Annotated in this window: 68 protein-coding genes and 2 riboswitches (1 of these 70 only partly in view); of the genes, 46 read left to right on the forward strand and 22 right to left on the reverse strand. The window is 35.8% G+C overall.

Annotation, left to right across the window (positions count from 1 at the left end):
• The first annotated feature begins 159 nt into the window (after positions 1-159).
• A complete protein-coding gene (locus COL05_RS02120) occupies positions 160-987 on the forward strand; it encodes an aldo/keto reductase (RefSeq protein ID WP_098667403.1) in 828 nt (275 codons plus the stop codon).
• 29 nt (positions 988-1,016) lie between these two features.
• Here the strand turns inward: COL05_RS02120 and COL05_RS02125 are convergent, their stop codons facing one another.
• Positions 1,017-1,931 carry an aldo/keto reductase gene (locus COL05_RS02125; RefSeq protein WP_098667404.1) on the reverse strand — a complete coding sequence of 305 codons (915 nt, stop codon included), beginning with the start codon at positions 1,929-1,931 and terminating at the stop codon, positions 1,017-1,019.
• A gap of 59 nt (positions 1,932-1,990) precedes the next feature.
• Complete coding sequence (mciZ, locus tag COL05_RS02130) at positions 1,991-2,119, reverse strand: Z-ring formation inhibitor MciZ (protein WP_000870299.1); 129 nt, start codon at positions 2,117-2,119, stop codon at positions 1,991-1,993.
• A 74-nt stretch (positions 2,120-2,193) separates the two neighbouring features.
• Here mciZ and COL05_RS02135 point away from each other — a divergent pair, with 74 nt between their 5' ends.
• Positions 2,194-2,733, forward strand: a complete 540-nt coding sequence (locus COL05_RS02135) for an NUDIX hydrolase (RefSeq protein WP_048530920.1) — start codon at positions 2,194-2,196, stop codon at positions 2,731-2,733.
• A gap of 24 nt (positions 2,734-2,757) precedes the next feature.
• On the opposite strand, the gene COL05_RS02140 is transcribed toward COL05_RS02135, so the two are convergent.
• Positions 2,758-3,309 carry a GNAT family N-acetyltransferase gene (locus COL05_RS02140; protein ID WP_098667405.1) on the reverse strand — a complete coding sequence of 184 codons (552 nt, stop codon included), beginning with the start codon at positions 3,307-3,309 and terminating at the stop codon, positions 2,758-2,760.
• 155 nt (positions 3,310-3,464) lie between these two features.
• Between COL05_RS02140 and spoIIM the strand changes: the two genes are divergently transcribed.
• The 9 genes from spoIIM to corA all read left to right on the forward strand — a co-directional run bounded on the left by spoIIM (position 3,465) and on the right by corA (position 11,482).
• Entirely contained in the window at positions 3,465-4,082 is a 618-nt protein-coding gene (gene spoIIM / locus COL05_RS02145; RefSeq protein ID WP_229200852.1) for a stage II sporulation protein M, read from the forward strand.
• Positions 4,083-4,188: 106 nt separating this feature from the next.
• Positions 4,189-4,644: a ferric iron uptake transcriptional regulator gene (fur, locus tag COL05_RS02150; protein ID WP_000392655.1), complete on the forward strand. Its 456-nt coding sequence runs from the start codon at positions 4,189-4,191 to the stop codon at positions 4,642-4,644.
• 103 nt (positions 4,645-4,747) lie between these two features.
• Entirely contained in the window at positions 4,748-4,978 is a 231-nt protein-coding gene (locus tag COL05_RS02155) for a YqzK family protein (protein ID WP_001250432.1), read from the forward strand.
• Positions 4,979-4,984: 6 nt separating this feature from the next.
• The gene (gene xerD, locus COL05_RS02160) at positions 4,985-5,875 is read left to right on the forward strand and encodes a site-specific tyrosine recombinase XerD (RefSeq protein WP_000390084.1); all 891 of its coding nucleotides are present in this window, start codon (positions 4,985-4,987) and stop codon (positions 5,873-5,875) included.
• Between the two features lie 143 nt (positions 5,876-6,018).
• On the forward strand, positions 6,019-6,762 hold the full coding sequence (locus COL05_RS02165; RefSeq protein WP_142337319.1) for a FixH family protein: 744 nt from the start codon (positions 6,019-6,021) through the stop codon (positions 6,760-6,762).
• Positions 6,763-7,126: 364 nt separating this feature from the next.
• Positions 7,127-8,311 carry a phosphopentomutase gene (deoB, locus tag COL05_RS02170; RefSeq protein WP_098667407.1) on the forward strand — a complete coding sequence of 395 codons (1,185 nt, stop codon included), beginning with the start codon at positions 7,127-7,129 and terminating at the stop codon, positions 8,309-8,311.
• Between the two features lie 12 nt (positions 8,312-8,323).
• Positions 8,324-9,145, forward strand: a complete 822-nt coding sequence (locus tag COL05_RS02175) for a purine-nucleoside phosphorylase (RefSeq protein ID WP_001078446.1) — start codon at positions 8,324-8,326, stop codon at positions 9,143-9,145.
• A 7-nt stretch (positions 9,146-9,152) separates the two neighbouring features.
• Positions 9,153-10,457 carry a pyrimidine-nucleoside phosphorylase gene (locus COL05_RS02180; protein ID WP_098667408.1) on the forward strand — a complete coding sequence of 435 codons (1,305 nt, stop codon included), beginning with the start codon at positions 9,153-9,155 and terminating at the stop codon, positions 10,455-10,457.
• A gap of 62 nt (positions 10,458-10,519) precedes the next feature.
• Complete coding sequence (gene corA / locus COL05_RS02185; RefSeq protein WP_001976329.1) at positions 10,520-11,482, forward strand: magnesium/cobalt transporter CorA; 963 nt, start codon at positions 10,520-10,522, stop codon at positions 11,480-11,482.
• Between the two features lie 34 nt (positions 11,483-11,516).
• Here corA and COL05_RS02190 read toward each other — a convergent pair whose 3' ends face one another.
• Entirely contained in the window at positions 11,517-12,806 is a 1,290-nt protein-coding gene (locus COL05_RS02190) for an NCS2 family permease (protein ID WP_098667409.1), read from the reverse strand.
• Positions 12,807-12,940: 134 nt separating this feature from the next.
• Positions 12,941-13,612: an SIMPL domain-containing protein gene (locus tag COL05_RS02195; protein WP_098667410.1), complete on the reverse strand. Its 672-nt coding sequence runs from the start codon at positions 13,610-13,612 to the stop codon at positions 12,941-12,943.
• 159 nt (positions 13,613-13,771) lie between these two features.
• Between COL05_RS02195 and COL05_RS02200 the strand changes: the two genes are divergently transcribed.
• On the forward strand, positions 13,772-14,191 hold the full coding sequence (locus COL05_RS02200; RefSeq protein WP_016718421.1) for a MarR family winged helix-turn-helix transcriptional regulator: 420 nt from the start codon (positions 13,772-13,774) through the stop codon (positions 14,189-14,191).
• Between the two features lie 102 nt (positions 14,192-14,293).
• Positions 14,294-14,839, forward strand: coding sequence for a hypothetical protein (locus tag COL05_RS02210; RefSeq protein ID WP_098667413.1), 546 nt, complete (start codon positions 14,294-14,296; stop codon positions 14,837-14,839).
• 24 nt (positions 14,840-14,863) lie between these two features.
• Here COL05_RS02210 and COL05_RS02215 read toward each other — a convergent pair whose 3' ends face one another.
• The 4 genes from COL05_RS02215 to COL05_RS02230 are packed head-to-tail and all read right to left on the reverse strand — an operon-like array spanning position 14,864 to position 18,261.
• Positions 14,864-15,928: an ABC transporter permease subunit gene (locus COL05_RS02215; RefSeq protein WP_098667414.1), complete on the reverse strand. Its 1,065-nt coding sequence runs from the start codon at positions 15,926-15,928 to the stop codon at positions 14,864-14,866.
• A 12-nt stretch (positions 15,929-15,940) separates the two neighbouring features.
• The gene (locus tag COL05_RS02220) at positions 15,941-17,005 is read right to left on the reverse strand and encodes an ABC transporter permease subunit (RefSeq protein WP_098667415.1); all 1,065 of its coding nucleotides are present in this window, start codon (positions 17,003-17,005) and stop codon (positions 15,941-15,943) included.
• Positions 16,995-17,876 (reverse strand): ABC transporter ATP-binding protein, encoded by an 882-nt coding sequence (locus COL05_RS02225; protein ID WP_098667416.1) that lies wholly within the window; start codon positions 17,874-17,876, stop codon positions 16,995-16,997. Before COL05_RS02225 ends, COL05_RS02220 begins: the two co-directional genes overlap by 11 nt.
• A complete protein-coding gene (locus COL05_RS02230; RefSeq protein WP_078418958.1) occupies positions 17,842-18,261 on the reverse strand; it encodes a GntR family transcriptional regulator in 420 nt (139 codons plus the stop codon). Before COL05_RS02230 ends, COL05_RS02225 begins: the two co-directional genes overlap by 35 nt.
• A gap of 166 nt (positions 18,262-18,427) precedes the next feature.
• On the opposite strand from COL05_RS02230, the gene dacF reads away from it, so the two are divergent.
• The 14 genes from dacF to COL05_RS02305 all read left to right on the forward strand — a co-directional run bounded on the left by dacF (position 18,428) and on the right by COL05_RS02305 (position 29,045).
• Positions 18,428-19,618, forward strand: a complete 1,191-nt coding sequence (gene dacF / locus COL05_RS02240; RefSeq protein ID WP_078418959.1) for a serine-type D-Ala-D-Ala carboxypeptidase DacF — start codon at positions 18,428-18,430, stop codon at positions 19,616-19,618.
• A 170-nt stretch (positions 19,619-19,788) separates the two neighbouring features.
• A complete protein-coding gene (gene spoIIAA / locus COL05_RS02245) occupies positions 19,789-20,139 on the forward strand; it encodes an anti-sigma F factor antagonist (RefSeq protein WP_048530890.1) in 351 nt (116 codons plus the stop codon).
• On the forward strand, positions 20,140-20,580 hold the full coding sequence (gene spoIIAB / locus COL05_RS02250) for an anti-sigma F factor (protein WP_001243399.1): 441 nt from the start codon (positions 20,140-20,142) through the stop codon (positions 20,578-20,580).
• 12 nt (positions 20,581-20,592) lie between these two features.
• Positions 20,593-21,351 carry an RNA polymerase sporulation sigma factor SigF gene (gene sigF / locus COL05_RS02255; protein ID WP_000350734.1) on the forward strand — a complete coding sequence of 253 codons (759 nt, stop codon included), beginning with the start codon at positions 20,593-20,595 and terminating at the stop codon, positions 21,349-21,351.
• A 132-nt stretch (positions 21,352-21,483) separates the two neighbouring features.
• Positions 21,484-23,010, forward strand: a complete 1,527-nt coding sequence (locus COL05_RS02260; protein ID WP_071757340.1) for a sodium-dependent transporter — start codon at positions 21,484-21,486, stop codon at positions 23,008-23,010.
• Positions 23,010-23,108 carry a methionine/alanine import family NSS transporter small subunit gene (locus COL05_RS02265; protein WP_000016826.1) on the forward strand — a complete coding sequence of 33 codons (99 nt, stop codon included), beginning with the start codon at positions 23,010-23,012 and terminating at the stop codon, positions 23,106-23,108. The genes COL05_RS02260 and COL05_RS02265 overlap by 1 nt, the downstream gene beginning before the upstream one ends.
• Positions 23,109-23,224: 116 nt before the next feature.
• Positions 23,225-23,845, forward strand: coding sequence for a stage V sporulation protein SpoVAA (gene spoVAA / locus COL05_RS02270; protein ID WP_098667417.1), 621 nt, complete (start codon positions 23,225-23,227; stop codon positions 23,843-23,845).
• On the forward strand, positions 23,838-24,254 hold the full coding sequence (gene spoVAB / locus COL05_RS02275) for a stage V sporulation protein SpoVAB (RefSeq protein WP_098667418.1): 417 nt from the start codon (positions 23,838-23,840) through the stop codon (positions 24,252-24,254). Before spoVAA ends, spoVAB begins: the two co-directional genes overlap by 8 nt.
• Positions 24,255-24,268: 14 nt before the next feature.
• Positions 24,269-24,727, forward strand: coding sequence for a stage V sporulation protein AC (spoVAC, locus tag COL05_RS02280; RefSeq protein WP_098667419.1), 459 nt, complete (start codon positions 24,269-24,271; stop codon positions 24,725-24,727).
• A 13-nt stretch (positions 24,728-24,740) separates the two neighbouring features.
• Complete coding sequence (gene spoVAD / locus COL05_RS02285) at positions 24,741-25,757, forward strand: stage V sporulation protein AD (protein WP_098667420.1); 1,017 nt, start codon at positions 24,741-24,743, stop codon at positions 25,755-25,757.
• Positions 25,758-25,760: 3 nt separating this feature from the next.
• Positions 25,761-26,111, forward strand: a complete 351-nt coding sequence (spoVAE, locus tag COL05_RS02290) for a stage V sporulation protein AE (RefSeq protein ID WP_098667421.1) — start codon at positions 25,761-25,763, stop codon at positions 26,109-26,111.
• A gap of 5 nt (positions 26,112-26,116) precedes the next feature.
• Complete coding sequence (gene spoVAEA / locus COL05_RS02295; protein WP_048530877.1) at positions 26,117-26,686, forward strand: stage V sporulation protein SpoVABEA; 570 nt, start codon at positions 26,117-26,119, stop codon at positions 26,684-26,686.
• Entirely contained in the window at positions 26,673-28,145 is a 1,473-nt protein-coding gene (gene spoVAF, locus COL05_RS02300) for a spore germination protein SpoVAF (protein WP_098667422.1), read from the forward strand. Before spoVAEA ends, spoVAF begins: the two co-directional genes overlap by 14 nt.
• A 96-nt stretch (positions 28,146-28,241) precedes the next feature.
• Positions 28,242-29,045 (forward strand): Cof-type HAD-IIB family hydrolase, encoded by an 804-nt coding sequence (locus COL05_RS02305; RefSeq protein WP_142337320.1) that lies wholly within the window; start codon positions 28,242-28,244, stop codon positions 29,043-29,045.
• Between the two features lie 30 nt (positions 29,046-29,075).
• On the opposite strand, the gene COL05_RS02310 is transcribed toward COL05_RS02305, so the two are convergent.
• A complete protein-coding gene (locus tag COL05_RS02310; RefSeq protein WP_000850502.1) occupies positions 29,076-29,942 on the reverse strand; it encodes a DUF1002 domain-containing protein in 867 nt (288 codons plus the stop codon).
• Between the two features lie 187 nt (positions 29,943-30,129).
• Here COL05_RS02310 and COL05_RS02315 point away from each other — a divergent pair, with 187 nt between their 5' ends.
• The 3 genes from COL05_RS02315 to ribT all read left to right on the forward strand — a co-directional run bounded on the left by COL05_RS02315 (position 30,130) and on the right by ribT (position 31,404).
• Positions 30,130-30,567, forward strand: a complete 438-nt coding sequence (locus tag COL05_RS02315) for a peptidylprolyl isomerase (RefSeq protein WP_000853783.1) — start codon at positions 30,130-30,132, stop codon at positions 30,565-30,567.
• A 218-nt stretch (positions 30,568-30,785) separates the two neighbouring features.
• Positions 30,786-30,968 (forward strand): hypothetical protein, encoded by a 183-nt coding sequence (locus COL05_RS31665; RefSeq protein ID WP_142337321.1) that lies wholly within the window; start codon positions 30,786-30,788, stop codon positions 30,966-30,968.
• A gap of 67 nt (positions 30,969-31,035) precedes the next feature.
• The gene (gene ribT, locus COL05_RS02325) at positions 31,036-31,404 is read left to right on the forward strand and encodes a GNAT family N-acetyltransferase RibT (RefSeq protein WP_060632142.1); all 369 of its coding nucleotides are present in this window, start codon (positions 31,036-31,038) and stop codon (positions 31,402-31,404) included.
• A gap of 20 nt (positions 31,405-31,424) precedes the next feature.
• Here ribT and COL05_RS02330 read toward each other — a convergent pair whose 3' ends face one another.
• On the reverse strand, positions 31,425-31,943 hold the full coding sequence (locus COL05_RS02330) for a DUF309 domain-containing protein (RefSeq protein WP_098667425.1): 519 nt from the start codon (positions 31,941-31,943) through the stop codon (positions 31,425-31,427).
• Positions 31,944-32,040: 97 nt separating this feature from the next.
• Positions 32,041-32,136 (reverse strand): YjcZ family sporulation protein, encoded by a 96-nt coding sequence (locus COL05_RS02335; RefSeq protein ID WP_000510194.1) that lies wholly within the window; start codon positions 32,134-32,136, stop codon positions 32,041-32,043.
• A 169-nt stretch (positions 32,137-32,305) separates the two neighbouring features.
• On the opposite strand from COL05_RS02335, the gene scpA reads away from it, so the two are divergent.
• The 6 genes from scpA to phnF all read left to right on the forward strand — a co-directional run bounded on the left by scpA (position 32,306) and on the right by phnF (position 37,566).
• The gene (scpA, locus tag COL05_RS02340; protein ID WP_001199758.1) at positions 32,306-33,049 is read left to right on the forward strand and encodes a segregation/condensation protein A; all 744 of its coding nucleotides are present in this window, start codon (positions 32,306-32,308) and stop codon (positions 33,047-33,049) included.
• Positions 33,050-33,207: 158 nt separating this feature from the next.
• Positions 33,208-33,780: a segregation/condensation protein ScpB gene (gene scpB / locus COL05_RS02350; RefSeq protein WP_000376225.1), complete on the forward strand. Its 573-nt coding sequence runs from the start codon at positions 33,208-33,210 to the stop codon at positions 33,778-33,780.
• 78 nt (positions 33,781-33,858) lie between these two features.
• On the forward strand, positions 33,859-34,761 hold the full coding sequence (locus COL05_RS02355; RefSeq protein WP_098667426.1) for a ComEC/Rec2 family competence protein: 903 nt from the start codon (positions 33,859-33,861) through the stop codon (positions 34,759-34,761).
• A 208-nt stretch (positions 34,762-34,969) separates the two neighbouring features.
• On the forward strand, positions 34,970-36,112 hold the full coding sequence (gene nagA / locus COL05_RS02360; protein ID WP_011040636.1) for an N-acetylglucosamine-6-phosphate deacetylase: 1,143 nt from the start codon (positions 34,970-34,972) through the stop codon (positions 36,110-36,112).
• Between the two features lie 4 nt (positions 36,113-36,116).
• Positions 36,117-36,905 (forward strand): glucosamine-6-phosphate deaminase, encoded by a 789-nt coding sequence (gene nagB / locus COL05_RS02365; RefSeq protein WP_098667427.1) that lies wholly within the window; start codon positions 36,117-36,119, stop codon positions 36,903-36,905.
• The gene (phnF, locus tag COL05_RS02370) at positions 36,835-37,566 is read left to right on the forward strand and encodes a phosphonate metabolism transcriptional regulator PhnF (RefSeq protein WP_002194085.1); all 732 of its coding nucleotides are present in this window, start codon (positions 36,835-36,837) and stop codon (positions 37,564-37,566) included. Before nagB ends, phnF begins: the two co-directional genes overlap by 71 nt.
• A gap of 70 nt (positions 37,567-37,636) precedes the next feature.
• On the opposite strand, the gene COL05_RS02375 is transcribed toward phnF, so the two are convergent.
• Positions 37,637-38,443: an HAD family hydrolase gene (locus tag COL05_RS02375; RefSeq protein WP_098667428.1), complete on the reverse strand. Its 807-nt coding sequence runs from the start codon at positions 38,441-38,443 to the stop codon at positions 37,637-37,639.
• Between the two features lie 165 nt (positions 38,444-38,608).
• Between COL05_RS02375 and glcT the strand changes: the two genes are divergently transcribed.
• The 4 genes from glcT to ptsP all read left to right on the forward strand — a co-directional run bounded on the left by glcT (position 38,609) and on the right by ptsP (position 43,971).
• Positions 38,609-39,457 (forward strand): glucose PTS transporter transcription antiterminator GlcT, encoded by an 849-nt coding sequence (glcT, locus tag COL05_RS02380; protein ID WP_098667429.1) that lies wholly within the window; start codon positions 38,609-38,611, stop codon positions 39,455-39,457.
• 339 nt (positions 39,458-39,796) lie between these two features.
• Positions 39,797-41,860, forward strand: a complete 2,064-nt coding sequence (gene ptsG, locus COL05_RS02385) for a PTS glucose transporter subunit IIABC (protein WP_098667430.1) — start codon at positions 39,797-39,799, stop codon at positions 41,858-41,860.
• 135 nt (positions 41,861-41,995) lie between these two features.
• The gene (ptsH, locus tag COL05_RS02390) at positions 41,996-42,259 is read left to right on the forward strand and encodes a phosphocarrier protein HPr (protein WP_000411080.1); all 264 of its coding nucleotides are present in this window, start codon (positions 41,996-41,998) and stop codon (positions 42,257-42,259) included.
• A complete protein-coding gene (ptsP, locus tag COL05_RS02395; RefSeq protein WP_098667431.1) occupies positions 42,259-43,971 on the forward strand; it encodes a phosphoenolpyruvate--protein phosphotransferase in 1,713 nt (570 codons plus the stop codon). Before ptsH ends, ptsP begins: the two co-directional genes overlap by 1 nt.
• Before the next feature lie 97 nt (positions 43,972-44,068).
• On the opposite strand, the gene COL05_RS02400 is transcribed toward ptsP, so the two are convergent.
• From COL05_RS02400 to COL05_RS02410, 3 genes are all read right to left on the reverse strand, one after another.
• The gene (locus COL05_RS02400; protein ID WP_098667432.1) at positions 44,069-44,467 is read right to left on the reverse strand and encodes a DUF3915 domain-containing protein; all 399 of its coding nucleotides are present in this window, start codon (positions 44,465-44,467) and stop codon (positions 44,069-44,071) included.
• 196 nt (positions 44,468-44,663) lie between these two features.
• Complete coding sequence (locus COL05_RS02405; protein ID WP_000100487.1) at positions 44,664-44,882, reverse strand: hypothetical protein; 219 nt, start codon at positions 44,880-44,882, stop codon at positions 44,664-44,666.
• Positions 44,883-45,163: 281 nt separating this feature from the next.
• Positions 45,164-45,781, reverse strand: a complete 618-nt coding sequence (locus tag COL05_RS02410; protein ID WP_098667433.1) for a nitroreductase family protein — start codon at positions 45,779-45,781, stop codon at positions 45,164-45,166.
• Between the two features lie 331 nt (positions 45,782-46,112).
• Here COL05_RS02410 and COL05_RS02415 point away from each other — a divergent pair, with 331 nt between their 5' ends.
• From COL05_RS02415 to COL05_RS02430, 4 genes are all read left to right on the forward strand, one after another.
• Positions 46,113-47,405, forward strand: coding sequence for a GGDEF domain-containing protein (locus COL05_RS02415; RefSeq protein ID WP_142337322.1), 1,293 nt, complete (start codon positions 46,113-46,115; stop codon positions 47,403-47,405).
• Positions 47,406-47,495: 90 nt separating this feature from the next.
• Complete coding sequence (locus COL05_RS02420; RefSeq protein WP_142337323.1) at positions 47,496-48,632, forward strand: serine hydrolase; 1,137 nt, start codon at positions 47,496-47,498, stop codon at positions 48,630-48,632.
• A gap of 4 nt (positions 48,633-48,636) precedes the next feature.
• A complete protein-coding gene (locus tag COL05_RS02425; RefSeq protein WP_098667435.1) occupies positions 48,637-49,515 on the forward strand; it encodes an NAD(P)-dependent oxidoreductase in 879 nt (292 codons plus the stop codon).
• A gap of 5 nt (positions 49,516-49,520) precedes the next feature.
• Entirely contained in the window at positions 49,521-49,853 is a 333-nt protein-coding gene (locus tag COL05_RS02430; RefSeq protein WP_098667436.1) for a DUF3909 family protein, read from the forward strand.
• A gap of 50 nt (positions 49,854-49,903) precedes the next feature.
• On the opposite strand, the gene COL05_RS02435 is transcribed toward COL05_RS02430, so the two are convergent.
• The 6 genes from COL05_RS02435 to COL05_RS02460 form a co-directional block, all read right to left on the reverse strand.
• Positions 49,904-50,179, reverse strand: coding sequence for a hypothetical protein (locus COL05_RS02435; protein WP_098667437.1), 276 nt, complete (start codon positions 50,177-50,179; stop codon positions 49,904-49,906).
• Positions 50,180-50,461: 282 nt separating this feature from the next.
• Positions 50,462-50,974 (reverse strand): 1,2-dihydroxy-3-keto-5-methylthiopentene dioxygenase, encoded by a 513-nt coding sequence (locus tag COL05_RS02440; protein WP_098667438.1) that lies wholly within the window; start codon positions 50,972-50,974, stop codon positions 50,462-50,464.
• Entirely contained in the window at positions 50,952-51,590 is a 639-nt protein-coding gene (locus COL05_RS02445) for a methylthioribulose 1-phosphate dehydratase (RefSeq protein WP_000811331.1), read from the reverse strand. Before COL05_RS02445 ends, COL05_RS02440 begins: the two co-directional genes overlap by 23 nt.
• Positions 51,587-52,246: a 2-hydroxy-3-keto-5-methylthiopentenyl-1-phosphate phosphatase gene (mtnX, locus tag COL05_RS02450; protein ID WP_098667439.1), complete on the reverse strand. Its 660-nt coding sequence runs from the start codon at positions 52,244-52,246 to the stop codon at positions 51,587-51,589. The genes COL05_RS02445 and mtnX overlap by 4 nt, the downstream gene beginning before the upstream one ends.
• Complete coding sequence (gene mtnW, locus COL05_RS02455; RefSeq protein WP_098667440.1) at positions 52,243-53,487, reverse strand: 2,3-diketo-5-methylthiopentyl-1-phosphate enolase; 1,245 nt, start codon at positions 53,485-53,487, stop codon at positions 52,243-52,245. Before mtnW ends, mtnX begins: the two co-directional genes overlap by 4 nt.
• A gap of 64 nt (positions 53,488-53,551) precedes the next feature.
• Positions 53,552-53,657, reverse strand: a riboswitch (SAM riboswitch).
• Between the two features lie 64 nt (positions 53,658-53,721).
• Entirely contained in the window at positions 53,722-54,900 is a 1,179-nt protein-coding gene (locus tag COL05_RS02460; RefSeq protein WP_098667441.1) for a pyridoxal phosphate-dependent aminotransferase, read from the reverse strand.
• 14 nt (positions 54,901-54,914) lie between these two features.
• Between COL05_RS02460 and COL05_RS02465 the strand changes: the two genes are divergently transcribed.
• Both COL05_RS02465 and mtnK read left to right on the forward strand, forming a co-directional pair.
• Positions 54,915-55,778, forward strand: coding sequence for a carbon-nitrogen family hydrolase (locus COL05_RS02465; protein WP_142337327.1), 864 nt, complete (start codon positions 54,915-54,917; stop codon positions 55,776-55,778).
• Positions 55,779-55,849: 71 nt separating this feature from the next.
• A riboswitch (SAM riboswitch) is annotated at positions 55,850-55,992 on the forward strand.
• A gap of 90 nt (positions 55,993-56,082) precedes the next feature.
• Positions 56,083-57,063: the 5' portion of an S-methyl-5-thioribose kinase gene (gene mtnK, locus COL05_RS02470; RefSeq protein WP_098667442.1), read on the forward strand. The gene runs 201 nt beyond the window's last position; 981 of the gene's 1,182 nt are visible here — the first part of the coding sequence; it begins with the start codon at positions 56,083-56,085; its stop codon lies beyond the right edge, outside the window.

Genomic DNA, 57,063 nt, shown 5'->3' on the forward strand with positions numbered 1-57,063 from the left:
TTGGTGAGGGCTGATAATCAATGGGGAATGAACAAAACCCCTACTGATTAAAGTTTCACTTTATTATGTAAACTGTACATATGTTTTGACTTTTTGGTTGAATCTTGTTCAAATAAAGTGGTGGCTTATAAAAAACGTAATAATGAAAGGGAGACGACTGTGCACATTCCAACAACTACACTTCATAATGGCGTAAAAATGCCAATGATTGGTCTAGGCGTTTATAAAGCGAAAGAAGGCGACGAAGTAAAACAAGCAGTAAAAACAGCGTTAGAGGTTGGATACCGTTCGATTGATACAGCGACTGTATATGAAAATGAAAGCGGTGTCGGAGAAGCGGTTCGTGAATCAGGGATTCCGAGAGAAGACATATTTATTACAACAAAAGTTTGGAACGACGATCAAGGGTACGAGGAAACACTTGAGGCGTTTGAAAAAAGCTTAAAGAAATTACAGATGGACTATGTAGATTTATATTTAATACATTGGCCAATAAGAGGAAAGTATGTTGATACGTACCGAGCGTTAGAAAAACTGTATGAAGAAGGTAAAGTGCGAGCGATTGGTGTTTCTAATTTTCATAAACATCATTTAGAGCTGTTATTGCCAAATTGTACGGTGAAGCCGATGGTAAACCAAGTGGAACTTCATCCGATGTTAGCTCAATTTGAATTGCGTGATTTCTGCCAAGGTGAGCAAATTCAAATGGAAGCATGGAGCCCATTAATGAGAGGCGGGGAAGTATTCGAGCACCCGATTATTCAGGCCATTGCGACCAAATATAATAAAACACCTGCGCAAGTTATATTAAGATGGGATATTCAAAGCGGGGTAGTGACGATTCCTAAATCTGTTACACCATCTCGCATTAAGGAGAATTTTACTATCTTTGATTTTTCACTAACAGAAGAAGAGATGACTCAAATTAATACGTTAAATCGTAATTTACACGTAGGAACGAATCCTGATAAATATGATACGCTATAAAAAGACGCTACCGTACTGGTAGCGTCTTTTTAACGATGTAAAGCGTATGTATCACATTTAGCAATTTGCTGAAGTTGCATATATTCTGCTGTTGTTAACTCTATTTGTTTACTAGACTGTACATTTTCTTGCAATTGCCCAATAGAGCTTGCGCCAGGTATAACAGCTGCAACAGTTTCGTTATGTAAGCAATATTGAATAGCTGTTCCAGTTAAGGAGTTTTCCCCAATTATTTCTTTTACATTCGTAAGCGTCGCATATAATTCATCGTAAGAATAAGAAAGGTAATCTTTTTCTTTTACTCTTTCTATCTTTCTTGCATTATTGTCAGTTAAAATTCCTTTTGCAAGTGGTCCACGAGCAATGACGCTAATTTGATGTTCATTTAGAAGTGGGAACCATTCTTCAGGGCGACGATTTAAAAGGCTATATTCCATTAGTACACTAACGATATTTGAACGTTTTGCATACTCACGGATGACATTTGGACGTATTGAAGAAATACCATATTGGCGAATAATACCTTCTGTTTTTAATTCTTCAAAGGCTTCAATTGTTTCATCAATAGGGTCATCAATCGTCCCGCCATGAAGTTGATATAAATCAATATAATCAGTTTGAAGTCTACGTAAACTTTCTTTCACTTCGGCCTTTATGTAATTTTTAGAAGGATCCCAAGACCAGCCGTTTTTTTCTTCTGTCCATCGATTTCCAACCTTCGTTGTAAGAATAATTTGGTCTCGTTTTCCTTTTAAGGATTTTCCAACAAATTCTTCGTTTAATCCATAATCATATAAATCCGCTGTATCAAAAAAATTGATTCCTAAATCGATTGCTTCATCGATAATACGCATAGCTTCTGTTTCAGATGTACCGAGAGACATACAGCCAAGTCCCATTTCTGTCACAAATAAATCTGAGTTTCCTAATTGACGTTTTTTCATAAGTCAACCTCCTTATCCTTATTCTTATTGTACGCAAGGGAAAAGAGGTTGACAAACGTTTACTTTTTAGTTGCTGTAATCCACTCTTGTACAGTTGTATACTCTTTGCCATATTGTTTTAGCTTATGGCGAATTTGCCACGCTTTTCCGACTAAAGTGACGCGATTTGGTAAAATATAAACTTTCATTTCTATCACGCTCCTTTCAATGTGGTAAAATGTATGAGGAAAGAATAGGAAATAGAACAGGGAGATGAAGTAGTATGAGTAATCTTGCAGAGAGAACAGTAAAAACTGAACCGATTTTTGATGGTAGAGTTATAAAAGTTCGTGTTGATGATGTAGTATTACCAAATGGAGCAATGAGTAAACGTGAAATTGTAAATCACCCTGGTGCAGTTGCTATTATTGCTATTACTGATGAGGGGAAAATCGTGCTTGTTGAGCAGTATCGTAAAGCGCTTGAAAAGGCGATTATAGAAATTCCGGCGGGCAAGTTAGAACCTGGTGAAAAACCTGAGGTGACAGCAGTTCGTGAATTAGAAGAGGAAACAGGATATGTATGTGAAAATATGGAGCTTATTACTTCTTTCTATACATCTCCAGGATTTGCAGATGAAATTTTATATGTATATAAGGCGACAGGTTTGACGAAAAAAGAAAATAAAGCTGCGTTAGATGAAGATGAGTTTGTGGAATTGATGGAAGTATCGTTAGAAGAAGCGATTACTCTTATGAAAGATCTTCGTATTCATGATGCGAAGACAATGTTTGCAGTACAATATTTACAACTACAAAAATAAACACTCGCCAAAGGCGAGTGTTTTTTAATTGATTTTTGCGTATACGCGTGCATCACGTAAGCTACCATCTGGTGCTATGAAATCATTTTCCATTGTACCTTCTAGAATGAATTCTAAACGTTCTGCTAGGTTACATGCATTTGTATTTGTTGCATCAACACGAATTTCAACTCTTCTAGCACTTAGCTTATCAAAGGCAAATTGAATAGCACCTTTAATCGCTTCAGTCATATAGCCTTGTTTCGTATAAGCGCTATGCAGCCAGAAGTGAAGTGAAAACTTTGGAATATCCCAGTTTTCAGGTTTGAGCGTTATAGCTCCGATGAATGTACCTGATACTTTATCGTATAAGTGAAAATCAAGTGTTTCACGAAGTAAAAACTGTCCGTGAGCGTTACGAACGATTTCTTCAGCACTTTCTTCTGTTTCAGCTTTAATTGGCATCCACGGTACTAAGTCTTCTAGAGAAGCTTGGATTGCTTCGTATACTTCTGCACCATCACCTGGAAATGGCTTACGAACTTGTAAGCGTTCAGTTTGAAATAATGTTGGAAAATCTAATAATAATGGTTTCAAGAGAAATCCCTCCTATTCTCTACTTTTTAGTTTAGCAAAGTAGAGCGGAATTTCAATGTTAATTCGTCATACTTTTTTCTTTCTTTCATACATTTTTAGTAAGAGTGTGAACGGAGGGAAGAAAAATGTGGCGAAAAACTTGGCAAGACCGTGTAATGTCTCACATACAGGAAAACTCTTCATTATATATATTTAACGCTGTTTTATTATTGATGGGAGTCATATTTGGAGCGATTCTTGTAAATAGTTTACAATTAAATCAAAAACAAGATTTATCATTTTATTTACAACGTTTTTTTGGACAAGTTTCTAAAGGAGAATTTGCTATTGCAAGCGAAATGTTTCGAGAAAGTTACTTTTCACAATTAAAATACATTGGATTTATTTGGATTTTAGGGATTTCAATTATTGGATTGCCACTTATTTTTATTTTATTGTTTGTAAAAGGAGTAGTTGTCGGCTTTACAGTAGGTTTTTTAGTAAGTCAGCATGGATGGAATGGATTATTATTAGCATTCGTTTCTGTATTGCCGCAAAATCTCATTATTATTCCAGTATTTCTCGTTATGACAACAATTGCTGCAAGCTTTTCCTTACGAATGATTAGGCATCAATTTATACGGAAAATAACCGAGCCGCTATTACCATTATTAATTCGTTATACATGCTTCTTTCTTATCATTGGAGCGGTGCTAGCTCTTGCTTCTAGTGTAGAAGCTTATGCATCACCAGTTTTAATGAAAGAAGTCGTTGAGGCTATTAATAAACAATAAATACTTTATGAGAATAATTATCAATTTGTTTTTATTGTTTTTCTTTTGACAGAAGCCCTTCTTCTGATATAATGGTGTAAGAGTGGCGAGGAGGGAGTAGTACCGAATGGAAGAAAGAATTGAACGAATTAAGAAGCAATTACATGCAGCGAGCTACAAATTAACACCGCAACGTGAAGCAACAGTTCGTGTGCTGCTAGAAAATGAAGAAGATCATTTAAGCGCAGAAGATGTTTACCTCCTTGTAAAAGAAAAGTCGCCAGAGATCGGATTAGCAACCGTCTATCGAACTTTAGAACTATTATCTGAGTTAAAAGTTGTCGATAAGATTAACTTCGGAGACGGTGTTTCACGCTATGACTTACGCCAAGAAGGTGCGCAGCGTTTCCACCATCATTTGATTTGTACACAATGTGGTGCTGTACAAGAAATACAAGAAGATTTACTTGGTGAAGTGGAAAGGAAAGTAGAACATGACTGGAGCTTTAAGGTGAAGGATCATCGTTTAACATTCCATGGGATTTGTAAAAATTGTCAAGAAAATGAAACGGATGAAAAATAACCTTTTCCTATTTAACTAGGAAGAGGTTTTTTATTTGAATAAGGTATAAATTGGTGAAAGCTTGGCATATGTTGTAATAACTTATATTTTGGAGGAATTTACAATGCGCCGAGCTTTAAAATTAACTTTTGATGGGATAAAAGTATTTTTATTATTTACAAGTTGTACGATTTTGTTTTATTTCGCTATACTATGGATAAATGAAGAATATGAAAGCTATCATCGTTATGAAAAGCCAAAAGAAGAGACTGTAGAAAAAGTATCAGGGAATGAAGAGCCGGCAAAGGATGCTTTCGTAAATAGAATGATGTTTTTCTATGAAAATGGGGAGTAGTGTAGATTGGAAGATCAATTAAAAGATTTTATTCATTATATGGTTGTTGAAAAAGGGCTAGCGAAAAACACAGTAGTATCTTATGAACGTGATTTAAAAAGTTATGTAAAGTATTTGCAAAATGTAGAACAAGCAAAAAGCTTTCATGAAGTGACACGCTTGCACATTGTTAACTTTCTGCAGCACTTAAAAGAAAACGGAAAATCTTCGAAAACATTAGCACGTCATATTGCATCGATTCGTTCGTTCCACCAATTCTTACTTCGTGAACGAGCGGTAGAGCACGATCCATCCGTACATATTGAGACGCCACAAGGAGAACGGAAATTACCGAAAGTATTATCAGTCGATGAAGTAGAGGCGTTACTTCAGACACCAAAAATGACGAGTGCTTTTGGGGTTCGTGATAAAGCGATGCTAGAGTTACTGTATGCGACAGGGCTTCGTGTTTCGGAATTAATTGCCTTAAATTTAGAAGATGTACATTTAACAATGGGGTTCGTTCGTTGCATAGGGAAAGGGAATAAAGAAAGAATTATTCCACTAGGAAGTTTAGCAACGGAAGCGATTCAAAAGTATATTGAAAAGGGAAGAAGAGAATTGATGGGTAAAAAAGTAGTAGATGCACTCTTTTTAAACCATCATGGGAATCGATTATCAAGACAAGGTTTTTGGAAAATTTTAAAACGATTAGCGAAAGAAGCAAATATTGAAAAAGAACTTACACCTCATACATTGCGCCATTCTTTTGCTACGCATTTATTAGAAAATGGAGCAGACTTGCGCGCTGTGCAAGAAATGCTTGGACATGCAGATATTTCAACGACACAAATTTATACGCATGTTTCAAAAACTAGATTAAAAGATGTATATAAACAGTTTCATCCGAGAGCATAGGTACTATGCTCTTTTTTCATAGATTCAAAAGGTTATAGTATTTCACAGAAACTTCACAAACATTTCGTACATTGTTTTCAGCAGAAGACTAGAATATTACAATGTATTTCCTCTATACTAAATAAGGTATGAAGGAGGAAATGATGATGAAAAAACTTATTATGACTTTATTTATCGCGATGCTAGCATTGGCTGGCTGTAATACAAACAAAGAAGAACCGAAAAAAGAACAGAAACTAGAAGCTGTAAAAGTAGCAGTTCAAACAAATCCGAAGGAAATTAAACCTGGTGAAAAAACAGAAGTACAAGCACTTGTTACACAAGGAAAAGAAAAGGTAACGGATGCTGATGATGTAAAGTTTGAAATTTGGAAAGCCGGCGACGAAAAGCATGAAATGTTAGATGGTAAGCATAAAGGAAAAGGTGTTTATGCTGTAGAGAAAACGTTTGAGACGGATGGAGTATACCACATTATCGCTCACACAAATGCACGTGAAATGCATGTTATGCCAGAAGTAAAAGTGGCTGTAGGGAATGCGAAAGTAGAAGATGCGAAAAAAGAAAATAGTGATCACGGTGCAGGACATGGCGATCATAAAAGCGATACAATGATTCACCTTATGGCTGGTGACATAAAAGCAAATGCTGAATCAACAATGAAAGTTCACTTAAAACAAAAAGAAGAAGCATTAACTGGTGCTGAAGTCCAACTTGAGATTTGGAAAGATGGTGTTGAAAAACACGAATTTATTCCAGCGAAAGAAGGGAATAAAGGAGAGTATGAAACGAAACATACTTTTAAAGAAAAAGGTTCTTACAAAGTGAAAGTTCATGTTAAAAAAGGCGAATTACATGAACATAAAGAAGAAACAGTAGAAGTAAAATAAAAAGTAGCTCATTAGAGCTGCTTTTTATTTTTATCTGAAGAAATAAATCATAAAATCATTAGCACTTCTTTGTAGAATGGATTACAATAGAAGTGTGAAGAAAATGAGAAATTCTACGAAAATGTATTAAAAAGAAAGCGTAAACATGTTATGATATCAGTATCAGATGTCTGACATCCGACTTAGAAAAAACTAGAAATGTTTTTGAGTCGTTTTAAAGTAAACGAAATAGGTTAGAGAATCATTTAAAGAAGTACTGTTTGACAATGAGAACGAAAGATAATTCTTATGGAGAACAGTTTCACTTTATAGCGTTTTGAACATACTACAAGAAGTAGAACTGAACTTATAGGAGGTCGCAGTTATGAATAAATATAAACGTATATTCCTAGTCGTAATGGACTCTGTTGGAATCGGTGAAGCACCAGATGCTGAACAATTTGGTGATGTAGGATCTGACACAATTGGTCACATTGCTGAACATATGAATGGGTTACAAATGCCTAACATGGTGAAATTAGGTCTTGGTAACATTCGTGAAATGAAAGGCATCTCTAAAGTAGAAAAACCACTTGGATATTATACAAAAATGCAAGAGAAATCTACTGGTAAAGATACAATGACAGGTCACTGGGAAATCATGGGTCTTTACATTGATACACCATTCCAAGTGTTCCCAGAAGGATTCCCAAAAGAATTACTTGATGAATTAGAAGAAAAAACAGGCCGTAAAATCATCGGTAATAAACCAGCTTCTGGAACTGAGATTCTTGATGAACTTGGTCAAGAACAAATGGAAACAGGTTCTTTAATCGTTTACACTTCTGCTGATAGCGTTCTGCAAATCGCAGCACACGAAGAAGTAGTGCCGCTTGATGAGTTATATAAAATTTGTAAAATTGCACGTGAATTAACATTAGACGAGAAGTACATGGTAGGCCGCGTTATCGCTCGTCCATTCGTTGGTGAGCCTGGAAACTTTACTCGTACACCGAACCGTCATGACTATGCATTAAAACCATTCGGCCGTACAGTAATGAATGAATTAAAAGATAGTGATTATGATGTGATTGCTATCGGTAAAATCTCTGACATCTATGATGGTGAAGGGGTAACTGAATCACTTCGTACGAAGTCTAATATGGATGGAATGGATAAGCTTGTAGATACATTAAATATGGACTTTACAGGTCTTAGCTTCTTAAACTTAGTTGACTTTGATGCATTATTCGGTCACCGCCGTGATCCACAAGGATACGGAGAAGCATTGCAAGAATATGATGCACGTCTTCCAGAAGTATTCGAAAAACTAAAAGAAGATGATCTATTATTAATTACAGCAGACCACGGGAATGACCCAGTTCACCACGGAACTGACCATACACGTGAATATGTACCGTTATTAGCATATAGCCCAAGCATGAAAGAAGGCGGACAAGAGTTACCACTTCGTCAAACATTTGCTGATATTGGTGCAACTGTAGCAGAAAACTTCGGTGTAAAAATGCCAGAATACGGAACAAGCTTCTTAAACGAGCTAAAGAAATAGGGGGATAAACAAATGAATCGTGAACTTATTACAAAATCAGCTTCATACTTAAAAGAGAAATTTCAAGAGACACCACAAGTAGGACTAATCCTTGGATCTGGATTAGGTGTATTAGCAGACGAAATCGAGAACGCAGTAACAGTACCTTACAGTGAAATTCCTGAATTCCCAGTATCAACTGTAGAAGGTCATGCAGGCCAACTCGTATTCGGTACACTTCAAGGTGTAACAGTAGTAGCAATGCAAGGACGTTTCCACTTCTATGAAGGATACGACATGCAAAAAGTAACATTCCCAGTTCGTGTTATGAAGGAACTAGGTGTAGAAACAGTTGTTGTAACAAATGCAGCTGGTGGTGTAAATACATCATTCGAACCAGGTGATCTTATGTTAATTTCAGATCACATTAACTTCATGGGTACAAATCCATTAATCGGACCAAATGATTCTGAAATGGGTGTGCGTTTCCCTGATATGTCTACATCATACACAGTAGAGCTTCGCGAAATGGCGAAACAAGTTGCAGCAGACTTAAATATTAAAGTACAAGAAGGTGTATACGTTGGAATGACAGGTCCTGTATATGAAACACCTGCTGAAATTCGTATGCTTCGTACACTTGGCGGAGATGCAGTTGGTATGTCAACAGTACCTGAAGTAATTGTAGCGCGTCATGCTGGTATGAAAGTGCTTGGTATTTCTTGTATTTCAAATATGGCAGCTGGTATTTTAGATCAGCCACTTCACCACGATGAAGTAATCGAAACGACAGAGCGTGTTAAAGCTAACTTCTTAGCATTAGTAAAAGCAATCGTAAAACAAATGAAGGGGTGACCTCACAATGAGAATGGTGGACCTAATTGCAAAAAAACGTGACGGACATGCATTAACAACAGAAGAAATTAACTTTATTGTTGAAGGATATACGAATGGTGAAATTCCTGATTATCAAGTAAGTTCACTTGCAATGGCAATTTTCTTCCAAGATATGAACGATCAAGAACGTGCTGATTTAACAATGGCAATGGTAAATAGCGGTGATACAATCGACTTATCAGCTATTGAAGGAGTAAAAGTAGATAAGCACTCAACAGGTGGCGTTGGTGATACAACAACACTTGTATTAGGTCCATTAGTAGCCGCTTTAGGTGTACCGGTTGCAAAAATGTCTGGACGTGGTCTAGGACATACTGGTGGTACAATCGATAAATTAGAAGCAGTTCCAGGATTCCATGTTGAAATCGAAAATGATGAATTTATGCGTCTTGTGAATGAAAACAAAATCGCAGTTATTGGTCAAAGTGGCAACTTAACACCTGCGGATAAAAAATTGTATGCACTTCGCGATGTAACAGCAACAGTAAACTCAATTCCGCTTATTGCAAGCTCAATTATGAGTAAAAAAATTGCTGCTGGTGCAGATGCAATTGTTCTTGATGTAAAAACTGGAGCAGGTGCATTTATGAAAACAGATGAAGATGCAAAACGTTTAGCAGAAGCGATGGTGCGCATTGGTAATAACGTTGGTCGTAATACGATGGCTGTTATTTCTGATATGAGTCAACCACTTGGTGAGGCTATTGGTAACGCACTTGAAGTACAAGAAGCAATTGATACATTACAAGGTAAAGGACCAAAAGATTTAGAAGAGTTATGTTTAACGCTTGGAAGTCAAATGGTATACCTTGCTGGACAAGCCTCATCTTTAGAAGATGCACGTGAGAAATTAATTGAAGTAATGAACAACGGTAAAGCGTTAGAATCATTTAAAACATTCTTATCAGCGCAAGGCGGCGATGCATCTGTTGTTGATGATCCTTCTAAATTACCACAAGCACAGTTTAAAATTGAAGTAGAAGCGAAGGAAGACGGCTATGTATCAGAAATCGTTGCAGATGAAATCGGAACGGCAGCAATGCTTTTAGGAGCAGGACGTGCGACGAAGGAATCTGAAATTGATTTAGCGGTTGGCTTAATGCTTCGCAAAAAAGTAGGGGACAGCGTGAAAAAAGGTGAATCTCTTGTTACCATTTACGCAAACCGTGAAAATGTGGAAGATGTAAAAGCAAAAATTTATGAGAACATGAAGATCTCTAAAGAGCATGTAGATGCACCAACATTAGTGCACGGCATCGTTACTGAATAATAAAGAAAGGCCAGGGAGTATTTCTCCTTGGCTTTTTTTGCTATTTTTTGTTTATAATAATAATGGGTGAAATTATGATTAGAATTTGTGCAATAACAAAAACAGATGAAGTATTATATGATGTTTCGCTAGAGGAAACAAAGAAAGACCATATTGTATGGTATTGGCTAGACTTATATAAGCCAACGAAAGAAGAGTATACATACATTTTGCAAGATCATTTTAAGTTCCATCCCCTTGCAATTGAAGACTGTATAGAATATGTACAGAGGCCAAAAGTTGATTTTTATGATGGATATAACTTTTTAGTTCTTCATGCATTTGGTGAGGATGGATTAGAGCCACACGAGATCGATTTATTTATAAGTGATCGTTATATTGTTTCTTTCCACTTTTCTCATAACAATGCAATCGAAAGAGTATGGAAAACACTTGGAGAAAAGAAGCGCATTAAAAATAGTCCTTTGCATGTAGCACATACTATTATCGACCAAATTGTAGATGACTATTTTGCACCTGTATATTACATTGAGGATCATTTGAATGCAATTGATGATAATTTAACGGGTGAGACAGCAGGAAGTGTGCTAGAAGAAGTATTTGATATACGTGCAGATTTATCGAAGCTAAGGCGTACAATTATTCCGATGCGTGATTTATTGTATCGTATTTTAAATTCGACTCGTTTTTACGGTATAAGTGATCATGAAATTTACTTTAAAGATATACATGATCATTTGCTTAAACTGACAGAAATGATTGAAGCAAGCCGGGAGTTAACGGCAGATATTCGAGATAGCTATTTTTCATTAAACTCACATCACATGAATAACATTATGAAAACATTAACTGTATTCTCGACTATTTTCATGCCATTAACATTTATTGCGGGCGTATACGGAATGAACTTTACGCATATGCCGGAGCTTGGTGGACAATATAGTTATTTTATTTGTCTACTTATTATGGCACTAATTGGCGGTGGTATGATGGCTTGGTTTTATAAAAAAGGATGGTTTAAGTAAAAAAACACCGAGGAAAATTCCTCGGTGTTTTTACTTAACCAATAGCATGTAATATGAACATGGCTAAGAATAAGCATGTAATGATATACATGGACGGTGCGACTTCTTTACGCTTTCCAAGAGCAACTTTTAAGATAGGATAAGCGATAAATCCGAACGCAATGCCATCAGCGATACTATATGTGAGCGGGATCATGACGATAATTAAGAACGCTGGAAATCCTTCTGAAAAATCGTTCAGAGGAATTTGTTGAATGCTTGTAATCATCAGGCCGCCAATAATAATTAAGATTGGTGCAATGGCACTATCAGGAATTAGTTTGACAAACGGAAGTGCAAACAGTGACGCGAAGAATAACAAACCTGTAATGATAGACGTCAGACCTGTCTTTCCGCCTGCAGTAATACCTGCGGCACTCTCTACTGTTGATACGGTAGGGCTTGTGCCAAATAGACCACATGTCATTGCTGAAATTGCATTGGCTTGGTAAGCACGTGGGAATTTACGGTCATCTTCTAATAAACCGTGCAGAAGTCCCATGTTCTCAAAAATAAGCACCATGCTTAAGGAGAATGTTGCAATCCAAAATGGTAAGGAAGAAAGTTTGCCAAATGACATAGCTCCAAACACATCGCCGTAATTAGCGAATGAGAATGAACTATTTCCGATTTGACTTGTATCAACAAGACCAAATAGCCATGCAATACCAGTTCCTATTGCAATCGTCCATAAAAAGTTTCCACGTACGTTACGAATAAATAATACAAGTGCAACGATAAGAGTAAGCACGGTCGCAAGAACGACAGGGTTACTTAATTTACCCATTGCAACAGCCGTATTTGGATTCGAAACGACTAAACCACCTTTTTGCAATCCGATAAATGCTAAAAATAATCCGATACCGACAGTAATAGCTTCCTTTAATGACTTTGGAATCGATACTGAAAGCACGCGAGCGATTGGTGTAAACGCAGCAATTGCAAAAATAATACCAGAGATGAAGACAGCTGCTAATGCTTCCTGCCAAGATAATCCGAGCGTATGCACAGCAGTGTACGTGAAGAATGCATTTACACCCATACCAGGGACAAGAATAGCAGGTGCATTTGCCCAAAATGCCATGAGTAGACATCCGACAAATGAACTGAAAACAGTTGCTAAAATTCCAGCTTCAAGAGGAATGCCAGCATCGGATAAAATGGATGCATTTACAATCATAATATATACGATCGTGAAAAATGACGTAACTCCAGCTAAAACTTCTTGTTTTGGTGATGTTTCGTGTAAACCTAATTTAAATGTTCTTTCAAGTATTCCTTTCATGTTAAACCTTCTTTTTCATATCCCTCTCCCACCCGTGATATCTCTTTCGTAAGAGCTCACCGTCCTTTATTATATCAGAACATCATGTTTTTACAACAAGGAAAATGATAACGTTTACTTATAAATAAGATTATTTATAAATACGTAAAAATCGCTCGTATTGTTGAAATGATTTCTAATTCTCCCGATTGAATGGGAGGAGCTGCTTGTGCGTGTAAAGTAGCAAAGGACGCAACTTCTCGTGGTAATTGAGCAGATTCTTCAACGAATGAGAGTGGAACAGGATTAATGTTTAAATTGTATGTACTCGCAATAGCACGAGCTTTTTCTACCGCTTGTTGCAGAGCTTGAATGAGAGCTTGCTCGTAATATTTATTTGGATGAGATATTCGAAAACGTAAACCTTTTGCTAAGTTTGCTCCATTTGAAACGGCTATATCATATACTTCCCCTGCTTTTTGTACATTTAAAACGGTAATTTCATACAAATGTTCCACGCGGTATCCTTGTAGTAATGCTTTATCATTTACGTATTCGTACTGAGGCGTAATCGTATATGAAATGGTTTCTATATCTTTATCAGCAATACCAAGCTGTTTAAGTGCATCCAGCAATTGTTTTGATTGCACTGCATTTTCTTCTTGTGCTTGTTTCACATTTTTACTATCAGTTCGAATACCAATTGTTAATATAACGACATTTGGTTTTGCTTTGACAATGCCTTCACCTTGTACAGTAATAGTCGCTTCTTTACCAGTATTAGCTGGGCGTACGTTGTGTAAATAAGGATTCATTCCACCCTGCATTTTCCATCACCATCCTTTTTATATGTATATGTGTGAACAAAAAAGAAATTTATATGAAAAAAGTTACATAAATGAGAATGTTGAGGAAAGAAAGCATATACAACATGGGTATTTATAGATTATAATATGTGTAAATATGATGAAAAAGGGACGAGGCTAGTGAACGAAAAAAGAGAAACACTGATTTTAGAGTTATCCGGATCATTTCGAAAGATGATACGTTTATTACAAAATGATATTAATACACGTTTTGCAGAACATATGCCATACAATGAATTTTCTGTATTACGCGCGTTATTTTTAAAAAGTCCACAGATGGCTTCGCAAATTGCGAGTGAAGTAAACGTAACCTCCAGTCATATTACAGCTGTTACTGATCGTCTCGTAAGAAAAGGCTTTGTAGAAAGAAAGCGTTCGAATTCAGACCGTCGTATCGTGTACTTAGAAATTACAGAACACGGAAGAGAAGTAACTGAAAAACTTGAAGCTGTGCGTAAAGAATATTATAAAGATAAATTTAAAGGTTGGAGCGACCAAGAAATCGAAATGGTGTTAGAGCTATTTGGCCGCGTATTATAATAAATGAGGATAGGAAGCGAAAGCTTTCCTATCCTTTTTCTTTTGAATAAAAACATTTTGAAACTCCAATACTTTAATTAAAAAGAATCGGAGTGGAAAATTATGAAACGTATCTGTACGCTTTTCATTATGGTAGGAAGCTTTTTCGGCTTTCATCAATTCGTAGATGCCGCTACGCCCCTTCAAGTCGTTCAAAAAGAATTACAACATATTTCAAATAAGCAACCTGTTTTATATTCAAAACTATGGATTCGTTCAATGCAGAATGCGATTTTATTTCATCATAGTGATAACATTCGGCACGAAGATACGATCAGTAATATAAAGAAGTCTTCTCTTGTAAAAGTAAAACATCTTCCACTTCAGAAAGCATCACAATACATTCCAAGATTATCACAATATATTTCTAAGTTTGAAGCGAAGAATGTGCAAGTGTATTATGTGGCAGCTCGTTATGAAGTGAAAAAAGAAAATCCGTATCAGTTAAATGGAATGAATTATTTTATGCAAGTATTTATTCAACAAGGGGGAGAATGGAGAATTGCTGAAAGTATAGTTGCTCCGACAGATCAAATTGTCGCAAATGGTGACGGGTTTGGAATGAAGCAAGAAAAAGAGTATGGGAAAAGAAGAGAGAATGTGAAATAACCTCCTCATCGAGAGGAGGTTATTTCATTTAAAATTCCAAGAGACTTTCCATTTTAATATTTTAGGTAGGAGGAAATACGTAATGAAACTAGTTACTAAAAATCCGATGTAAAAGCTGGACAATGACTGCGCACGACTTAGTATTAAACCTCCAACGATTCCACCAAAGAAAATCGCACAACCTAATACTACTTTTTGTAGTTTTGGATATAATAAATAGTTACCATTTCGCTCATTGACTGAACGGGCATATAAATATATACCGAGTGGTAATAAAACAAAGATATGTACGATAGGTCCAATCATTGTTTTTGCCGGTGGAATTTTTGTAAAGTTTGGTTCGTTATGACGTACTCCATTTTGATCAGTATAAGCGCTTTGTGGATCATAATTAAAGTTAATAGTAAAATCTTCTGCTGGACTAGAAATACGTATGTTTTCCATCACATCATGTATAAGGCCGTTGTCCTCATGAAATTCAGTGTTTGAGTGAACGGCAATGACTCCTGAGATAAGTGATGGAAGTAAAGCTGGGAAGATTAATATAGCTGTAGTGAGAAATCCTTGCGATATAATATTCCCTGTAATTGTACCTACACATAAGGCAAGAGTATAAATAGCAATTAATACAATTAACATGTATATAAAGTAACTATGAAAGGGGGAAAACACTTGATATTTATTATGAAAAGTTAACTTTTTCATAATAGCAAATAGCCCCCAGTTTAAAATAACAACAGCGGCAATATTACAGATTCCAAACAACCACTTTGTTATATAAAGGTGTGAACGCTTAAAGGGCATAGACCATAACAAGTCGCTAGCGTTAGTTTGTCTTTCCCATCCAATTAACGTGCAAGTTAGAATGATCAGTATGCTACCTAACAGCATGACAGGATCTAGAAGTGTTAAATCAAAGTGATAATGATATACATAGTTCCATTTTTTATTATCATTTAGAAAGTGTTGCTCTTGAATAGAAGTCATATAGTATTGATATGACAAAGTATAGAAGCTGACGAGCCAAAATAACCATACAACATATTTACTTTGTTGATACGTTCTTAGCCACAGTGCTTTTTGAAACATAGGATCTCTCCTTTAAAAAACTTTATAATTTGTTAGGCGTGATAATATAACATAAGTAATGATTCCAGTTAGAAACAAACCGATATAGTAAATAGGTAAGAAATTAAAATGGTTTATTTTATAGCCGCCTAGTAATGAAAAGTAAATGGTTGAGCCCCATATCCATATTCGTAAACTTTTTTGGAACATAAATATCTTCTGAATGTTTTCATTTGGCGATCGTGTATATAAATATGTTCCAAGTAGTAAGTAAACTATTGTATAAAAAATCGGGACTAACATTGATTTTGCTGAATAATATATATGAGATGCTGGATCTCTTAAAGCAGTTGGATTGTTTTCGATTTTACGGGATTCTGGATCATAGTAATAATTGATAGAAAAATGATTAATTGGTGCAGCTGTATTTGTTTTTTGATTGATTTCATAAAGTTGTCGATATAAGTTTTCATTTTTAATATTTGCAGCGTATAAATGGTTTGTTGTAAAAGTGTATAGTAATGTAATAAATGTAACCCCTGCTAGTAACCACGGAATACAAAAAACAATCTGCGAAACAACGCTTCCAGTAAAAGTACCGATGCATAGTGCAGCTGTATATACTGCAACATAAGAAACTATCGCATAAAGAAAGTAGCGGTGAAATGGACTAAATGATTGATAATCAAAATGAATGGTTGTTCTATAAATAACATACATAAGAATCCAATTTATAAGTAACGAGCTCACAATACAAAAGGAACCGAAAGCCCACTTAGATAAGAAAACATTTTTTCTTTTAAATGGCATCGTCATAAGTATTGTATTAGATTGGTTGCTACGTTCCCACCCTATCAATAGGCAGGCTAAAGCAATGATAAGAACTGTTAACCAAAAACTATTACTTTCTCCTGAAGAAAAGATATAAAAATAATAATACTGTTTCCCTTTTTCTTTTAATTCGTAATACTCAGCAAGTTGTCTTTGAGCACTTCTATAGTAACCAAAAGATAACAAATAAAGCGAACTAAAGAAGAATAGCAACACAGCATATTTCCCGCGCTTCCAATTCCACATCCACAACGCCTTATGAAACATACCCATCCTCCTCTAGTGTCCTAACGAAGACATCTTCAAGTGACATTGTTAATTCTTCAATAAGTATAGGTTGCTCTTTATAAAACTTCTCGAGTGTTGTAGCCACATTTCCTTCAATTAAGATTGTATATACTTTTCCTGTTTGATTTAATATTTTAATATTGCTCAAGTTTTCTAGTTTTTGAGGTAATGAACGTTCGTAAGCAACTTGTATTTTAGCAAATCGTGATTTTGCATCGTCTAGTGATGTAATCGACGAGATAGTATGGCCTTTTAATATAATAATTGTATCTGCAATTTGTTCCACTTCATCTAAATGGTGAGTTGAGATGAAAATGGTAATCTCTTTTTCTGCAACTTCTCCAACGAGAAACTGTAAAATCTGTCTTTTCACGATAGGGTCAAGTCCATTTGTCGGTTCATCTAAAATGATATATTCTGCTTTTGTAGAAACAGCTAAAATGATGGCAAGCAGTGCTTTCATTCCTTTTGAATAACTACGAATTCGTTTGTTTGGTAAGTTAAAACGTTCCAACAGTTCATGGAAATATGCTTCATCAAATGCGGTATAAACTTCTTTATAAAACTTTACAATTTCTTTTACCGTATAGCCGTTCAGTATGTTAGTAGAATCAGGGACATATACGATTTTTTGCTTTATTTCAGGACACTGATGAATGTTTGTATCTTCATATGTAACAGTCCCTGCATCAGGGTCTAAAATGCCGACTATCGTTCGTAATAAAGTTGTTTTCCCCGCACCGTTTCTTCCGAGTAATCCGATGATACTGCCTCTATGTAATGTGAAAGAAACATTGTCTAAAATTGTTTGATTATCAATTGTCTTCTTCAAGTTTGTCACTTTCAGCATCCACATTTCCTCCAATCTCTTTGTAATATGAATCTATCCAATCATGAATTTTATCTTTCGTAACACCAAGATAAGAGGCTTCTAATAGTAATTGATGAAATTGCTTTTCAACCATAGCGATTTTCCTTTCGTCTAATGTTGGGGTAATCGATTGGGATACAAATGTTCCTTTTCCTCGTAATGTTTCAATAATCCCTTGTCGTTCTAATTCTTGATACGCTTTACTCACTGTATTTGGATTTATAACGAGTAAAGAAGCGAGTTCGCGTACAGAAGGTAGTTTGTCACTTGGAGCTAACATGTTTTTCAATACGAGTTCTTTTATATTTTGAACAATTTGTTCCCATATCGGAGTGTTGCTTCTTGGATCAAGTTGAATATGCAAGAGCAATGTCTCCTTTCTGACTTGTATTAAGTGTACTACTGTATGTAATACACTTAATACAATATAGTTGATGAATGTATTTGTCAACTGAAAATAGTAGAAAAATATGGTATTAAAAAACAATAAATTGGAAAAAATAGGTTTGATATAGAATGGAGGGTTAGTCATGAAGCGAGTTTTTGGAATACTTGTTTGTTTCATGTTATTGCTTTCTGGTACTTCAGTTAGTTTCGCACAATCTGAAAAGACGAAGCAGGAGAAAACAGAAGAAACAACGCCGAAGTTAGCGGAACAAGCGTCATCAGCAATTGTAATTGAACAAGATACAGGTAAGGTTTTGTTTGATAAAAATCCAAATGAGAAGTTACCACCTGCTAGTATGACGAAGATTATGACAATGCTATTAATTATGGAACAAGTTGAAAAAGGAAAACTAAAACTGACCGATAAAGTGAGAGCAAGTGAGCATGCAGCTTCAATGGGTGGATCACAAATCTTTTTAGAGCCTGGGGAAGAGATGACTGTAAATGAAATGCTAAAAGGTATTGCAATTGCATCTGGAAATGATGCGTCTGTTGCAGTAGCGGAGCATATCGCTGGTTCAGAAGAAGGTTTTGTAAATATGATGAACAAAAAAGCGAAAGATTTAGGACTGAAAAATACTCATTTTCAAAATCCAACAGGTCTTCCGGCTAAAGACCATTATTCCACAGCAAATGATATGGCTATAATGGCGAAAGAATTGATGAAGTACCCACTTATCCGCAAATACACAGGTAAATACGAAGACTATTTACGTGAAGATACGGATAAGAAGTTTTGGCTTGTGAATACGAACAAGTTAGTCCGTTTTTATCCTGGAGTAGATGGTGTGAAAACGGGCTTTACGACAGAAGCAAAATATTGTTTAACAGCATCGGCTGAAAAGAATGGGATGCGTATTATTTCAGTTGTTATGGGAGCACCTACATCGAAAGAACGGAATAATCAAGTAACGAAGCTTCTTGACTACGCATTTGGTCAATATATGACAAAGAAATTGTATACACGAGGCGAAAAAATTAAGACTGTCCAAGTAGGAAAAGGGAAAAAAGAAAAAGTAGATTTAGTTGCATCAGACAATGTGTCTCTTCTTATGAAAAAGGGCGAAAATATGGACAAAGTAAAGCAAGAAGTAATTGCTGAAAAGAAAGTGAAAGCGCCGATTAAAAAGGGCGATGCACTTGGTACACTTGTTATTAAAAAAGATAAAGATGTTTTACTAAAACAAACAATTGTAGCGAAAGAAGATGTTGCTGCAGCGAGCTGGTGGGAGTTATTTAAAAGAAGTTTTGGGATGTTTTCAACATCAAAATAGCGGCAAACATTTTGCCGCTTTTCTATTCGTATGTAAGTAAATAATTGCTGAATGGTTTCACTTTATGGCGAAATAGTTCTTCTTTTGTCAGTAGGAAGGATTCTTGTGTTGTATCACGAAAATCTTTATGTATGTAAATGAGTAAAGTTTGAGCATAAGGAGGAAATCGTGTGAGTCTTTCCATGCAATTAGAAGTAAAACGTGACGTCCTATGTGTGAGACTAGCGGGTGAATTAGATCATCATACTGCTGAAGAGTTGCGAACGAAAGTAACAGATATGATTGAGACACGTGGTGTTCATCATATTGTTTTGAGCCTAGAGAATTTATCCTTTATGGATAGTTCTGGTTTAGGTGTTATATTAGGCCGATATAAGCATGTAAAGGGATTAGGTGGAGAAATGGTTGTTTGTGCAATTTCACCGCCTGTTAAACGTTTATTTGAAATGTCGGGCTTATTTAAAATTGTTCGTTTAGAAGAAAGTGAAGCGCATGCGCTCGCGACGTTGGGGGTGGCATAAATGAGAAATGAAATGAACCTTCAATTTTCAGCATTAAGTCAAAATGAATCGTTCGCTCGCGTTACAGTAGCTGCTTTCATTGCGCAACTAGATCCAACGATGGAAGAACTTACAGAAATTAAAACAGTTGTGTCAGAAGCAGTTACAAATGCAATTATTCATGGGTACGAAGGAAATGCAGAAGGTGTTGTTTATATTTCTGTAATTTTGGAAGAAGCAATGGTGAAACTCACGATTCGAGATGAAGGGATTGGCATCTTTGATTTAGATGAAGCAAGACAACCCCTTTTTACAACTAAACCTGAATTAGAGCGTTCCGGAATGGGATTTACTATCATGGAAAATTTTATGGATGAAGTAGAAGTTATTTCAAACGAATCTTTCGGGACAACAATCCATTTGACAAAATACTTATCAAATAGTAACGCTCTATGCAATTAAGGAGAATAGCCTATGGACATAGAGGTCAAAAATGAGAAGAAGAAACCTCAGTTAAAGGACCACGAGCTAAAAGCGTTAATTCAACAAAGTCAAGATGGAGATCAACAAGCGAGAGATACAATCGTTCAAAGTAATATGCGTCTCGTATGGTCGGTTGTGCAGCGTTTTCTTAATCGAGGATACGAACCGGACGATTTATTTCAAATTGGATGTATTGGGCTCTTAAAATCGGTAGATAAATTTGATTTATCTTTCGACGTGAAATTTTCAACATATGCAGTTCCAATGATTATTGGGGAAATACAGCGATTTTTACGTGACGACGGATCGGTGAAAGTAAGTAGATCTTTAAAAGAAACAGGAAATAAAATTCGAAAGATGAGAGACGAGCTTTCGAAAGAATTTGGAAGGGCTCCAACGATTAATGAAGTGGCCGAAGCGTTAGAACTAACGCCAGAGGAAGTGGTTCTAGCGCAAGAAGCGAGTCGAGCTCCTTCATCCATACATGAAACGGTGTATGAAAACGACGGGGACCCGATTACTATTTTAGATCAAATTGCAGATCAATCTGAAACGAAATGGTTTGATAAAATTGCTTTAAAAGAAGCAATTAGAGAACTAGATGAGCGAGAACGTTTAATTGTGTATTTACGCTACTATAAAGACCAAACCCAATCAGAAGTAGCAGAACGTATAGGCATTTCGCAAGTGCAAGTTTCAAGACTTGAAAAGAAAATATTAAAACAGATGAAAGATCGAATAGATGAATAGCTATTCGATCTTTTTTATGTCTTTAATAGGAGGAGATTGTAAACTTTCGTAAAAATTAACAGAATTTATTGATAATTTAGTAAAATTAAAATATAATCCAAGTATGAACTTGTCACAAAGGGGGAAGGAAATGTGGAAACGAGGCAACAATGGGGAACGAGGGCTGGATTTATTTTCGCAGCGGTCGGCTCTGCCGTTGGATTAGGAAACATATGGCGTTTTCCTTATACAGCGTATGAAAATGGGGGAGGCGCGTTCTTTTTACCGTACTTATTCGCATTATTAACGACTGGTATTTCATTATTGGCGTTTGAATTTGCTCTTGGGCATCGTCATCGTGGTTCCGCGCCACTTACGTTCTTCCGTATTAGTCCGCGTGCTGAATTCATCGGATGGTGGCAAATGTGTGTAACGTTTATCGTTTCAACATATTATGCAGTAATTATTGCTTGGTCTATTTCGTATACGTATTTTTCAATTACTGGAGCGTGGGGGAAAGACACGCAAACATTTTTATTTAAAGAGTATTTGCATGTTGCTGATAAGCCGGGGCAGTTTGGAGGGCTCGTACCGGAAGTATTAATTCCGTTAGCTCTCGTTTGGATTATTGTACTCGGTGTAGCATTTAAAGGAGTTAAAAAAGGAATTGAAGTGGTTAACCGCATTTTCATTCCTTTACTAGTTGTTATGTTCCTTATTATCGTAGTTCGTGCAGTGACGATGGAAGGTGCAATGCAAGGATTAGATGCATTCTTTAAACCAGATTGGAGTCGTATTTTTGATGGGAAAGTATGGCTTGCTGCTTATGGTCAAATTTTCTTTAGTTTATCTTTAGCATTTGGAATTATGATTACGTATTCTAGTTATTTACCAAAAAATTCGGATACAACAAATAACGCTTTTATTACTGGTTTTGCAAACTCAGGTTTTGAATTATTAGCAGGGATTGGGGTCTTTGCAGCTCTTGGATTTATGGCAAACAATATGGGAGTACCGGTTGATAAAGTAGCAAGTGCTGGTGTAGGGCTTGCGTTCGTAGTCTTCCCGCAAATTATTAATGAATTACCGATGTCACCGTTATTTGGCGTATTATTTTTCTTATCATTAACGGTTGCAGGGATTACATCTCTCATTTCACTTGCGGAAGTATGTTTTGCTGCCGTATCTGAAAAGTTTAGCTTAAGCCGCCAAAAAACAATTGGAATTATGGGGACGCTTCTCGTGCTAGTTTCTCTTGTTTTTGCAACACGTGGCGGGCTTATGTTCCTAGATGTTGTTGATTATTTCGCTAATAACTTCGGGTTAATTACAATTGCATTAGCGGAAGTAGTTACAATAGGGCTCATTTTACGCCGTTTACCAGTTTATCAAAATCACGCAAACTTCGTATCTGATATTAAGTTGGGCACGTTTTGGAGAGTAAGTTTACTCGTTATTACTCCGCTTATGTTAGGATACATGTTAATTGACGGTACAATCCAAAATATTAAAAAGAACTACGGAGATTATCCAACAGAGTTTGTCGTAACGTATGGTTGGTCAATTGCAGCAGCGTTCCTTATCGTTGCGCTAATCATTAGTCTAAAGAAATGGGATGCACAAATACATTCAGATTCTGCTAAGCTTGAAAAAGAATGGAAAGATCGGGGTGTTTCATAATGAGTGGATCAGCGATTATGATGATGGTTATTGGTATAGTAGTCATTTGGGGAGGGCTCGCACTAAGTATTGCAAATTTATTTAAGAAAAAGGCATAAACTAAAAAACATCTGTACCGAAATGGTACAGATGTTTTTTTATGAAAAAATTGTATTAGAAAAAAATTCAATAACCATACTACAACTACGAGGAAGAGTGAAGAGGTGAATGAAAATTGGAACAAACAATTTATATTAAAATGCGTAATCGATTAAAAGTTTCTCCTACGTATGAAGTAAAGCTGAGTGATGTTGCTCAACTTGCAGGAGATGCTCTTGTAGTTCAGTCGTTACAGGATGAGATAGTTTACAAAATAACAGCGCATGATAAGACGCACGTTGTAATTGATGTGATGAAAATAATTGAAATTATTCAAAGGAAAGCAGCCGATATACAAATTAATTTACTCGGTTCTGGACAAACTCTTGTTGAAATTATATATGAAAAAAAGAAAGTACATCCGATTTTCTTCGGACTTGTATGGTTGTTACTTTTCATTGGAGCGGCTCTTGCGATCATTTATTTTCATGAAGATGTAAGTATGCAACAAGTACACCAACGTTTATATTACATGATTACGGGAGAATTTAAGGCGCAACCACTTTTATTTCAAATTCCGTATTCGTTAGGTCTTGGGTTAGGTATGGTCTTATTTTTTAATCATGTATTTCAAAAGCGAATTAATGAAGAGCCGAGTCCGTTAGAAGTGGAGATGTTCCAATACCAGCAATCACTTGACCAATATGTAATTGTTCATGAAAACAAGGACAATATGAAACAACTTGCCGATGATTGAGTCTGGATTTGTTATTCTAATTGGTTTAGCGGGAGGAATTGCAGTAGGTAGCGGATATGTCGCATTTTTAGCTGTACTTGGTATAATCCCTCGGCTAGCTCAATTAACGAGAAGTGGAAAGCACATTCAATATTTTGAGTGGGCGGTTATTGCAGGTACGTTAACAGGGGCTTGGTGTAGTTTGAAAAACATTACATTTCAAACATCGCAATATTGGCTTGTTATATTAGGTATATTTTGTGGCACATTTATTGGAATGCTGGCAGCAGCATTAACAGAAGTATTAAATGTTCTACCTATTTTAGCGAAACGAGTAGGGGTAGAGGGGAAGATTGTTGTTTTACTCGTTGCTCTTGTACTTGGGAAAGTAGTAGGCTCGTTGTTTCACTGGATTTATTTCGTAAAGTAGGAGGCGATATATAAATGACAGGGCGAAAACTAAAGGATGATTACGTAAATAAAGTGAAGGAGTACCATCCGAAACCAAATTATTTCATAAATTGCGTTAAAGCATTTCTTGTAGGTGGACTCATTTGTACAATCGGGGAAGTATTGATGAAATTTTATATACATTATTTTCATTTCAGTGAACAAGAGGCAGGAAACCCAACGGTTGCAACTCTTGTATTAGTATCGGCGATTTTAACAGGTTGTGGTGTATATGATAAAATCGGTCAATTTGCTGGAGCTGGATCGGCCGTACCTGTTACGGGATTTGCGAATTCTATGGCGAGCGCTGCGCTAGAACATAAGAGTGAAGGCATTGTGCTAGGGATTGCTACAAACATGTTTAAGCTAGCGGGAAGCGTTATCGTTTTTGGGGTCGTTGGGGCATACGTTATTGGGTTAATAAGATATACGTTTAAAATTTTTATGTCTTAAAGGAGGGGCTAATATGAGGTTGACAGGAAAACAAACGTGGGTATTTCAAAATGATATTTATGTGAATGCAACCGGTACTGCTGTTGGTCCAAAAGAAGCTGAAGGCCCTCTTGGAAAGGATTTTGATATTTCATATGATGATTTACATTGCAGAGAGGAAAACTGGGAGCTTGCTGAACGAAGATTAATGTCAGATTCGATTCAACAAGTTTTGGAAAAAGGAAATGTCAAAACATCACAAATTGATTTCTTTTTAGCGGGTGATTTATTAAATCAAACAGTGACAGCAAATTATGTTGCGCGTAAGTGGGAGATTCCCTTTTTAGGGATGTTTAGCGCTTGTGCGACCTCGATGGAGACTTTAGCGGTCGGATCAGCCTTTATTGACGGTGGATTCGCAAATCGTGTTTTAGCGACGGTAAGTAGTCATAATGCAACGGCTGAAAGACAGTTTCGTTATCCAACTGAGTATGGAGGACAAAAACCAGGAACAGCAAATTCGACTGTTACAGGTGCGGGATCCATATTAATTAGTAAAGAAAAAAGTGCCATTAAGATTACGGCAGCTACGATTGGAAAAGTGCAAGATTTAGGAATTGCGAATCCTTTAGATATGGGGTCGGCGATGGCACCGGCCGCTGCTCATACAATTCAGCAACACTTTGAAGATTTGAAGAGAAGTGCCAATGATTATGATTTGATTGTTACCGGTGATTTATCAGCTATTGGGACACCAATCGCGAAACAACTGTTGTTAGAAGAAGGTTATGATATTGGGCATATATATAATGATTGCGGATTAATGATTTATAATTCCGGTCAAGAAGAAGTATTTGCCGGTGGTAGTGGTTGTGCTTGTTCAGCTGTTGTCACATATGGTCATTTATTAAGAGAGATGCAAAAAGGGAACTTACAACGAATTTTTGTTGTTGCTACTGGCGCGTTATTAAGTCCGATGATGATGCAGCAGAAAGAAACAATTCCAACGATTGCACATGGTGTCGTATTTGAGAGAGTGAAGGGAGAGTGAATTGTGGATTTTATATATGCATTTCTTGTAGGAGGCGCTATTTGTGTCATTGGACAAATATTATTAGATCTCGCAAAGTTAACACCAGCCCATTTGATGGCTACCTTTGTAGTCATAGGAGCAGTGTTAGATGGATTCGGATTGTACGATAAGCTTATAAAGTTTGCTGGTGCTGGTGCGACAGTTCCTATTACAAGTTTTGGACATTCCCTATTACACGGAGCAATGCATGCGGCAGAAAAACACGGATATATAGGGATTGGTATAGGTATGTTTAGTTTAACGTCTGCAGGCATTTCTGCAGCGATATTATTTTCATTTTTTGTAGCAATTATATGTAAACCGAAAGGATAAATCAAATGAGACGAAGGGTTATTTTGGTCACAGATGGAGATGAATATGCAAAGCGAACAATTGAGCTTTTAACGAAGGAATTTGGGGGAAGGTGTATTTCGGCGTCACAAAGTAATCCAACCAAATTGACAGGGAAGAAAGTTGTTGAGCTTATTATGCAAACGCCATATGACCCTGTATTTGTCATGTTTGATGACAGTGGATTTATTGGAGAAGGATCTGGTGAAAAAGCTTTAAAATATGTAGCTACGCATAAACAAATTGATGTACTTGGGATTTTGGCAGTAGCGTCTAATACACATCATTGGGAATGGGCACGCGTAGATGTAAATGTAGATCGGAATGGGAACTTAACGGAATATGGTGTTGATAAATTTGGACTTCCAGATGGTGAAATTGGCAGAATTAGCGGAGATACAATTTATTGTTTAGACGATTTGAATGTGCCTGTTATCGTTGGAATTGGTGATATTGGGAAGATGTGTGGAAATGATGAATGGGAGAGAGGATCACCAATTACGAAAAAAGCAATTCAGTTAATTTTGGAAAGGAGTGGATTCTATGACGAAGCCTAAAAAAATAGATATCCCTATTTCAACTTTCATAAGTGACAATGAAAATTATTTAAAACAAACGGTTGGATTAGGCGTTACATTTGATGTTGGTATTCGTAAATTTCAAATTTTGAATAAAGAAATTGCGGTGTTATTCGTAAATGGACTTTGTGATACAAATTATATCATTCCTATTTTAGAAGAAGCTGTGGATACAAATGAAATTCGGGATGTTGAAGAAGATACAGTAAAGCTCTTAGAGAATCGTTTAATTCATCAGCAAGTAAGTAAAGTGAAAACGATGGATGAGGTAATGGTTCAAGCGTTATCAGGGCTTATTGTTATATTTGTGGAGGGCGAAACAGAAGCATTTGCGATAGATGTTCGTAGTTATCCAGGGCGAACACCGACAGAGCCAGATACCGAAAAAGTAGTACGGGGTGCGAGGGATGGATTTGTTGAAAATATCGTTGTAAATACGGCATTAATTCGTAGGAGAATTCGAGATCCACGTCTTCGAAATGAAATTATTCGAGTAGGGGATAGATCACAAACGGATATTTGTATTACATATGTACAAGATGTTGCAAATCCAGATTTAGTAAAGATTATAAAACAAGAATTAAATAACATCGATGTCGATGGCATTACGATGGCGGATAAAACAGTGGAAGAATTTGTTGTAAAGCAAAGCTATAACCCATTCCCGCTTATTCGGTATACAGAAAGACCGGATGTAGCGGCAAACCATCTATTGGAAGGGCATGTGCTAGTACTAGTTGATACATCACCGAGTGCTATGATTACGCCAACAACATATTTCCATCATTTACAGCATGCAGAAGAGTTTAGACAAAATCCAGCTGTTGGGACATTTTTACGCTGGGTACGCTTTTTAGGTGTTTTATTCTCCTTGTTTTTACTACCATTTTGGTTAGTGTTTGTATTTGACCCAACTCTTTTACCAGAAAATCTTGCTTTTATTGGACCGACTAAGATGACACATTTACCAATTTTATTACAGGTGATAATGGCAGAGGTCGGACTTGAGTTTTTAAGGATGGCAGCCATTCATACTCCAACGCCGTTATCGTCTGCAGCAGGGTTAATTTCCGCCATATTAATTGGTCAAATAGCAATCGATGTAGGTTTGTTTGTACCAGAAGTTATTTTGTATGTTGCGGTTTCTATGATCGGTGCATATGCAACACCGAGTTATGAATTGGGACTCGGAAATAAGGTTGGAAAATTGTTTGTTATTATTTTGACAGGTCTCTTCCATGAGATGGGATTTGTAATTGGTATGACGATATTGATTTTATTTTTAACGTCTATAAAAAGTTTACAAACACCTTATTTATGGCCGTTTTTACCATTTGATTGGGGCGCATTAACAAAAATTCTACTCCGTCCAACGATGTCTAGTTTAAAAGTACGACCAAGTATCGTAAGACCTCAAAATGTAAAAAGACAAAAATAAACGGGAGTATACACCCGTTTATTTTTTTAGCAAAAATTTATTGTTTTTTAACAAAAATCAAACATTTTTCATGTAAACTTAGAGTAGATATTGTGTATGGAAGGGGAAGAGGACATGATTAAATTATTTGTAAGTGATTTAGATGACACGCTCGTTTACAATGTGAATCATATGCAAAAAGAAGATGAACGTGCACTTGGTTGGTTAGCTGAAAAAGGGACAAATATTTGTTTTGCCTCTGGCCGTTTTACTCATCGAATTGATGAAGTCGTAAATAGGTTTGCATTCCCATATTACACAACGAGTTTAAATGGAGCGACGATGTTGCTGCCGGATGGAAAAATATTTCATGAATCAAGTTTTGAAGATGGCATTGCCCAGGAAATATATCAATATATTCATAAAAAGGGACTAGCAGATATTGTTTGTGCAAATGAGCAACGGTATACAAAAAGAAAGAATGAACATCATCATAATTTTGAAACGTATATGGGCGTGCATATTGCTGAGATTGAAGCATTAGAAGAGGAATTTGGTAAGACTGTACATCCTGCGAAATTGTTTGTTTTTGGGGAAGAAGAGACAATTGCAGCGTTAGATCAAGAATTACGAGATACATTTCAGAGTGAAGCGGAAGTTTTTATGTCTGGTAAACGTTATGTTGACATTATGCCAAGGGGAGTAAGTAAAGGGAGTGCTTTAAGGCGACTAATGGAACATTTGCAAATTGAAGCAAATGAGGTTGCATGCATTGGAGATTCTTTCAATGATATTTCTATGTTTGAAGTAACCCCGCATTCATTTACTTTGCACCATGCTCATCCATATGTGAAGGAGAAGGCAAATCATATTGTTCGTTCAGTTGAAGAAGCTATTATGAAATTACCGTTACTTGTATAAAAAAGAAGCTCGTCAGTGACGAGCTTCTTTTTACTTGAATAACGATTTAACAAAATCAATGATACTTGAGAAGAAATCTTTCACTTTATCTAGGAAACTTTGCCCTTCTTCAGATCCTAAAAAGGCAGAAACGTGTTCTTTTGCTTTATTTAACTGACTGCCAACTTGATTCCAATCGATATTAAGATTTTTCATTTTATCAAATAGCGCAACTAAGTTATCTAACTGTTCATCCGTTAATGTAATACCAAGTTGGTCCGCAATTTTTTTTATTAATGAACGTAAATCTTCAGTCGTTTTTGGTTGCTCTTTGGCAATTTCTTCTTTAATTTTTGCAACAAGTTGAACTGCTTTTTCTTCACCAATTTTATCGCCGAGCTGGGATGTTTGCACCATTTCTTCATTGGCTACTTTTTTTACTTCCTCAGGAATTGCTTTGTTCGATGTTGTCTCATAGGCTTTCATTAAACCGGTTAAAGCAGCAGTTCCTGAAACTTTAAATGGTGCAGTAATTTGAATTTCTGCATCTTTCACACCTGCTGTAATAAGTGCGTTTGTGTACATCGCATCTGTTATTGAATTAATATTTTTTGAACGTACAATAAGGCCAGATCCTGGCTTTGTGTATGTGATCATAGAAGAGGAAATTGCTCTTGTACCAATTTGCGCCTTTGGAACAATCCCTTCTAGAAATTTATGTTCTTCCGCATTAGACACAGTAATGATTGTAGCATCTTTTGGTGCTTTCATTTCTTTTAACAGATCTTGTTTTTGTTGTTCAGACAAGTTTTCTCCTAGTGTAACAATTGATTCTCCCTCGATGATGTCTGCAAACGAAGCTGTTGGCATAATAAATACAGCTACAGCTAATAGCAGAGCTAGTAATTTCGTTTTCACGAAAAATCGCTCCCTTTCTCTTTCTAAAATTTTCGGGCAACACAGTTATTATAGTATATATTTCTTATTTGTCACCTAGCTTTTTCCACATTTCAAAAAAGAAGTATGTAGATTGTCGGATTCTTTTTGTTTCTAGTCATGAATGTGGTAATATAGTGCTGAGATAGTTGAAAGGAGACATATACATATGAAAACTTTAGGATACATATTAATGGAAAATGGTGAAAAAATCGATTTAGAATTTTTCCCAGAAGAGGCACCAAAAACAGTAGAAAACTTTAAAAAACTAGCAGAGCAAGGATTTTATGATGGTGTGACATTCCACCGCGTTATTCCTGGCTTCGTAAGCCAAGGTGGAGATCCAACAGGAACAGGTGCAGGTGGCCCAGGTTACTCTATCCCATGTGAAACTGATGGAAATCCTCATAGACACCTTGTAGGATCACTTTCTATGGCTCATGCTGGCCGTAACACAGGTGGTAGCCAATTCTTTATCGTTCATGAGCCACAACCGCATTTAGATGGTGTACATACTGTATTCGGTAAAGCAACAAGCGGTATTGAAACAGTATTAAACATGCGTCAAGGTGATGTAATGAAAGAAGTTAAAGTTTGGGAAGAATAAGTTAATGAGGAAAGAGAGCTATTGCTCTCTTTTTTGTTTTTTTTGATAGGAATCGGTATTTTGTTTGCAGTGCATGATACAAGTAGTACTGTTATTGTAGTGAAAATATGTCGCTTATGAGAACGAAATTTTACCAAACTACATAGAATACATTAGATTACATGTTTCAATAAATATTTTTTACATTAATGTTGCTAGAATTCATTTGCTCTAAGGTGATGAATCGTGAAGTGATAATGAGCGGTGGATGTGTCTTTTCACTTTTATATAACAGCGTTTCTTCTTTTATCTACTTAGAAAAAATAGTACTGAAACATATATTTGACTTTCTTCTTTTCGCTTTGTATGATTATCAAGTTGCTTTAAGCCCTTCTCACTCTGTTGAAAATATTGTAAAATGAATGTGATATGAAAAGAGAGGTTGAGGGGATTAATAGTTTGTAACTTTTGTAAGAAGGGATAAGGGTTATGTTAATTCGTTTTAAAAAAAGTTATGAAAAGATTGCAATGGGGCTTCTTTCATTTATGCCAACAGAAAAAGATGTGAAAACATTACAATTGACTATGAAAGAGTATGAAGCAAAGGATGATTGGCAATTGTATTTGTGGAAACAAAACGAAGATTTTGTTGGGATAATGGGGATTGTAAAAAAAGAAAATCAAGTTTTGGAAATTCAACATTTGAGTGTGAACCCGTCTCACCGTCATATGGGTATTGGGACGAAGATGGTTCAAGAGTTAAAGAGTAAATTTCTTGAGTTTACAATTTGCGGAAATGAGCAAACAGCAAGTTTTTGCAAAAAGTGTAAAGGGCTTGAACAAAATATACATTCGTGAAAGCAGAGATAAGTAGTTTATTATCTCTGCTTTCTTTTTTGTAATTGTTCGTTTCGTTCAGCGATGACTTCTGTTCGATCACGTAATGTGTGCTTATGTATTATAAATTCATTAGAAGTAGCATTCACGTCTTTCCAAGGGAGATTTTGTTTCTGACATAATTCCATGCAGTGCTTTTCTAATGCAGTATCTGATAATGGTAAAAATAATGGTGTAAACCCTTCTTCTTTCTGTATAGATTGTAATCTATCCTTGAGTAAAGATAGAAGTTGTGCCTGATTGATTCCTAAATGTAGTAAAGGTTCATTGTTTTTTTCTAAAATCGTTATGGCGCTTTTCATCATCTTCTCTGCGCCATTCGAGTTAGAGCGTCTTTGATGGTATAAAGAAACTGCAATTTGAATAAGACCGACTAAATAATTATCACGATTTCCTCTTGGTTTTGTCTTCCAATATTCTTCCAGTATTTCGTGACATTCAAAATAATCATAATCTCCGTGAAAATGAATTAAAAATTGTATGTATTCGGTAGGATACATTCTCTTCACCCCTGTTTAACGGTTATAAATACAAGTGTATCATAGAAATATGAACAATAAACGACTAGGGAGTTTTCCCTAGCCGTTATTGTTCATATTAGCAGAAGCAAGCTGCCCCTACAATAATTAGTAAAATAAACAATACAACAAGTAATGCGAACCCACCGCTAAAACCGCAATCAACGTGACCCATAGTTTTTTGACCTCCTACATTGTTCTTACTACACTGTTATCATATGAAGTGGTGGGCATGATGACATAGGCATCGGTCTATTTTTAATTAAATTTCTTAAAAAGGTTGGATAGAACATGAGTATGCTCTATACTTATGTTGTTATAGAAAAAATGTGGTGGGATGCTTTGTGCAGTATAATTTTAAAGTAGAGGCTTTTGAAGGTCCTTTAGATTTATTGTTACATTTAATACATCGTTATGAGATTGACATATATAATATTCCTGTAGCGGAAATTACAGAGCAATATTTATCTTATGTTCATACGATGAAAGAATTACAATTAGATGTTGCAAGTGAGTATTTAGTAATGGCTGCAACGTTATTACAAATTAAAAGTAAAATGTTGTTGCCGAAACATGAAGAAGATGTACTTGATAACGGTGATGACTTTATAGATGATCCTCGTCAAGAATTGATGGAGAGGTTAATTGAATATAAGAAATATAAGCAAGTTGCTACTGAGCTAAAAGAAAGAGAACAAGAAAGAGCACAGCTATATACACGTCCGCCAATTGATTTTACATCGTTGCAACAAGAAGAGGAGACGAATTTGCCTCTTGATGTTACGTTATATGATATGCTAGCGGCATTTCAAAAATTAATGCGCCGAAAAAAAGCAAAGAAACCTGTAACAACACGTATTACTCGTCAAGAAATACCAATTGAACAGCGCATGACTGATATTTTAAAGCAGTTAGAAATACAAGGTGGTCGTCAAAGTTTTTATGATTTGTTTGTTGATGATGAACGGGAAATAATGGTTGTAACATTTTTAGCGGTTCTTGAGCTTATGAAAAATCAACAAATCATAATTGAACAAGAACATAATTTTGATGAGATTTTCGTATCAAGCTATACTAAATCAGCATAGAGTTAGTATGGAAAATGAGATAGAAATATGATATCTCATGCTAGGTTTGAATGTATCGTTTGGAACAAGAGAAAAAATATTGAACCGAACGCATTGATTGTGATTCGGTTTTTTGATGTGTATTTTTATGGAGAAAATAGGAGGAAGGAGCTCGTAAAATGGATAGAACAGAACAGAAATCAATCATTGAAGGGCTTTTATTTGTTTCTGGTGATGAAGGGATTTATCCAGAACAAATAGCGAAAGTCCTTGAAATTGAAGGAAACGAAGTAATCGATATTTTAGAAGAAATGCAAAAAGAATGTGAAGGTGCACACCGCGGTTTACAAATTGTACAGTATGCAAAAGTATATCGTTTTGCTACAAAGAAAGAACATGCGTCTTACTATCAAAAACTAATAGAGATCCCAACAGCTGCTTCACTCTCTCAGGCGGCTCTAGAAACGTTAGCGATTGTTGCATATCGCCAACCGATTACAAGAACTGAAATGGAAGAGATTAGAGGAGTAAAAACTGATAAGGCGTTACAAACGTTAGTATCACACTTACTTATAAAAGAAATGGGAAGAGCAGAAGGGCCAGGGCGTCCTATTTTATATGGAACAACGAAAGAATTTTTGGACACGTTTGGATTAAAAACATTAGATGATTTGCCTCCGCTTTCTGAAGAAAACGAACAAATGAATGAAGCGGATTTATTCTTCGGTTCTTTACAAGAGATATCGAAATAAAAGCTTAGCATTTTGCTAAGCTTTTTTTGTATATCAATCATATACCGTGCCATACTAATTGAAAAAAGGAGACGAGTTATGAGAGGTATGCGAAGTGTTTTAATATTAGTTTCTGTTTTGTTATGCTTTTCTTTAAATAGTGCATCAGCCAAAAGGTATATGATGTCTATTCATACTGCGTCTCCTTTACATATGCAGCGGCAACATTTTGGTAAAATGAAAGTGAGTTTCTTAAAAGTAGGACAAGGTGATGCAACACTTATTACATTGCCAAATGGACAAACGATGTTAATAGATGGGGGACCTTATGAAGCTGGTGAGGTTATTATCCAAAAATTAATTGAAAAAGGGATTAATCATTTAGATGCTATCGTCAGTACTCATCCTGATATGGATCATATAGGAGGGCTCATTCCGATTGTAGAGCAAATGCCGGTATCACTTATATTAGATAGTGGAAAAACATATAGTTCTCTTACTTATCATACGTATCGAAATAATATAAAGAAAAGGGGAATCCCTTTCATTTCAGTAAAAGAGGGCCAACACATACCGCTAGATCCGCATGTTTCCATACAAGTATTAAACAACGGAAAGTCCAAAGATGAAAATAATGAATCTTCAATTGTATTAAAGATCCGGTATGGTAAGGCAGATTTTTTACTAATGGGTGATGCTGATGTGCGGACGGAAACTGAAATATTAAAGCAATTTGATGTACATGCAGATGTGTTAAAGGTAGGACATCATGGCTCATATACTTCAACAAGTGAAAGGTTTATAAAGAAGGTAGAACCGCAGTTCGCAATTCTTTCTTACGGTAGCAGAAATCCGTATGGACATCCACACCAAAGTGTTGTGAGACGGTTAAAACGACACGGTATAATGATGTATGGAACGAATAAACGTACAGTAGAAATGGAAACAGACGGTGAACATATTACAATAGGTTCTAGTGGATTAATGCCATTACTTAAGTGATTCATACGATAGATGACATTGTTCCTTTTTGGAAAAAATGAATAACATATATTATAATTGCGAGAGACGTATTAAGCTTCCTTTTTGTTAAACAAAGAGGAAATTTCATTAGAATGTATAGACAACTACTCGTGCATATATTAAGATGGAATTAGGCGAATAAGGTAATAATAACAAGTAGGTATTTCATGGGAAAGGATCGATGAAAATGAAAACGCAAGTTGTCATCAATGCCAAAATTTATACAGGTCAAGAAGTAGTGGAAAACGGATTTATTCGTTACGCAGAAACAATTAAAGAAATTGGTTTGATGGCTCAATATGTATCACAAGAAAATGAAGCAGTTTTAGATGCGGCAGGGAAGATTGTAATTCCAGGTATGATTGATGTTCATATTCATGGTGGATACGATATTGATGCGATGGATGCAAATAGCGATGGGTTAGTAACTCTAGGTAAAGAAATGTTAAAAGAAGGAGTTACAACTTACTTCCCAACAACAATGACACAAGCTCCAGAAGCAATCGAAGCAGCACTACATGCTGCGAAAGAAGCGAAAGAAAAAGGAGCACATTTCGAATACATTCACTTAGAAGGACCGTATGTTTCAAAAAAACGTGCAGGTGCACAACCACTTGAACACATTGTTCCTGCGAATATTGAACAATTTAAACAATGGCAGGAAGCGAGCGGGAATTTAATCAAATTAGTAACATATGCACCTGAAGAAGAAGGCGCGTTAGAGTTTGAGCAGTATCTTGCTGAAACTGGTGTTGTTGGCACAATGGGGCATACAGATGCGATTGATGCACAACTAAAAAATAGAAACATTACACATGCAACGCATTTATACAACCAAATGCGTGGATTACATCACCGTGAACCAGGAGTTGTTGGTCATGTGTTATTAAATCCAGATGTAATGGTTGAAGTAATTACAGATGGTATTCACATTCACCCTGATATGGTGAAATTAGCATATAAATTAAAAGGACCGAAAAAAGTAAGTGTTATTACTGACGCAATGCGTGCAAAAGGTCTTGAAGATGGATTATATGAGCTTGGCGGACAGCCCGTACATGTAAAAGATGGTAGTGCCCGATTAGAAGATGGAACGTTAGCTGGTAGTATTCTAAAAATGGATCAAGCTTTCCGAAATGTAATTGAATTTACAGGCTGTTCAATCGAAGAAGCAGTACTAATGACATCAGTGAACCAAGCAGAAGAGTTTGGATTAAATAATAAAGGTGCGTTAGCGGTAGGAAAAGATGCAGACTTTGTTGTGATGAATGAAGATTTACATGTATATGATACGGTTCGTTTAGGAATTCATATGAAGGAAGGGAAGTAATGAAATGAATATTCTTGTTGTAAAAACTCCAGAAGAACTAGCAGAAGCAGGTTATAAATTAATTGAAGAAGTTGTAAAAACAAAAGAAAATCCAACATTAGGAATGGCTACAGGAAGCTCTCCATTAGGTATTTATGCAGAAATGCGAAAAAATAAACTTGATACAAGCCGTGTAACCACTGTAAACTTAGATGAGTACGTAAATTTACCACATGAAGATAAAAACAGCTATCATTATTTCATGCAAGAACAGTTGTTTGATCATCTTCCATTTAAACAAACTTATGTACCAAACGGGATGGCAAGTGATTTAGAGGAAGAGTGCAAACGTTATGAGGGCATTCTAGCTGCTAACCCAGTTGACCTACAGATTCTTGGAATCGGTGAAAACGGTCACATCGGATTTAACGAGCCAGGAACACCGTTTAATTCTCCAACAAACATTGTTGAATTAACAGAATCTACACGCCAAGCAAACCTTCGCTTCTTCGAAAAAGAAGAAGATGTGCCAACTCATGCAATTACAATGGGAATTGGAAGCATTATGAAAGCGAAACAAATTCTACTTGTTGCTATGGGTGCTAAAAAGGCAGAAGCTGTTAAAGAATTATTGCAAGGTGATTATAGTGAAGCGTGTCCTGCTACAGTTTTACAACGTCATCCGAATGTAACCGTAATCGCTGATCAAGAAGCTCTATCTTTATGCAGTGAGGCGATTGCTGATGAACATCGACAAGTATTCACCATTTCCGATCTATTATCAGATTCAAGAGTGGGTGAAACAGCTAATTGAGGACGGCGAATGGAAGCCGGGAGATAAAATCCCATCTGAGAATGAACTTTGTGATAAGTTCGAAGTGAGTCGTATGACAATCAGACAGGCGATTAATAATTTAGTGGAACAAGGTTATTTATATCGGAAACGTGGAATCGGTACGTTTGTCCAACTTCCGAAAGTGGAACAAAAATTGCAAGGAATGACGGGATTCACAGAAGATATGATTTCTCGCGGGATGAACCCGAGTAGTCAATTACTAAGTTTCCGCCTCGTTCCAGCTACTGCGAAAATAGCAGATCGGCTGAGAATACAGGAGGGAGAGTCGGTTTATGAAGTGAGGCGTATTCGCTTAGCTGATGATGAACCGATTGCTTTTGAGACGACATATTTGTCGCCAGCTCTTGTAAAAGATATTAACGAAGAAATATTGCAACAATCTTTATATGAACATTTAGAGAAAAAACTGGGCTTTAAACTTGTTAGCGCTACTCAATCAATTGAAGCTTCAATTGCAACCGATAATGAAGCGGAACATCTGCATATTCCTAAAAAGGCGCCAGTGCTTGTAATGCGTCAATGGTCATATTCAGAAGGTGAAGTACCGTTAGAGTATGTGAAATGTATTTATCGTGGGGATCGTTATAAGTTTATTACAAACATCGCACGTAACAAATAATATATTTCAGTTTGTGAAGTACAGTAAATGTCAAATTGTTTAACATGTAAAGAAAAAATACGACTCATCCTTACAAGGAGTGAGTCGTATTTTTATTATGAGCAATTACGTGGTTAACAGCATCTTTAACTGTATTTACTACATAGTGAGCGTGTTCTTTTACTGCGTCATCAGCTTGAGACATAGCAAAACTGTGAGGAGTTAAAGAAAACATTGGAATGTCATTATAAGAATCCCCTATGCAAGCAATTTCTTCTGGTTGTAATTGAAACTCTTTTAATAAAACAGAAATAGCAGAACCTTTACTAATATTAGGTGGCATTACATCTAAACATTGTTCGGCTGAAATGAAGGTACTCACTTTTCCGTGGAATTTTTCATCAATTTTTTTCTGAAGAAGTTGTAAACTTTCCTTTGTTCCGCCGACAGAGATTTTATTTGGGAAAATAGTATCATCAATTTTTTCTAATAGATGCGGTTCTTCAACGGAAGTCATCGTTACTTGTTGTTCAAGTTCATGAATAAACGGTGTTTTTTCTTCAATGTAATAATTATGCTCATCACTTACATAACGAAAATAAGGATCTTCATTTGTCATTGCTAATAAATCAGGTAGAATACTCGAATCGAATGTTGCGGATAATAGTTGCTTGTTTTCGTGCGTATATACGAAAACACCATTTACGCTAATACGATGGAAATTTGTATTTACAGCTTTCATTAAGTCTGCAATTTCATTATCAAGTCGGCCAGAAGCGAAACAAAGAATAACATTTTGCTCAGCGAGACTACGAAGTGCTACAATATCCTGTTCGTCAATTAACCCTCCGTGTTGCATCATTGTACCATCGATATCACTTACAAACATTTTAATCATGTTGTTAACCCCTTTCTATGTACAGTTGCTCTTACATTATACGCATCATATATAAACATGTCTAAAAAATGAATTTTTATGAAATGGTAGATGTTTTACATTGACGACAAAGAAGAATATTCTGTAACATAAAAGCAGGCTATTTAAGGACGAGGGTGGTGTTATATGAGTAATTATCTAGAAATTAAAAAAGTTTTAAATAATAATGTCATCATTGCTAGCCATCCTGAACACGAGGAAGTAGTAGTGATTGGTAAAGGGATTGGCTTTGGAAAAAAAGCAAAAGACGTGTTGGAGCAAGAACAAATTGAAAAAATGTTTGTTTTAAAAAATGAACGTGACCGTGAACAATACAAACTGTTAGTGCCGCATGTGAGTGAAAAATTAATTGAATTAATGAATGATATTATGTTTTATATTCAAGAAAAAGCGAAATCACCATTAAATGAACATATTCATATCGCTTTAACAGATCATATTTCTTTTGCGATTAAGCGATTAAAACAAGGACTTACCATTGATAATCCTTTTTTAGTTGAAACGAAAATGCTCTATCCAGAAGAATATGAAATTGCTGAAGGTGTTGTAGACCTTTTAAATTCTCGTTTGCAAATTACATTGCCAGAAGGAGAAATTGGTTTTATTGCACTTCATATTTATAGTTCACTTACAAATTCAGATTTATCTTCAGTTAATCAAAACTCTCGTCTCATTGCACAGCTTGTATCTTTAATTGAGACAAACTTACAAATTACATTAGACCAAGAAAGTATCCACTATTTACGCCTTATCCGTCATTTACAATATGCGATTGAACGGGTGAAAAAAGGGGAGAAAGTAGAGGAATCACAAAGTTTTGCTGATCTATTGAAGGCAGAATATCCTGTCTGTTATAATTTAGCTTGGAAGCTAGTTAAGGTCATGCAAAAAGAATTACAACTTCCTGTTTATGAAGCAGAGAGCATATATTTAACGATGCATCTGCAGCGCTTAGTAAAGGCAGAGCATGTGTAAAAAGACATATAGTTTTGTCTAAAATGAAAACGTTAAAAAAAATCATTGAATCGCTTACAATAGTTATGTATAATAACTATTGCAAAGTTATACAAATTTCGACAAACACATTAAGGTAAATAAAGAAAACGTTTGCCTTAATTATAGTGAATTTATACGTAAACCTATTTTTGACACGTGTTACTGATTCGATCAGGCATGAGTGGAGAAAAGTAAGGAATGTAAGCTAGAGAAAGGGATATACTACCCTTTGTATAGCTATCGTTCTATCTTTTTTTCCTCATGCCTTTTTGGCGTTTGTCGGAAGGTATCAATATAGATAAGAGAGGAAGGGTTTCCATGTTTAAGAAGATCTTTGGTGTTCTTCAAAAAGTCGGAAAAGCGCTTATGCTTCCAGTAGCGATTTTACCGGCAGCAGGTATTTTACTTGGATTTGGTAATGCATTTCAGAATCCACAGTTAACAAATGTTATTCCTGCTTTAAAAGCCGATTGGTTCGTAATGGTAGCAAAAATTATGGAACAATCTGGTGATATTATTTTCGCTAACCTTGCATTATTATTCGCAGTTGGGGTAGCAATTGGTTTAGCTGGTGGAGATGGAGTAGCTGGTTTAGCAGCATTCGTCGGCTACTTAATTATGAACAAAACGATGAGTGTGTTCTTAGAAGTAGACAAGCTAGTGAAAGTAACAAGTTCTGGAGCAGATCCAGTGAAAATTGGATTTACTGATCCAGCATATGCAAACGTATTAGGAATTCCAACACTACAAACGGGAGTATTTGGTGGTATTATCGTCGGTATAGTGGCGGCATATTGCTATAATAAATACTTCAATATTGAATTACCATCATACTTAGGTTTCTTCGCAGGTAAGCGTTTCGTACCGATCGCAACTGCAACATTCTCTTTAGTAGTAGGTATTATCATGTGCTTCATTTGGCCATACATTCAAGGTGGCTTAAATACGTTCTCACATCAAATGATTGATGCGAATAGAACGTTAGCAGCATTTATATTCGGTTTAATTGAACGTTCATTAATTCCATTTGGATTACATCACATTTTCTATTCACCATTCTGGTTCGAATTCGGTCAGTATACAAATGCAGCTGGCGAATTAATCCGTGGTGATCAAAAAATCTTTATGGCACAGTTAAAAGACGGTGTAGAATTAACAGCAGGTACATTTACAACTGGTAAGTATCCGTTCATGATGTTCGGTCTTCCAGCAGCAGCATTAGCAATGTACCATGAAGCACGTCCAGAAAATAAAAAATTAGCAGCTGGTATTTTAGGTTCTGCTGCATTAACATCATTCTTAACAGGTATTACAGAACCACTTGAATTTTCATTCTTATTCGTAGCACCAGTATTATTCGGAATTCACGCAGTATTCGCTGGTCTATCATTTATGACAATGCAAATTTTAGGTGTTAAAATTGGTATGACATTCTCTGGTGGTTTAATTGACTTCCTATTATTCGGTGTACTACCAGGCCGTACAGCATGGTGGTGGGTAATTGTTGTTGGTCTTGTACTAGCAGTTATTTACTACTTCGGATTCCGCTTTGCAATTCGTAAATGGGATTTAAAAACACCTGGTCGTGAAGTAGCAAATGCGAATGACGGCGCAGGAAAAACAGAAGCTGGTGAACTTCCTCGTGAAGTATTAGTAGCACTTGGTGGTAAAGAAAACATTGCTTCTTTAGACGCTTGTATTACTCGTTTACGTGTTCAAGTTAACGAACAAAAGAATGTAAACAAAGACCGCTTAAAAGAGCTTGGAGCAGCTGGTGTACTTGAAGTTGGAAATAACATTCAAGCTATTTTTGGACCGAAATCTGACACATTAAAATCACAAATTCATGATATTATGTCAGGTCGTACACCTCATATTGAAAAAGAAGAACCTGTAAAAGTAGAAGAAGCACCTCAAAAAGTTGATGAAAATGAAACAATCGTTTCACCAATTGAAGGGAAAATCTTACCGATTACAGAAGTACCTGATCAAGTATTCTCAGGGAAAATGATGGGAGACGGATTTGCAATCGAGCCAACAGAAGGGACAGTAGTTTCTCCAGTTAATGGTGAGATCGTTAACGTATTCCCTACAAAGCATGCGATTGGTATTCAATCTGAAGGTGGAAAAGAAATTTTAATCCACTTTGGTATTGATACAGTAAAATTAAATGGTGAAGGTTTTGAAGCACTTGTAGCACAAGGCGACAAAGTGAAACAAGGACAACCATTATTAAAAGTAGATCTTGCATTTGTAAAAGAAAATGCACCATCTATCATTACACCAATTGTCTTTACGAATTTACAACAAGGGCAACAAGTCGAATTGAAAAAAGATGGAAATGTTAAGAAGGGCGAAAACGCTATTATTGACATTCAGTAGGAATTTGACGCAAAATGTTTATAATTATAATAGGCGATGTGGTTGACCGAACATCGCCTATTATATACAATAGATGATGTAGTACTCACGTCTATACAACTAAAAAATACTGTAATTTAAAGGAGATAAATTATCATGGAAAAAATCTTTAAAGTAACTAGCGACTCAGGAATTCATGCTCGTCCAGCAACTCTACTTGTAAACACTGCAAGCAAATTTGGTTCTGACATTAACTTAGAGTATAACGGAAAAAACGTTAACTTAAAGTCAATCATGGGCGTTATGTCTTTAGGCATTCAACAAAACGCAGAAATTAAAATCACTGCAAATGGTGATGATGCAGCTCAAGCACTAGCAGCTATCGAAGAAACTATGAAAAACGAAGGATTAGGAGAATAATGACTCTTAACATTCAAGGGATCGCTGCATCAAGTGGGATTGCTATTGCAAAGGCTTTCAGACTTGAGAATCCTGAATTTAACATCGAAAAGAAATCAATTACAAACGAAGCTGCAGAAATTGCACGCTTAGACGCTGCGCTTGAGAAAGCAAAAACTGAATTAGAAGCTATTAAGGACCACGCTTTTGCTGAGCTAGGTGCTGACAAAGCTGCGATCTTTGAAGCACATTTATTAGTGTTAAATGATCCAGAACTAGTAAACCCAGTAAAAGATAAAGTAAATAGCGAAAAAGTAAATGCTGAATTTGCAATGGATGAAGTTGCATCAATGTTTATTTCTATGTTTGAAAACATGGATAACGAATATATGAAAGAACGCGCTGCGGACATTCGTGACGTAACAAAACGCGTTCTTGCACATTTACTAGGCATTAACTTCTCAAATCCAGGTACAATTTCTGAAGAAGTAATCATCATTGCTGAAGATTTAACACCATCTGATACAGCTCAGTTAAACCGTAAGTATGCAAAAGGTTTTACAACTGATATCGGTGGACGTACATCTCACTCTGCAATTATGGCTCGTTCTATGGAAATTCCAGCTGTTGTTGGTACGAAAGTTGTTATGGAGAAAATCCAAAACGGCGATATCGTAATCATCGATGGTTTAGATGGAGAAGTAATTGTAAATCCATCAGAAGAAACTCTTCGCTCGTTTGAAGAAAAGAAAGCGAAATTTGAAGAGCAAAAAGCTGAATGGGCAAAATTAAAAGACCAAGCTACTGTAACAAGTGATGGACATCACGTTGAGCTTGTTGCAAATATCGGAACACCAAATGATGTACAAGGTATTATCGATAATGGCGGAGAAGGCGTTGGTTTATACCGTACAGAATTCTTATACATGGGCCGTGACAATCTTCCAACAGAAGAAGAGCAGTTCGAAGCGTATAAAGCAGTTCTTGAAGGTGTAAAAGAAGGTCAACCTGTTGTTGTTCGTACACTTGACATCGGTGGAGATAAAGAGCTTCCATACTTACATTTACCAAAAGAAATGAACCCATTCTTAGGATACCGTGCAATTCGCTTATGTCTTGATGAGCAAGATGTGTTCCGTACACAACTTCGTGCATTACTTCGTGCTAGCGTATACGGTAACTTAAAAATTATGTTCCCAATGATTGCAACTCTTGATGAGTTCCGTCAAGCAAAAGCAATCTTATTAGAAGAGAAAGCGAAGCTTGAAGAAGCGGGTACAACTGTTTCTGATTCTATTGAAGTTGGTATGATGGTTGAAATCCCAGCTTCAGCAGTATTAGCAGATCAATTCGCAAAAGAAGTTGATTTCTTCTCTATCGGAACAAACGACTTAATTCAATACACAATGGCTGCAGACCGTATGAACGAACAAGTATCTTACTTATACCAACCATATAACCCATCAATTTTACGTCTTGTAAAAATGGTTATCGATGCTGCTCATAAAGAAGGCAAATGGGCTGGTATGTGTGGTGAGATGGCGGGCGATTCACTTGCTATTCCATTATTATTAGGATTAGGTTTAGATGAGTTCAGTATGAGTGCAACATCTATTCTTCCTGCAAGAACACAACTAAGCAAGTTGTCAAAAGCAGAAATGGAAACATTAGCAGAAAAAGCATTAATGATGTCAACTGCTGAAGAAGTTGTTGAACTAGTTAAAAGCATATAAGTAATAAAAAAACCTGAGTCGATTTGAAATCGGTCTCAGGTTTTTTCTATGAGAAAAGTAAAACTTATTTTCTTATTCTTGAAGATAAAGAACAGAATTAGATAGCGATAGCAACGATATCAGTTGGGCATACACGTAAAATACCAGTAAAAGTATTTCGGTTTTGATTGTGCTTATCATCTTTGTTGTTATCTTTATTGTCTTTGTCATTGTTATTACGAGCTAAAGCAGAGAAAAGAGCAACACCGTTAGCGAAACCTTCAAAAATTACATTGTTGAATGTGCCGTTACCTCTAATACTTAAAAGAGAAAGTTCTGTTCCAACTGAAATGTTAGCAAGTACGTTACATACAGCTGGTTGTTGTGGTCTAACCTCTCTCTCTTTCTCGCGATGGTCGCGATGGTCGCGATGGTCGCGATGGTCGCGATGGTCACACTCTCTTTCACGATGATGACAGTCTCTAAAGTTATCACAGCATCCAAATGATCCAAACATAATCCTCATCACCCCCTTCACACTTATAATCTATGTAAGTTCGGTAGTGAGTGACTGGACAGAGAGTGGAATTTTTTCTAGGTGATTTTCTCATTTTAAAAGACTAGCTGGGTGTTTATTACGGGATGATATTTAAAATAGGATAGATATCACAAAAAAGTGTAAGGACCACCGAAATGAATGAAATAGGTAGCCTTTACACTTTTTTGCTTTTATATAAAACGATAATATATACCGGAAGAGCTAGGAGTAGTGGTACGATGGATCGTGCAGTATGTTTTTCTGATTCTAATTGGAACGCTTCTTCTTTAGGAAATTGTAATACTGAAATGTTTGCAGCATCCCCAATAAAATATAGAAGCAGTACAGTTACTATGTAACATAAAAGTGCAATAAAGCTTCCGTATGAACTCAATGAAAATCCCTCTCTTGTTATCTATTTGTTATCATTGTATCATAATTGTAACAAAAACACACGGTTATATTTCGATACTTTAACAAAATTCGACATGAAACGCCATTTATGTATATGGAAATAGCATAAAATTTACTGTTTTTTTATGTATAAATGTCGAATCATACATTGTAATATTACGAGTGTGTGACAGAATAAAAAAGAAACGAAGGNNCCTTCGTTTCTTTTTTATTCGTATGAAAGGGCAGTAAGGCCCTCACATTGATTCAAATTTCACTTTATTATTTTGCCCATTCACTCACTTGCTCTACGCTCATTCGTGGTGCAGGATGGCCTTTCAAAGTTGATTCACCAATTGTAATAAGCATAATTGGTACGTAGCGAGATGAAACGTTGAATTCTTCTGTAAGTGCTTGTGGATTGAAGCCACCAATAGCGCAAGTATCCCAGCCAGTTGCTTTAGCAGTAAGCATAAGTTGCATTGCTGCTAAAGATGCATTTGAAAAGGCTGCATCTCTTGGGAATTGCTCACGAGCATATGCAGACTCAATATTTTTAGCTAAGCGCTCTTTTGCTTCTTCTTTCATAAATCCTTGTTCTACAATTGGACCATAAACTGGTTCAACATTTTTATAAGCTTCTAAATCACCTAAAATAGCGACTACAGCAGAAGCATCAAGAATTTGTTGTTGGTTATAAGCAATTGGATGTAATCGTTTCTGCACATCTTCACCTTGAAATACAAGGAATTTCCAGTGCTGCAAGTTCCAAGCAGAAGGTGCTTGAGCAGCTCCCTTTAAAATCTCGTGTAACTCTGTAGATGAAATTTCTTTCTCTGGGTTGAATGCACGTGTAGATGTGCGTTCATATAGGACGTTAAAAAAGTTATCGTTTGTCATTATATATCCTCCAAATTACATATTAAATAATGAAAAAATATATGTAAAATATTCTACTTACATTTTGTAAGTTATCGAATTTAAGAATATAATATCTTTATTTTAATTGTCAAGTTTTAAAGCGGAAGCTAGGGCATTCATACAAACGATACAATTCCTATAATCATACACTAAAAAAGGAATTTATAGAGTGAAAAAGCGAAGATAACATTCTCAATTAGCTTGTTAACATGTATTCCTCACTCATTAAAGTTTTTAGAGAACAGCCTTTTATAAAATGTTTGTGAGGAATGCAGTAGAACAAGATATATGAAGTGAGTGAAGACTAGTGATGAACATACTACATTTTTTATTAGAGAATACGGTTTTCCAAAATGTATTACAAGATCTTCAGTTAAATGTCCTTTATATAGAAAATGGATGTACACATCAACAAACGATAGAAAATATCCATCCAAAATGTATGTTTATAGCAAATAGTTTTGAAGAAGGGGAAGTATTGTTTCAGAGGACTCAACCACATATTGTAATTATGTATGTAACAGATTTTTCTCAAATAAAATATATAAAGAATATGTATAATCGACAGAGTACATTTATTGTCATTTGGGATCAACAAATAACAAGCGAGTTTGCAGAGGTGCTTACGTTAGGAATACGTAATATTGTGATAGCACCTGTGACTCCACAAATGGTGTTAGAGGAAGTAAATAAAAGTTTATATCAGCTTTCTTTAGTGCGACAAGTAAGTTTGCAACAAGAACTTCTTCAAACGATGTTTGATTTTCGCAATGATCTATTATTCATAGTAGAAGACGATGAGATTGTTGATTGTAATACAAATTTCTTAGAGTTTTTCGGATATGAAAATTTGTTTGCCTATCGTGAGCAACATTTAGTATTTGCTGAACATTTTATTAGAGAAAATGGATACTATTCAACAACCCATGATATAACATGGTTAGATGATACACTATCATATGATAGAAGAATTAAGATGTCCAACTATGAAGGAGAAGTGTCAACTTTTTTATTGCGTGCGACACCATTGCCAGAAGATTTATCAAGATTTATTGTGAAGTGTACAGAGATTACAGAATTAGATGAAATCTATCAAGAACAAGAAAGGCTCGCTATGATAGATTCATTAACAGAGATTTATAATCGTTTGAAGTTCCAACAAATACTAGAGTCAGAATGGGACAATGCGATGCGTAATAATGAAAACATAGCACTTATTTTATTTGATATAGATAATTTTAAAGCAGTAAATGACACGTATGGCCATGATTTTGGTGACTTAGCGTTAATTCAGCTTGCAGAGCTTATGAAATCTAAAGTGGAGGAGCAACATGTATTTGCTAGGTGGGGCGGAGAAGAATTTATTATTTTAGTAACGAATACAGTAGAAAAAGAAGCATTTCAGGTTGCGGAATCATTACGCTTTTTCATTGAAACAAAGCAATTCTCAGGAATTTCGAAATTAACAGCGAGTTTTGGAGTTGCATTATATGAAAAAGGGATTACAAGAGAAGAATTAATGCAACGAGCGGATATTGCATTATATGAAGCGAAAAAAAATGGAAAGAATCAAGTATGTGTGTATAGAAAAGAAAAAATGTAATTTTTCGCAACAAATTGTTGCGATTTTTTTTTATTGTTTGATAATAGAATAGGGGGACAATTTTTAGCGAAGGAATTATGGAGGATTAATATGATAAAAAAAGTAATGGTCATGGCTTCACTGTCTGCTATAGTTGGCGGCGGAGTATACTATTTTCTTGTTAACCCCAATATAAAGGAAAACACTGTATTAACAACTAAAGTGAATCCTACTATTGAATCGGAAGTACAAGGGAATATAGAAGAAAAAGAAGAGCAACAAATTGATTATGCTAGCATATCTCAAAAATTAGATCAATATTTAGTCGGAAAGCAATTCAATGGAACAGTTTTGGTAACAGATAAAGAGCATGTTATATTGAATAAAGGATATGGATATGCTGATGTTCAAAATAAAATAGAAAATACGCCTCACACAAAATATCGTATCGGTTCTATTACGAAAACAGTTGTTGCCACATCTATTTTACAGCTACAAGAACAAGGGAAATTGAATATTCAAGATAATGTAAATAAATATATTCCTTCATTTCCGGAGAATAAAAATATTACGCTATATCATTTATTAACGCATACCTCTGGTTTACCTGAACACGCAAAAGGCAATGTTAATGCTGCTTCCCGTTTACAATTAATGAATTGGATTGGACGTCAAAATTTAGAATTTCCTGCAGGAACAGGTTGGAGATATACAGATTATAATTATATGGTGCTTGCTTATATAATAGAACATATATCGAAAAACCCTTTAGGAGATTACATAAAAGAAAACATATTTGTAAAAGCAGATATGCATGAATCTGGTATGGGAAATATGGTACCTGGAGATAAAAATTTTACAAAGGGTTATGTAAAAAAAAATCAAGAGCTTGTACCAGCGCAGAAGTTAGGCATGGATTGGCTATATGGTTGTGGTGAGATGTATACGACAGTTGGAGATATGAAGAAATTAGACGAAGCAATTATAAATGGAAAACTTCTTTCTGAACAAAGTATACAAGCAATGTTTTCACCTTCAGCAGAACGAAAATATGCATTTAGTTTTTACATAAATCCGGATTATTTTCATAATCATGGTGTACTATCTGGTTGGAACACTTTTAATAATTTTAATAAAGAAAAAGGCACTTTTGTTATTTTATTTTCAAATGTGAAAAATAGTATGGATGATGACTTTAATAAAGAGTTCCGAAAGATGGTAAGTGATTTATTAGAACAAAGGGGATGAGAAAATGGAACATAAAAATGTATCAATTGGTTTCATCGGTATTGGTGTAATGGGAAAAAGTATGGTGCGTCATTTAATGCAAGACGGTCATACAGTATATGTATATAATAGAACAAAATCGAAAACAGACTCTTTAGTGCAAGATGGTGCAAATTGGTGTGATACACCGAAAGAGTTAGTAAAGCAAGTTGATGTTGTAATGACTATGGTTGGGTATCCACATGATGTAGAAGAAGTGTACTTTGGGATAGAGGGAATTTTGGAGAATGCAAATGAAGGCACGATAGCAATTGATTTCACGACATCTACACCAACATTGGCAAAACGTATTAATGAAACTGGTAAAAGTAAGAATATATATACGTTAGATGCACCTGTATCTGGAGGAGACGTTGGTGCGAAAGAAGCAAGACTCGCAATTATGGTCGGTGGAGAGAAAGAAATATATGAAAAATGTTTACCGTTATTTGAAAAACTAGGAACAAATATTCAGTTACAAGGGCCAGCTGGAAGTGGACAACATACAAAAATGTGCAATCAAATTGCGATTGCTTCTAATATGATTGGAGTATGTGAAGCTGTTGCTTATGCGAAAAAGGCTGGATTAGATCCTGATAAAGTATTAGAGAGTATTTCAACGGGAGCAGCAGGTAGCTGGTCATTAAGTAATTTAGCTCCTCGAATGTTAAAGGGAGATTTTGAACCAGGTTTTTATGTAAAGCATTTTATGAAAGATATGAAGATTGCTTTAGATGAGGCTGAAAAATTGCAATTACCAGTACCAGGTTTAAGTTTGGCGAAGGAATTGTATGAAGAGCTAATAAAAGATGGGGAAGAAAATAGCGGAACACAAGTGTTATACAAAAAATACATAAGGGGGTAAATGAAATGGATCTTCAAAAATTTGATGAGATGATTGATGCTGTGCAACGAGCAACTTGTATACAAATTAACGAAAAACAAAAAGAAGCGTTTAAACAAAAATATGATTTTGAACCGGAATTCGAATATGGAAAAGATGAAAAAGGGCATTACGTTATTCGAACTTCAAAAAAGATGCTGGAAGAAATGGAATTTTATTTGGCATTGAAATATGATCGAGATGGAGTGGACCTTTATATGCAAGCAGAGATCGACGGTATAAGCCACGTATCTGTTAGCTATAGTGAAGATGCCTTGCATTTACAAGAATTATTTCAATTTCTAGAAGAGAATAAATAAAAGTCCTCATGTGAGGACTTTTATTTATTTAGGTATATTAAAATTGATAATTATAAGCTAGAAGCCCGGCGGCATCGTTCAATTGGGAATGGAATCACTTGCGCGGTGTGATTAGGACCAAATTGTTTTGTACGAGCATGGCGTATTATATAAAATGCACAGAGAATTGCAACAGGAATAGCACCGAATAAACCGAAAAATAAAGCGCTTACACAAGATGCGACAAAACCTAAAACACCAACCTCTAACTCTTCCATAATAGCTCCTAAAATAACAGGAAGTGCTCCACATGTAACCCCTAGTATAAGTGCGATAAGTAAACTCATGATTCTCCCCCTCTGTTTGCCATATTCTTTTCCTTCTTAGTTAATTGTAGTATATCATATACAAAACAGAATTTTCAGAAAAAATTCAAAAAAAGTTCAATAAATGTTCAAAAAGTGTTAAAAATTCACTTGAAAAATAGAAGGATTCATATATTTGAGATGATAAAAAATCAGGCTTATTTCATTTTTTGAAATAAGCCTGTTCCATAGGAGGATGTATATATGTAGAGTGAATAAAAGGTTGGAAAAGGGGGTCCAAGACCTTTTATTCAACTGACTACCTTAATAGATTGGAACCCAGCCTTCAGTTGTAACAAAAATACGAATAGCTACAACTTGACGATCTTCTTGCAAGGTAAAATAATGTCTTGCATTTTCAGGAACAGATATGAGATCGCCTGGCTCAAGTTCAACGTCAAAGAACTTTCCATCTTTTCCTTCAATGGCAAAGATGCCATGACCACTAACAATAAAGCGAACTTCATCATCAGTATGATGGTGTTCTTTTTGGAAATTAATTAATAATTCGTCAAGGTTAGGTGTGCTATTTGAAAGTGAAATTACGTCATGTGCTTTATAACCTCGGCGCGCTGAAACATCAGCGATTTCTTTTGAGAACACAGCTAATATTTCAGCTTTGTTTTCATTTGTTAAAGAATAATTTTCATTTAAATGAGTAGGAAGCTTAGATATGTTCCATTTCTCATATAAAACGCCTTCTTCTTTTAGAAATTTACATACTTCCACTTCATTTTCAATACGAGTATTTACTTCATGAATACGAATTTGCGCCATTAGAAACGCCTCCTTGGATTGATAATAGTTTTATATGAAATTGGAATAAAAACTCATAAGCTTCTAATCTTTTCTTTGCATCAAAGCTATCTCGTCCCCATACGGTAATACCATGGTTACGGATTAATACTGCTCCCGAATCGCCTTGTATATGCTTTCGGAAGTTTTCTCCAAGCGTTGGGATATGGGCATGGTTTTCGATAATAGGAATGTTAATTGTTGCGCCTTCTTCCCAAATATCAAGAGCTTTAATAATTTCTTGATTTTGAAGGGTGACTGCATCACTATATAAATTTGTGATGACATTGTTATCAGTTGTATGAACATGAAGTACGCATCCGGCATTCGTATTGTTATAAATATGTGTATGCAATATTGTTTCTGCTGAAGGACGTAATTCAGTCTCTAATACGGGAACTCCTAGATGATCTACTAATAGAAAATCATCTGGAGTCGTCTTTGTTTTATCTTTACCACTTGCTGTAATGAGAAAAGTGAGCGGTTCATGACTAACCTTTATAGAAATATTACCACTCGTTGCAGGAAACCAATTTCGTGTTGTTAATTCTTTTTTTATCTCGCTTAAGTCATACCATTGACGAAAAAGTTGTTTCATAACTTCACCTCCAACAAATGCTTTAATGCAGCTTGAACATCGTAAAATGTTTCAAAAGGTGTATAGGCGATATGATTCTCTTCACACTTTGTAATAAGGAAGTCACGGGCAAATACTTTATCTGCTTGTTTCGCAGCTTGTAAATCAGTAATGGAATCTCCAATTACAATATGGAAGTCATTCGCATCACCTAATTTACGGATTAAAGATGATTTACATAATCCGCAATGATTTTGACAATGATGATCACAAGGATGAGGCCAATTAACAGTAATGTATTCATTTGAAAAATCTGTTTCATTACAGTAAATTTGCTCTTTTGGAATAAGTCCTTGCAAGAGTGGATAGACGAAGAAATCCATTCCACCTGATATAACATAAAAAGAAATGTTATTTTCATTTACAAATTGTATAAATTCATGAAAACCACTACGGATTTCAGCAGTCTCTTTTAAAAATTGAATGATATCATCGTGTAGATTAGTAGGTATGAATTGAAATAATTGAGAAACACCTTCTTGAATAGATAGCTCTTGTGATAAAATTCTATTCTTTACTTCTTCAGCTTCTGGTGGTGCGAATTTTTCCATAATGGACATAATGTTATCATTATTTGTAATCGTGCCATCGAAATCACAAAATACTTGAATACTCATAATTTCACCTCATGAGAGGGATTTCCCCATATTTGTAGTGCACTATGCAAATTTATATCATCTACTTCATGAAGAGGTACATGTTGCAAAGTAGCATTAATCGCAGTACGGAAGGCTTTACCGCCACCCTGCGCTCCGTTCGGATGTCCGTGTATCCCGCCGCCAGCATTAATAACAACATCTTTACCGAAATCTCGTACAATAAAGGGAACGAAACCAGGGTGAATACCAGCAGACGGAACAGAGAAGCTTTTCTTGAAAAATGCATCGTCTTCAGTTAAATATTTTGAGATAGCAAGGGCTTCTTCTTTTTCTAGTGCAACACTCCCGTATGGAGAGGGGAATAATGAAAAGTCAGCGCCAGCATAACGTAATAGCTTTCCGAGTAATAAAGGAGATGAAACTCCATATAGCTTGGATGCTGAGTAAGCACCACTTACAGCAGGGTGTGCCATAATAGGAACTGGGATTTCATCATCTTCTGCAAGTGATTGTAGTACATCTAGTCCGTAAGCAAATACGTTAAATAATAGAATATCAGCCCCGGCTTGCACCGCACGTTTCGCATTTTCTTTTAAATCAAAAGTTCGTCCGGTTAAATTTACGGCATATAACGTTTTATGTCCGTACGTTTCATATACGGATTGTAAAACTTCTTTTCCAGATACAATGCGTTTCGTAAGTGGTGTTAATGTATTCTCAAATAATATTTCATCATCTTTTACAATATCTACACCACCAATTGCTTGATCACGTAATTGCGTTTTTAAATATCCAATATTTCGTCCAATCATCCCTTTAAAAATACTCATTAAAAGAGGGCGCTCATACACTTGTAAAAGATTTCGAATACCATCTATGCCGAACTTTGGGCCAGGAAAATGTTTTTTTAACTCGTCTGAAAAAGTTAAGTCAATTAATTTTACTTCGCCATCAAGTGATAGCTTTCCGAATGTAGTTGTTAAAATAGCTGGTAAATCTGGACTGAAGTTTAATAAAGGATATTCAATTTTAATAATTCCGCGTGTTACTTTTTTACGTAAATACGAATTGGTATGTTCTTGTGCAGCTAATTCCTCAACATGAATGACGTTGCCTTTATGTTGTTTTAATTGTTTTTGCAATAAATGTGGAAAATGTGTCCAAGAGCCAATCGTTAAACCGAGTGCAATTTGCTCAGCCTTTTTTTCTAAGTTATGTGAATCATCATGGATTAAATATGTCGCTATAATTCCGCTCATTGTTATAACCTCCTAGTTAAATAAAAAAACCTCTCAGCTAAGGAGAGGTTTTTTTACAACCAGCTCCTTATCTGTCAGCGTAATGCTGCGAGAATTAGCACCGTGTCTACAATTGTAGATCGGTTGCCGGGTTTCGTCGGGCTCGTCCCTCCACCTGCTCTTGATAAGAAGTATTTAGAAATGTTTAAATTTTTAAGATAACTGAATTTTGTCAGATATTTTTCGTGTTGTCAATTACTTTTTGAAAAAATTTAATTTATCGATTCGATTAATGGCTTCTCGTAATCTATCTTCTGTATGCAAGAGACCAACGCGGACATACCCTTCACCATGCTCACCAAATCCAACACCAGGAGCAACTGCAACGTGTGCTTTTTCTAGTAAAATATTAGAAAATTGCTCAGAGGTATATCCTTTCGGAACAGGAAGCCATGCAAAAAATGAGCCTGTTGGAATGTCTACATTCCAACCAATTGAGTGACATGCTGAAATAAGAGCGTTTCTGCGAGATTCGTAACTATTTACAAGGTCTATTACGCAAGACTGTGAACTTAATAGTGCTTCGCGAGCAGCGTCTTGAACTGCACCAAAAATACTAACATACATATGATCTTGTAATAAGTTAATGGTTTCAATGACACTTTCATTCCCTACTGCAAAAGCGATACGCCACCCAGCCATATTGAAAGTTTTCGATAGAGTATAAATTTCAATTCCTGTATCTTTGGCACCGTCTGCTTGTAAGAAACTCACGGGTTTTTGACCATCAAATCCAATAGCGCCGTAAGCAAAATCATGAACAACTAATATATTATGTTCATTAGCAAAATGAATGGTTTCTTCAAAGAATTCTTTTGATGCAGTAGCACCAGTAGGATTATTTGGATAGTTTAAAAACATTAATTTTGCTTGTTTCGCAATAGAATCATCAATTTTCGTATAATCTGGTAAAAAATTATTTTCTGCAAGTAGTGGCATTGTTTCAAATTGTGCTTTCGCTAAAGCAACACCTGATAAATAATCTGGATAGCCTGGATCGGGAACGAGAATCGTATCACCAGGGTTTGTAAAGCAAACTGGTAATTCTACTAATCCAGCTTTTCCACCAAACAAAATAGCAACTTCTGTTTTTGGATTTACTACTACATCATATTCACGTTGATAGAATGTTGCCACGGCTTCTTTTAAGCTTTCGTGTCCGCGAAATGGCGGATATTTATGATGAATGGTCTTTTCGGCAGCATCTTGTAAAGCTTTTACGATATGCTGCGGTGTTGGTTGATCCGGATTACCTTGACCTAGATTAATAACATCGTGACCAGCTGCTACGACTTTGTTAACTTTTGCAACAAGTGAAGCGAAAAATTGTGTTGGCAATGATGTTACTATCTCAGAAGGTTGAAATGATTTCATACTTTCCACCTCTTTTGAAAGTTGTTACAATTCTAGTGACAAATGATATAATCTTTCCAGTATTTTGTAAAGAAAAAAATAAGAATGGGGCTGACAAAATGAAAGTCGCATGTATTCAAATGGATATTGTCTTTGGAGATGTAGAAAAAAATATTGAGAATGCTAAAAATAAAATAAGTGAAGCGATGAAAGAAAGACCAGATGTTATTGTTTTACCAGAACTATGGACAACAGGATATGATTTAACGAGACTCTCTGAAATTGCAGATAAGGATGGATTAGAAACGAAAGAAAAGCTGAAAGAATGGTCGAAACAATATGGTATACATATTGTCGGTGGTTCTATAGCGAAGCAAACAGGGCAAGGTGTTACAAATACAATGTATGTGGTAAGTAATAAAGGAGAACTAGTCAATGAATATAGTAAAGTGCATTTATTTCAGCTTATGGATGAACATAAATATTTAATAGCTGGAAATAGTACGGGTGAATTTAAGTTAGATGATGTAGAGTGCGCCGGGACAATTTGTTATGACATTCGTTTTCCGGAATGGATGCGCGTTCATACTGCTAAAGGTGCAAAAGTTTTATTTGTTGTAGCAGAATGGCCATTAGTTCGTTTAGCACATTGGCGTTTACTATTGCAAGCAAGAGCAGTTGAAAATCAATGTTATGTTGTCGCATGTAATAGGGCAGGAAAGGATCCGAATAATGAGTTTGCCGGTCACTCTTTAATTATCGATCCTTGGGGCGAGGTTGTTGTAGAAGCGGATGAAGAAGAATCCATTTTATTTGGGGAGCTTCATTTTGAGAAAATTAAAGAAGTACGTAAAGGAATTCCAGTTTTTGCAGATCGTCGTCCAGAATTATATAAATAAAATGTTGACAAGTGATTTTTATTCTTGATATAGTCTTCAACATAAAGTTAAAAATTCAAAAAATTATACAACTCTTATCAAGAGCAGGTGGAGGGGTTTGGCCCGATGAAGCCCAGCAACCGACCGTAATACCATTGTGAAATGGGGCGTTTATTTACGCCAAAAGGCACGGTGCTAATTCCAGCAGAAAGTAAAACTTTCTGGCAGATAAGAGGGGAGAAGATAAACTTCAAACCTCTTTCTTAGTGGAAAGAGGTTTTTCTACGTCAGAAAAACCTCTGAATGAAAAAAGGGGGAGAAGACGATGGGATATTATTCATTAACTGAAACGACAGCTATACAATATGCGAAAGAACATGGTTATTTTGAAAAGAAAGCAAATGTAGTTTGTCATGAAATTGGAGATGGAAATTTAAATTACGTGTTCAAATTAGATGATGGAGAGAAGTCTATTATAATAAAACAAGCACTGCCATATGCAAAAGTAGTTGGTGAGAGCTGGCCATTGTCTATAAAAAGAGCGACGATTGAAAGTAAGGCACTGCAAATTTTTGCGAGGTATGTGCCGGAATACTTGCCGGTCGTGTACAGTCATGATGAAGAGTTAGCCGTAACAGTCATAGAAGACTTATCAAGACTAACAATTACAAGAAGAGGATTAATAGACGGAGAAGAGTACCCACTATTATCTCAGCATATTGGTCGTTTTTTAGCACATGCTTTATTTTATACCTCAGATTTCGGATTAGAGTCAGAAGAGAAAAGGGTATTAGAAGGTGCATTTGTAAACCCGGACCTTTGCAAAATTACAGAAGATTTAATGTTTACAGATCCGTTTGGTCATTACGATACGAATGATTATGAGCCGGAGTTACAACTAGCGGTTGATGAATTGTGGAGTGATAAAACTTTAAAATTAAAAGTAGCGCAATATAAATATAAGTTTTTAACGAGAAAAGAAGCACTTATTCATGGTGATCTACATACTGGTAGTATTTTTTCATCACCTTCTGAAACGAAAGTGATTGATCCGGAGTTTGCAACATATGGCCCATTTGGATTTGATCTTGGTCAATTTATTGCAAATCTATTATTAAATGCTCTATCTAGAGAGGAAGAACAGAGAAGTGTGCTATTTTTCCATATGGAGAAAACATGGAGCTATTTCGTAGACACTTTTACGAAGTTATGGATTGGAGAAGGTGTAGAAGCATATACGAAAGAGAAACAATGGTTGCCGATTATTTTGCAAAATATTTTTACGGATGTAGTCGGATTTGCTGGA

The organism is Bacillus sp. AFS059628 (genome assembly GCF_002571225.1).
Lineage (GTDB): Bacteria > Bacillota > Bacilli > Bacillales > Bacillaceae_G > Bacillus_A.

Excerpts from the sequence above, each read along its gene's own strand:
- COL05_RS02335 (WP_000510194.1), bottom strand. The coding sequence starts at position 32,136 with ATGGGTCACGTTGATTGCGGTTTTAGCGGTGGGTTCGCATTACTTGTT.
- COL05_RS02265 (WP_000016826.1), top strand. The coding sequence starts at position 23,010 with ATGAGTGGATCAGCGATTATGATGATGGTTATTGGTATAGTAGTCATT.
- mciZ (WP_000870299.1), bottom strand. The coding sequence starts at position 2,119 with ATGAAAGTTTATATTTTACCAAATCGCGTCACTTTAGTCGGAAAAGCG.
- sigF (WP_000350734.1), top strand. The coding sequence starts at position 20,593 with ATGGACATAGAGGTCAAAAATGAGAAGAAGAAACCTCAGTTAAAGGAC.
- spoVAF (WP_098667422.1), top strand. The coding sequence starts at position 26,673 with ATGACGAAGCCTAAAAAAATAGATATCCCTATTTCAACTTTCATAAGT.
- spoVAC (WP_098667419.1), top strand. The coding sequence starts at position 24,269 with ATGACAGGGCGAAAACTAAAGGATGATTACGTAAATAAAGTGAAGGAG.
- mtnW (WP_098667440.1), bottom strand. The coding sequence starts at position 53,487 with ATGAGCGGAATTATAGCGACATATTTAATCCATGATGATTCACATAAC.
- COL05_RS02435 (WP_098667437.1), bottom strand. The coding sequence starts at position 50,179 with ATGAGTTTACTTATCGCACTTATACTAGGGGTTACATGTGGAGCACTT.
- COL05_RS02460 (WP_098667441.1), bottom strand. The coding sequence starts at position 54,900 with ATGAAATCATTTCAACCTTCTGAGATAGTAACATCATTGCCAACACAA.
- ptsG (WP_098667430.1), top strand. The coding sequence starts at position 39,797 with ATGTTTAAGAAGATCTTTGGTGTTCTTCAAAAAGTCGGAAAAGCGCTT.
- COL05_RS02415 (WP_142337322.1), top strand. The coding sequence starts at position 46,113 with ATGAACATACTACATTTTTTATTAGAGAATACGGTTTTCCAAAATGTA.
- COL05_RS02190 (WP_098667409.1), bottom strand. The coding sequence starts at position 12,806 with ATGAAAGGAATACTTGAAAGAACATTTAAATTAGGTTTACACGAAACA.
- COL05_RS02175 (WP_001078446.1), top strand. The coding sequence starts at position 8,324 with ATGAATCGTGAACTTATTACAAAATCAGCTTCATACTTAAAAGAGAAA.
- COL05_RS02445 (WP_000811331.1), bottom strand. The coding sequence starts at position 51,590 with ATGAAACAACTTTTTCGTCAATGGTATGACTTAAGCGAGATAAAAAAA.
- COL05_RS02430 (WP_098667436.1), top strand. The coding sequence starts at position 49,521 with ATGGATCTTCAAAAATTTGATGAGATGATTGATGCTGTGCAACGAGCA.
- nagB (WP_098667427.1), top strand. The coding sequence starts at position 36,117 with ATGAATATTCTTGTTGTAAAAACTCCAGAAGAACTAGCAGAAGCAGGT.
- spoVAEA (WP_048530877.1), top strand. The coding sequence starts at position 26,117 with ATGAGACGAAGGGTTATTTTGGTCACAGATGGAGATGAATATGCAAAG.
- COL05_RS02410 (WP_098667433.1), bottom strand. The coding sequence starts at position 45,781 with ATGACAAACGATAACTTTTTTAACGTCCTATATGAACGCACATCTACA.
- COL05_RS02210 (WP_098667413.1), top strand. The coding sequence starts at position 14,294 with ATGAAACGTATCTGTACGCTTTTCATTATGGTAGGAAGCTTTTTCGGC.
- COL05_RS02440 (WP_098667438.1), bottom strand. The coding sequence starts at position 50,974 with ATGGCGCAAATTCGTATTCATGAAGTAAATACTCGTATTGAAAATGAA.
- nagA (WP_011040636.1), top strand. The coding sequence starts at position 34,970 with ATGAAAACGCAAGTTGTCATCAATGCCAAAATTTATACAGGTCAAGAA.
- COL05_RS02400 (WP_098667432.1), bottom strand. The coding sequence starts at position 44,467 with ATGTTTGGATCATTTGGATGCTGTGATAACTTTAGAGACTGTCATCAT.
- COL05_RS02315 (WP_000853783.1), top strand. The coding sequence starts at position 30,130 with ATGAAAACTTTAGGATACATATTAATGGAAAATGGTGAAAAAATCGAT.
- COL05_RS02215 (WP_098667414.1), bottom strand. The coding sequence starts at position 15,928 with ATGTTTCAAAAAGCACTGTGGCTAAGAACGTATCAACAAAGTAAATAT.
- ribT (WP_060632142.1), top strand. The coding sequence starts at position 31,036 with ATGTTAATTCGTTTTAAAAAAAGTTATGAAAAGATTGCAATGGGGCTT.
- COL05_RS02375 (WP_098667428.1), bottom strand. The coding sequence starts at position 38,443 with ATGATTAAAATGTTTGTAAGTGATATCGATGGTACAATGATGCAACAC.
- deoB (WP_098667407.1), top strand. The coding sequence starts at position 7,127 with ATGAATAAATATAAACGTATATTCCTAGTCGTAATGGACTCTGTTGGA.
- COL05_RS02225 (WP_098667416.1), bottom strand. The coding sequence starts at position 17,876 with ATGCTGAAAGTGACAAACTTGAAGAAGACAATTGATAATCAAACAATT.
- mtnX (WP_098667439.1), bottom strand. The coding sequence starts at position 52,246 with ATGAGTATTCAAGTATTTTGTGATTTCGATGGCACGATTACAAATAAT.
- COL05_RS02420 (WP_142337323.1), top strand. The coding sequence starts at position 47,496 with ATGATAAAAAAAGTAATGGTCATGGCTTCACTGTCTGCTATAGTTGGC.
- COL05_RS02425 (WP_098667435.1), top strand. The coding sequence starts at position 48,637 with ATGGAACATAAAAATGTATCAATTGGTTTCATCGGTATTGGTGTAATG.
- dacF (WP_078418959.1), top strand. The coding sequence starts at position 18,428 with ATGAAGCGAGTTTTTGGAATACTTGTTTGTTTCATGTTATTGCTTTCT.
- spoVAD (WP_098667420.1), top strand. The coding sequence starts at position 24,741 with ATGAGGTTGACAGGAAAACAAACGTGGGTATTTCAAAATGATATTTAT.
- COL05_RS02195 (WP_098667410.1), bottom strand. The coding sequence starts at position 13,612 with ATGCAGGGTGGAATGAATCCTTATTTACACAACGTACGCCCAGCTAAT.
- COL05_RS02330 (WP_098667425.1), bottom strand. The coding sequence starts at position 31,943 with ATGTATCCTACCGAATACATACAATTTTTAATTCATTTTCACGGAGAT.
- spoIIM (WP_229200852.1), top strand. The coding sequence starts at position 3,465 with ATGTCTCACATACAGGAAAACTCTTCATTATATATATTTAACGCTGTT.
- COL05_RS02355 (WP_098667426.1), top strand. The coding sequence starts at position 33,859 with ATGAGAGGTATGCGAAGTGTTTTAATATTAGTTTCTGTTTTGTTATGC.
- ptsH (WP_000411080.1), top strand. The coding sequence starts at position 41,996 with ATGGAAAAAATCTTTAAAGTAACTAGCGACTCAGGAATTCATGCTCGT.
- phnF (WP_002194085.1), top strand. The coding sequence starts at position 36,835 with ATGAACATCGACAAGTATTCACCATTTCCGATCTATTATCAGATTCAA.
- COL05_RS02155 (WP_001250432.1), top strand. The coding sequence starts at position 4,748 with ATGCGCCGAGCTTTAAAATTAACTTTTGATGGGATAAAAGTATTTTTA.
- COL05_RS02220 (WP_098667415.1), bottom strand. The coding sequence starts at position 17,005 with ATGTTTCATAAGGCGTTGTGGATGTGGAATTGGAAGCGCGGGAAATAT.
- spoVAB (WP_098667418.1), top strand. The coding sequence starts at position 23,838 with ATGATTGAGTCTGGATTTGTTATTCTAATTGGTTTAGCGGGAGGAATT.
- spoIIAB (WP_001243399.1), top strand. The coding sequence starts at position 20,140 with ATGAGAAATGAAATGAACCTTCAATTTTCAGCATTAAGTCAAAATGAA.
- COL05_RS02135 (WP_048530920.1), top strand. The coding sequence starts at position 2,194 with ATGAGTAATCTTGCAGAGAGAACAGTAAAAACTGAACCGATTTTTGAT.
- corA (WP_001976329.1), top strand. The coding sequence starts at position 10,520 with ATGGGTGAAATTATGATTAGAATTTGTGCAATAACAAAAACAGATGAA.
- COL05_RS02180 (WP_098667408.1), top strand. The coding sequence starts at position 9,153 with ATGAGAATGGTGGACCTAATTGCAAAAAAACGTGACGGACATGCATTA.
- COL05_RS02165 (WP_142337319.1), top strand. The coding sequence starts at position 6,019 with ATGATGAAAAAACTTATTATGACTTTATTTATCGCGATGCTAGCATTG.
- COL05_RS02305 (WP_142337320.1), top strand. The coding sequence starts at position 28,242 with ATGGAAGGGGAAGAGGACATGATTAAATTATTTGTAAGTGATTTAGAT.
- glcT (WP_098667429.1), top strand. The coding sequence starts at position 38,609 with ATGAGTAATTATCTAGAAATTAAAAAAGTTTTAAATAATAATGTCATC.
- COL05_RS31665 (WP_142337321.1), top strand. The coding sequence starts at position 30,786 with ATGAATCGTGAAGTGATAATGAGCGGTGGATGTGTCTTTTCACTTTTA.
- scpB (WP_000376225.1), top strand. The coding sequence starts at position 33,208 with ATGGATAGAACAGAACAGAAATCAATCATTGAAGGGCTTTTATTTGTT.
- COL05_RS02125 (WP_098667404.1), bottom strand. The coding sequence starts at position 1,931 with ATGAAAAAACGTCAATTAGGAAACTCAGATTTATTTGTGACAGAAATG.
- ptsP (WP_098667431.1), top strand. The coding sequence starts at position 42,259 with ATGACTCTTAACATTCAAGGGATCGCTGCATCAAGTGGGATTGCTATT.
- fur (WP_000392655.1), top strand. The coding sequence starts at position 4,189 with ATGGAAGAAAGAATTGAACGAATTAAGAAGCAATTACATGCAGCGAGC.